We start from the raw sequence: 57671 nt of genomic DNA, 5'->3' as shown, positions 1-57671 counted from the left end.
GGAATGGCTGCAATGGAAACACCCGGAATTGCCGCAATGTCTGGAGGATTGTCAGAGGGCTGGGCGAAGCGACTCAGCGGTAAAAACGTACAGAAAGGCGTGAGCGTTGAGGTCGGCCAGCTGGAAGCAGCCATTGACCTGCGCATCATCGTCCTGTACGAAACCCCGATTCATGAAGTTTCCCGTATGCTTCAGCAGAATGTAAGAGAAGCGGTAGAGACCATGACCGGATTACGCGTGGTTGAAGTCAATGTAAAGGTAGAAGGCGTATCTTTCAAAGGCGACGATCTGTAGAATTCGCAATCCGCAATGGAGGACAGAGCGATATTGACCTGTTCTTCATCTTGATAGACAGAATTGTACCGAGTACACAGAAAAAGGCTGCGCATCCATTGGGTGCACAGCCTTTTTTGAGTTGTTTTTTTATCGAATCCGACGGATGGACTCCCGTGAACGAAGAGCAGGAGAGGTGCGAGTCTGCGTCTGTACAGTCACGGACTTGGTTTTCTCTTCCTTAATCACGTCCAGATTGTTGGTGCGTGAGATACTGAGCAGAATGCCCATGGCAACCATCATCACAAAGAGTGAGGTACCTCCATAACTTATAAACGGAAGCGTGACCCCCGTCACCGGAATGGTCTGAGTTACACCACCGATGTTGATAAATGCCTGAATCGCGATCAGTCCCATGATACCTATGCCGACCAGTGTTCCGAACGGATCGGGACAGCGAAGAGAGACAATGATTCCGCGCCAGATGAAGTACAGGTAAACTAGCAGGAATAATGCACTTCCGATGAATCCGAGTTCTTCCCCGATTACGGAGAAAATAAAGTCATTATACGCGTTTGGCAAATAATGCAGCTTCATCGTACCTTGTCCAATCCCGGAACCTGTCATGCCGCCATCACCAATGGCAACAAGAGAACGGTAGAGGTTAAGACTTCCGCCATTAATATCGGACATTGGATCAAGGAAAGCCTGAATACGTCCGATTTTGTAGTTCTGCTCCGCAGTGACTGCTGTTGTAGCAGTCGTTGTGTCGGAAGGAGACATGGAAGAAAACAAGGAATTCGCTCCGAACGCCAGTGCCCCACCGAGTACAACCAAGAGAATCGAACCCAGGATATGTTTCATACTGGCTCCACCGGCATAGATCAAGAGACCACAGGTGGACACCAGAATGAAGGTGGTACCGAAGTCTGGTTGCAGCATAATCAGCCCTGCGATGAATCCAACGATAAACAGGACGGGAAAATACCCTGTCTTGAAAACCCTGAAGCCTTCACCTTTTTTGGTGATCAGTGCAGAGAGGTATAGAATGATAGCAATTTTCGCGAACTCTGCAGGCTGAAGACTGAAACCAAAAATGTGAATCCAGCTTCGTGCACCGTTTAATACTGCACCTGAGATCAAAACAATCACCAGCATGACCGTAGTAAGCAGGAAAAAGGGCGCATAGAGCTTTTTGTACTTGTTGAAGCGGATATTCATGGCAAAAAACATGCCAAATAGACCGATAATCGCCCACATAAGTTGTTTTTTCGTGAAGTAAAGGGCATCATTGTTAAATCTTTCGCTTGCGATTGCAATGCTGGAACTGGAGCTGAATACCATCACCAGTCCAAAGCCCACCAACAATAAAGTGAGGATTAGCAGTTGAAAATCCGGCGTGCCTCTCTTCGTTTTCGTTTGGGCCGTTTGTTGTTTCATCGTTTGGCCCAGCCTATGCTTCCAGCAGTTCTTTGAGCTGCTGTAATTTTTCGGCTGCCAGCTTCACGACTGGTTGCGGAACGGAAGAGTCATAATCCAGGCCGTGAGGGAAAGTGGCTTTGCCAAGGTATACTGCTTCAACAGCAAGAACGGTATCCGGTTTTTCCAATTTGCCTTCCACAGCGCGGGTATTAATGCGTACAAAGTATTCTGAGTTGGTTTGTTCATCTTCAATTTTGTAGTCATATGTAGCACGGTAATATTCCCATTGCCACCGGACAAATCCGACTTTCTCGGCGCTCTCATCCAGGTATGCCAAGTCGCTTTTCAAGCCATCCAAGCCTGTATTCTCAAAAATCATAAGCGTTTGATCCTCCTCATAAGCTTCCGAGTATAATTTCTCGAGTATTTCTCTAGTTCATGATAGTATGTTTCCCCTTCCCGTGCAAGCTTTCCAAAGGCGTTTCGTATCGGTTTTCTTCCAATTCTGCTACAATATACAGCAATAGGTTTGAAGAGGAAGGTTCGGGCTTGATCCAAGTCCCGTTTAAGATTGAAAGGGTGGAGAGACATGACTAATAATATATGGTGGGAAGATCTGCAGATCCACATGGTGGAATGGCGGCGTCACCTTCATCGCAATCCAGAGGTTTCCTTTCATGAGGAGAAGACATCCTCTTTTGTAGCGGATATGTTGGAGAGCTTTGGCGTGGAAGTGAGGCGTCATGTTGGTGGTCACGGGGTCATCGGTACCATTCGTGGGTACAAGCCGGGTCCTGTCGTCATGCTGCGAGCTGACATGGACGCACTGCCAATTCAGGATGAGAAGAATATTGAGTATGCATCACAACAAGCAGGGGCGATGCATGCATGCGGCCACGATGGTCATATCTCAATCTTGCTCGGTACGGCATTGTATTTCAGCCGTCACAAGCAGGAGATCCAAGGCGAGATTCGCTTTTTGTTCCAGCCAGCAGAAGAACTGCTGCCGGGCGGTGCAGTTCAGGTCATTGCGGATGGTGCGCTTGAAGGCGTGGATGTCATATATGGCATTCATCTGTGGACCCCGCTGCCTGTAGGTGTTGTTGCCAGTAAAGCAGGACCGATGATGGCGGCGGCGGACGATTTTTACATTGAGATCAAAGGCAAAGGTGGACATGGCGGGATGCCACAATCCACGATAGATAGTCTTATCGCGGGTTCTGCGCTTGTGATGCAGCTTCAGACCGTTGTCAGTCGTTCGGTTGATCCATTGCAACCCGCGGTGCTGACCATTGGTACAATGCAGGCGGGCTCGGCTCAGAATGTAATTGCAGAGCAATGCAAAATGAGCGGTACGGTAAGAACGTTTGATGAAGAGACCCGAAATGGGATGAAAGAGCGTGTGCTTACCATGGTAGCCCAAACAGGGGCAGCTTATGGAGCAGAGACGCAAGTGAAATATATTATGGGATATCCGCCTGTGGTGAACGATGAACAGGAGACAGCACGTTTCTTCAGAGAAGCTACAGAATTATTTGGAGCAGAACGAGTGCAAGCTTCCCCAATGCTGATGCCAGCGGAAGATTTTGCGTATTATCTGCAGAAGGTTCCAGGGTGCTTTATGTTTGTTGGAGCAGGCAACCCGGATAAAAATGCGATCTATCCGCATCATCATCCGATGTTTGATTTTGATGAAGACGCGATGCAGACAGCCGTGAGATTATTTATCGCCATGGCTAAGGGTTACACAGCCGAATGACTTTATAGCCAGTTGGGCATCCTGTTCATACCGAGGTATGGGCAGGATGTTTTTTTGTGGATTTTTATAGATGTTGTTCAAAAAGTCCATCTTCTCGGTACTGAAAACCAGACTTTTTGAACTCGCAATTATAGAGGTTCATTTTCGGAAGCTGCCGGAACTGGACTTTTTTTGTGATAGGAGGAAGGCTCCAAATGGAAGGAACAGAACATATGGTCAGGACAGATGCTTGTATCGTTCAGCGAGATTTTACAGTTTTGCTGGAAGTTGGCCACCCCGGATTCGAAAGAGCAAGAGAGCAGCTTGGGATGTATTCAGAACTGGTTAAGACACCGGCAGCGTTTCATACCTACCGAATCACTCCGTTATCGCTCTGGAATGCGGCTGCGCTGGGATGGAATGCAGATCAGGTCATCGCAAGTTTGGAGCTGGTATCCCGCTGGAACGTACCTGCTGCACTCATACAGGATGTTCGGAGAATCATGGATCAGTATGGCAAATTAAGGCTGCATTCCGAAGCAGATCACACCAGAATGCGTCTTTACAGTGAGGATGAGCGGTTGCTGGATGAATTAAGTGGATTGAAAACGATAGCTGCCTTTCGCATGGAACGCAAGGACGCTCATGAACTACTGCTTCCAGGAGAACAGCGAGGGTTATTAAAAAGGGAATTAACAAGGTTAGGTTACCCCGTACTTGATTACGTGGGGTATCGGGAGGGAACCAAGCTTTCATTCCAATGGCGAACCAATGGTCCGGGGGACCACTCTGAGCAATTTGCGCTGCGTTCTTACCAGAGAGAGGCTGTGGATGCATTCGAAGGCAGTGAGGGCATGGGAGGAAGTGGTTTACTCGTACTTCCTTGCGGGGCAGGCAAAACGGTCATTGGTATGGCCGTGCTGGAGCGGCTTCAATGTGAATGCTTGATTTTAACGTCCAATACAACGTCTGTGCGACAGTGGATTCAGGAAATTCAAGACAAAACCACGATTACCAGCGAACAGATTGGTGAGTATTCAGGTCAGAAAAAACAGGTAAAACCTGTGACTGTAGCTACATATCAGATTCTTACACACCGGAAATCAAAGGATGCTGATTTTACCCACATCAAACTGCTCAGTGAGCGGCAATGGGGGCTGATCATATATGATGAAGTACATTTGCTGCCAGCACCAGTGTTTCGTGCAACTGCGGATATTCAAGCTACGCGAAGACTGGGATTAACGGCTACATTGGTTCGAGAGGATGGCTGTGAACAGGATGTTTTCTCGCTGATTGGTCCGAAGCTCTATGATATGCCGTGGAAACAACTGGAGCAACAAGGGTGGATTGCTGATGTACAATGTCAGGAGATACGTATCCCGTTTTCCCCGGAACTAAGATCGAATTATCTGCAAGCTGAGGTTAAGCACCAATTTCGATTGGCTGCCGAGAATCCGGCAAAAGTACGTGTAGTCAAGCGTTTGCTGGAACGTCATCGGGATTTGCCTGCACTAGTGATTGGACAATATCTGGATCAGTTAGAGTTGATTGCCCGGGAAATTGAAGCACCTCTGATCTCGGGAACCATGTCACAGCAAGAGCGAATCAAATGGTTTGCCGCTTTTCGGCGAGGAGAGATTAAAACGATTGTGGTATCCAAGGTTGCCAATTTTGCTGTGGATCTGCCAGATGCTGCTGTTGCGCTTGAGATATCCGGGAGTTTCGGGTCAAGGCAGGAAGAGGCACAACGTTTGGGGAGAATTCTGAGACCAAAAGCTGGAGAAAACAAAGCATATTTCTATGCGTTGGTATCGGAGGATAGTAAGGAACAAGAGTTTGCACTAAACCGTCAGATGTTCTTGGTGGAGCAGGGATATGAATATGCCATCGTTCATGAGAACGAATAGTCCATTTATACTCGCGAAAAGAGGAGGGATTGGGATATGTCTTCATTTGAACCAATAGATGAGCCTGTGGTACTGAACCTTGATTCATGGTCAAAGCTTACTTTGGTGGAGCAAAAAGTGCTTGGTGCAATTTTTCACAAACATGCGGGTCAGCCTTTTTCCTCCCTCCTGCCGCGAGAACAGTGGGCCATCGAAGGACTAAGTGTCGCAGAAGTCAAATCCTCATTCGTCAACCTTAGGCAACAAAGATGGATTGAATCTGCATATAAGAGCTGGGGGGAGCAATTATTCTATATTCCTGCTTCACTGTTGGAGACATTGACGAGTGCTTACGCACAAAGAGTGGGCATAACCGTTGAACAGATAACACAACATGCTCAAGTACTACAGGAGGGAAAGCCGGATATTGCTGCAGAGTTACTTCATTTGGTCGCGTGGATTGAAAGAGAAGGACTTCCTTTGACAGGTAAAGGCACTATACATAAAAAAAGTGTTCAAAAATTAAGTGTGATCACAGTATTATCTTCGACAGACTTTGAAGGTCTGGGTATCCGATATGAACATTCGGATTTGTATCCGACCCACGTAGCAATCCTTCTCGATCTACTGCTCAGTCTGAATCTCGTTCAGAAGTCAGATGGCCAAATTCAAATTGTAGATCATCGATTACAAAAATGGTTGAAGCTTTCGTGGAGACAGATGCATCGGGAAATATATCAAGCGTGTATGGAAAGATACGGTGAAGCTGAACCCGCGTTGCAGCATTTCCGTTATCAATTGGCAGTGTTTGCTCCAGAAAAAAACATATGGTGCCATATAGAGAATTCGGAATTGAAACCACGGGTCAGGGGCTGGCTCTGTGCACTGGCTGGCTGGGGTTATGGTGAAGTAGGAGAAGATCAATCGGGAGCGCTGGCATTCCGCTGGCTGATCGAACCGCAGAGCCTGTTAAATCGGGAACAAGAGATGGTAAGTGAGACGGAGCCGTGTGGATTTTACATGCAGCCAGATTTCGAAATGTTGGTACCGCCGGAAGCAAGGCCTGATGTGATCTGGATGCTGGAGCAATACGCAGAACGGGTGACACGTGATCAAATGTCCATCTACCGTTTGACAAGAGAACGATTCATTTCGGCCATTGCCAGAGGGTATGGACTACATGAAGTGATGGAGTTTCTGGATCAATATGCTCTGACAGGCATACCGGAGAATGTACGGATTGCGTTAGCAGATTGGGGAAAGGGGACGGGTGCTACACCGTTGACTGTAGATCGGAATATGAAGGTAATGGAGGCAAGTACAGGCTCTGCAGATGATCCGAAGTTATTAGAAAAGGATATGTTGAGCGATGTATATTCTTCTTTCTACACATCGGATAATCAAGGTCTGGTTGATGTCCCTGCATTTCTGCATGGGTTGGAGCGTGATCATTCTTTCATTGAGAAGAAGTTCTCTCTGTTGGGATTTGAGGAGATACCGGAGACCTGGTACAGGGAGTGGCGTCGATATCATAGTTCAACAGCGCGACAGATTGCTACCAAAGCCATTGAGTGGCAGACCAAGCTGGGGATACAACAGGAAAATCGTACGCAATACCTCATTCCACATCAGGTAGAGGGTCATGAACAATGGACTTTAAGTGGTTGGTGCATGCTGGATTCAAGTGAAAATACATCAGAGACGGAATGGCGTACATTCTCCCCGCCAGAGTGGGATACAATGCGTCTTATCCTGCCAGATGATGTCATAACCTGACTATTTCACGTGAATATCAGGTTGAAAGGCGAATTTTCGAGTTCCCCCTATTTCTAATTGCAGGAAAAACTCTTCTTAACTATTCATGGATATGCTATGATGAGGTAGTCTACGTTAAGTAGAACTTTATATATAGATAGGATGAATATTTCATGAGCGTAGCGGAAATGAACACGGTCGATATGGCCCAAGTGTTAACGGGCGCATATGAACTGGGCGACATGATTAACCAATCTGCCGAAGTATCGGATTATTTATATTGGAAGCAGCAAGTCGAGACTACCCCTGAGATTCAGATGGGGATTCGGAAGCTGAATGCCAAGAAGGAATTGTTTGAAGAAACACAACGTTTCGGTCATTTTCACCCGGATTATCATGCAGCAAAAGACCAGGTGAAGGCTCTGGAACAGGAGTTGGAAAATTTTGAGGCGGTAATCCGCTTCAAACAGGCAGAGAAGTCCCTGGATGATATGTTATTCCAGATGTCAGAGACCATTGCATTTGCAGTGTCAACGACCATTAAGGTACCGAGCAATGACCCGAATCCGAAGGGCGGCTGCGGTAGTGGCGGCAAGTGTGGTTGCAGTTAAGTAATCATTATAGAAGGGCGGGGAACGATGATGTTTGCGGAAAGGACAGGATTCATTATTTGGGTCAGTGATTTGAAGGCTGCCCGTAATCTCGAAAAATATGGCACCGTGCATTATATCTCCCGCCGTATGCATTATGTAGTCATGTATGTTAATGCAGAACGGGCAGATGATACGATGAAAAATGTGAAGCGACTTTCCTATGTGCGCAAGATCGAACGCTCGTATCGTAATGAGATCAAAACCGAGTATGCCAGCAAAACGATGGACAAAACGAGCTTTTACGGAATATAGAAGAGAAACTGGAGGGACCCTTTGGGGTCGCTCTTTTCTTGAATTATGCACAAATGGACTCTTATGAAAAAAAGTTAAACTTACGCCTTGAGGTTACGGGACTAATGTTGTAATATATTTGGTAATAAATAGATAGAAAGTCCTATCTGGTGGAGAGTGATTCCCATGCGTGATAAGGTGATGCAACGTTGGAGCACCTACGAGCCGTTTTTCGTGGCTCTTGGAGACAAGAAAGTGGCCGACATCGTCATTACCCATCATGCCAAGATGCGGTATGCAGACCGTATTGAGCCTGCACGTAGTGATGATGACCATATTGCGGCGTGGTTATGGGAGTGTCTGAAGCAAGACCGTATAACACCATACTACCGTAATGAACAGGACGTCTACCTGATTGATGAGGATCTGGTGGTGGTCGCCGAATTTTCCGAACTTGAAGGAGAATATGATATCGCGGGCAACCCGCTGCACAAAATGATTGTAGTTACGTTTCTGGGACGTATGTCGGAGACCATTGAATTGAGGGACCTGAAGTCATATTATTCATGGTTAAGACATTCAAGAAGAATGACGTTGGTCAAAAATAGCCGCAAGCATAAGTAAGTTGGAGTAGATTCAATATGTTGAACTCATAGATTCAAGTATTATCGCATGCAGACAAGCTGCATGCTTTTTTTGTTGCCAAGCGGGAAATCGGCTACAATGTAGAGAGTGTAATCGAAGAGGGGCGAAGATATGAATTTTCACCAATTGCATATTTTTTATACGGTAGCAGAGAAGGGGAGTTTCTCAGCTGCTGCACAAGCATTACATATGACTCAACCTGCAGTAACGATGCAGATTCAATCATTGGAAGACTATTTTGGCACCAAGTTACTGCATCGTTCCACCAAAAAAATAGAATTATCCGAGGCGGGCCGGACGTTATTACCTCATGCGAAACGGAGTGTAGAGCTGGTCAGACAGACGGACGAAGCGATGTCGGCGTTTACCCAGATGTTACAGGGCCGACTCCAGTTGGGAGCCAGTTTAACGATCGGGGAATATGTGCTTCCACGCATGCTCGGACCATTTGCACTTCAATATCCGGATATTTCCATCGTCATGAAAGTGATGAATACAACGCAAATTATGGATGATATATTGAAGCACCAGCTTAATTTTGGTCTGATTGAAGCGCCAGTGAACCACCCGGACATGATTGTAGAGCCTGTCATGCAGGACGAGCTGAAACTGATTGTACCTGCCGGGCATGATTTGGCTAAGCGCAGCAAAGTGAATATTGAGGATGTAATGAATTATCCTTTTGTGTTGCGTGAGAAGGGCTCGGGTACTCGTCAGGTGATGGAAGACCAATTGCAAAAGAAAAAGATTGATCCACAGGATATGAATGTGGTGATGGAACTTGGCAGTACAGGAGCGGTAAAATCGGCCGTGGAGGCAGGGGTAGGCATTACGATGTTATCTCCTTCTTCGGTGCAGCATGAACTGGCTCTGGGACTTGTTCATATTGTGGATATCCGCGGACTCGAATTCAAAAGGCAGTTCTATGCCATCCATCTAAAATCGTCCTTGTTGCCCCTGTCAGCAGTCGCTTTCCTGAATTATCTGCGCCAACAGGAGCAGCCTAAGTCGGTACACAAGACAGGGAAGGCATAATAGCCGGAAACTCAATGATAGATGAGATTTAATCCAAATGACTTACACAAAGGAGGTGTTGTACATGGATCAACGCCAAGGACGCTGTGATCTTCATACGCATAGTCAGGCTTCAGATGGAATGCAGCCACCTGCTGATAATGTGAAGCTTGCCAAACAAAAAGGACTATCTGCGGTTGCCCTAACAGACCATGATACAGTAGCCGGTGTAGCGGAAGCACAACAAGCGGGAAAAGAGTACGATATTGATGTTGTTGCCGGAGTGGAGATCAGCACTCGGGCTGGTGGGAAAGATATTCATGTGCTTGGGTATTATGTGAATACAGAGGATGAGCAGTTCCTGCAACGGTTGCGCGGATTACGAGAAGCGCGAGATGAGCGCAATCATCTGATTATCGCCAAGCTCCAAGAACTTGGGCTTGATATAAGCTGGCAGGAGGTACTGGATGAGCTGGGACGACCGTTAGAGCCGGATGAGAGTATTGGAAGACCTCATATGGCCGATGTGCTGGTGAAGAAGGGATACGTTGTTGACATGCGGGATGCATTCGATCGGTATCTTGCTGAAGGCAAGCCAGGCTTCGTATCTGTACCCCGCGTTGCACCAGAGGATGCGTGCGAGTGGATCAGAGCCGCAGGTGGAGCCGCTGTGATTGCCCATCCGGGTCTCTATAATGATGATGAATTGGTGCGACGTATCATCGAAGACTCTCGTCCAGATGGCATTGAGGTGTTTCATTCGGACCATGGCCCGGAAGAGGAACGCAGGTATGGTGAGCTGGCCAAGGAATACGAACTCATTGAAACAGGTGGATCTGATTATCATGGCGAACGGCAAGGTGTTGTTTTCCACGGGGATCTCGGTAGCAAGACGGTAGCGGTTGATGTGTTGAAAAGATTGCAGGCGGCTGCAAACAGCAAGAGGTAGTCTAATCTAGACAGGTTAACACTTTATAGGGCTATGAGTTTTTTGTTGTTTATAGAGGTACATTCTAAGGTAGGAAGAGCATAGGACATGGAAACATAGTAGGCTAAACCTACATGTATTCATGTCCTTTTTTTGTTAAAAAGAGTCTACGTGATCGAATAGTTTACCCAATCGCCACGTGTAGCCCCGAGACGTTCGAATAATTGCTGTGCTCGCCCATTGGTCACTGCTGTGATCCAAGACATATATGCACATCCATGGTCACGCGTATATTGCTGACAGTGTGCAAATAATTTGGCTTCTGCTTCGCCTTCTCTGAATGTTTCCGTAACGAATAGGTCATTCATAATGGCAACACGCTCTGCTTTCATCGTGCTGTATGTAAAGAACAGGGTGGAAAATCCGATAAGCTTCCCGTCTTCTTCTGCCACGAATTGCGCACCGATCTGCTGATTAAGCAGGTTGTTGATCAGAAGCTGGATGGATTGATCACTTGGCCAGGGGTTGTTGTAGAATCCCACCACATAGTCATGCATTAATGCCATCAGGGGTTTCAGATCATCAGGTTGAGTTTCTCTGATATGTATCGTCATGATACACTTCCTTAACAGTAATTTATATTTCTTAGAATTGAATTATTATACATATAAACGAATTAATATTCAATAAAATGATAAATAAGCTGAGCTTCACCTATCACTCAAACAACTAATGCAATAACAAAAATCCCCTGAACCGTTAATGGTTAGGGGATTTTTCTATTGTTACTGTTACATCTATATAAGTTGAACTAATCATTTACACGATAACGGAGAGGACAGAAAAAACCTGAAAAAGCGGAGCGTTCGCCTTTATCCCCGGATTTTCCCTTGAAAAAGGGGATCAAAAAAATCTGGGGATTACAGCGATTGGAAGGTTGTTCTGTCATCGTAGTGTCAGTGTAAATAATCTTTAGTTCAACTTATATATACTATCCATTTTTAATGGTGGATGGCAGACTCTTGATCAATTCATCATTTGGCGTGACAAACAAGGTCTTCTGGTGATCATAGATGACAAAACCCGGCTTCGCACCACTTGGTTTGCGTACATGACGGATAAACGTGTAATCCACAGGCACACTGCTTGATTCCTTGGCTTGGCTGAAATACGCAGCAAGCTGTGCCGCTTCTTCCAATGTAGCTTCACCAAAGTCAGTACTGCGAATGACCACATGTGAACCTGGAATGTCTTTGGTATGCAGCCAAGTGTCGTTGGAAGAAGCGAGACGGTTGGTCACATACTCATTTTGCAGGTTGTTTTTGCCCACAAGAATATCAATCCCCTCGGAGGAGGTGAATTGGTGTACGGTCGGACGGTCGCTTTTCTTCTTCTTTTTACCCTTCTTGTTACGGTCACGAAGGTATCCCTGTTGCACAAGCTCATCGCGTATTTCCTCAATATCGTTCATCGATGCAATGGACAGCTGCTGCAACAGGTTATCGAGATAGTCAATCTCGTCTTTGGTTTTGCCAAGCTGCTCATGAATGACAGCCAGACTGTTCTTGTATTTGTTATAACGCTTGAAATAACGTTGTGCGTTGTCAGACGGTGTAAGCAGCGGATCAAGTTGAATGGTAATGTTGGCTTGGTCTTCATCATAGAAGTTCACAAGCTCCACGCTCTTGTCCCCTTTGTGGACCTGATGCAGGGAGGCGAACAGCAACTCACCCCATAGTCTGAACTTGTCCGCATCGTCGGCTTCGAGCAGATCCTTGTTCAGGTTATCCAGCTTTTTGATGTTCTTGCTTCGCTCATTCTGTAGAAAACGGAGCAGATCACTTACTCTCTGTTTAACCGTGTCCCGTTCAGCCTTGTCTCCGTAATAATCTTCCATGCACTTGCTCATCGTGTCATAGGTTTTCTCCAAGTCCTGAATGCTCTGAAGATGAACGGCCGAGAAAATCATTTTGCCTTTGGCGTTCATTCCGGTTACAGGCGTGTAGACATGATCTCTGACAGGTCCCATCACGGCTTCAAAAGCGTCCCAGAGTGCACCAGACTCAACTCGGCTCTCACCCTCAACCACATCTGGAGTGCTCACGATGCCTTCAGCAGCAATCCCACGAGCAGCAATCTCTCCCGCAATTAACGGGCTAAGACCGCTAAAGGAATTCACAAGCCAGCGTGATGCCTCTTCCTCAGCCGCATGATAGCTGTCCTCGAATGCTGTACGACTCACTTCGAGCGGATTACTTTTATGTTGCTCGGGTGGGGCGGTATACGCGAATCCGGGCATGATTACCCGGTAGCTGCTGATGGAAGGAGTCACATGATGAATGCCATCCAGAATCGTTTCTGTAACGGGATCAAGCAAAATAATGTTACTGTGACGCCCCATCAATTCAATGATGATCCGTTTAACCGAAACATCTCCCAGTTCGTCGCGCTGGCGCACATTGATGTGGATAATACGCTCCATGCCAATCTGACGGATCTCCTCAATGATTGCACCTTCACAGTGCTTACGGAGCAACATGCAGAACATGGGTGCTTCCGTAGGGTTAAGGAATGTCTTTTCCGTATAATGCACACGGGGATATGTCGGGCTTGCCGAAACAAGCAATTTACTATTTCCGCGCTGAGCACGCAGGGTGAGAACTACGTCATGGCCATTCGGCTGATGGATCTTGCTGATACGTCCACCAATGCAGCCTTGCAGTTCATGAACAATGGCCCGTGTTACAATGCCGTCCAATGCCATTTTTTCCACTTCCTCTCTCTATCGAGCATCTGCATTTATCATGCCAAATGCTTCATCTATATAACTGAAACCGTGCAACCAGGTATGTAAAAAAACAAGGACTGGCTACAGATTCTTCGTTGCTTGCCTGTTGAACGCTTGAATTGGTACTGCGCAGAACATCGCAGACTTTTATTTTAGCCTATTCTGTCCATCAGGGAAAGGATTCACCTTCCGGGTGCTAATCACAGACCTGTCCGAATACATATAGAGCAGGTAGTTTGTCCGGCATAGTGTACAGCCTGTCGACCAGCGCGCCGGTGAGTCATGTGAGCTTATTTTGCAGATGAAATACAGACTGGGAGGGAAACTTGAAGCATGGAACATACCAAGTGGCATCAACTTAGTGATGAAGAGCTTCGTAACACTCTTGGCGTCAGCCCGCAGGAAGGATTGACGGATGAAGCTGTAGCAGAGAAGAGGAAAGTGGTCGGTTCGAATGAACTGAGCGAGGGGAAACGCATTTCTCCAATTACATTGCTCTTGAATCAGTTCAAGGATTTTATGGTGCTGGTGTTGATGGGAGCAACGTTGGTATCCGGATTACTGGGTGAGTATCTGGATGCAGTAACGATTGTGGCTATTATCGTACTGAATGCAATTCTGGGGTTTGTACAGGAATTCAGGGCTGAACGATCTCTTCGTGCATTGAAACAGTTGTCTGCACCTCTTGCCAAAGTGCTTCGTTCAGGCCAGGAAGTACACCTTGCCGCCAAACAGCTTGTCCCGGGGGATATTGTCATGGTGGAGAGTGGGGATCGTATACCCGCCGATGTGCGCTGGCTGCAAACGAACAGTCTGGATGTCGAGGAGTCGGCACTTACCGGGGAATCTGTTCCTGTAAGCAAACATTGCTTGCCGATTGCGGACGAGGACGTTCCGCTGGGTGATCAGAAGAATATTGGTTTTATGGGTACCATGGTCACTCGTGGCACAGCCAAAGGTGTGGTCATTCGTACAGGGATGGAGACGGAGATGGGCAAAATCGCCGATCTGATCCAAAATACGGAGGAGCAAGAAACACCTTTGCAGCACAGGCTGGAGCAATTGGGCAAAATTCTGATTTTTGTTGCATTGGGATTAACCATAATGGTTGTCGTCGCAGGGATATTGCACGGACAACCAGCCGTTGGCATGTTTCTGGCTGGGGTCAGCCTCGCGGTGGCTGCCATACCGGAGGGTCTGCCGGCCATTGTAACCATTGCACTCGCACTAGGCGTACAGCGTATGATCAAACGTAAGGCCATTGTACGCAAACTGCCTTCCGTCGAAACTCTGGGCTGTGCATCTGTAATCTGTTCGGATAAGACAGGTACGCTCACCCAGAACAAGATGACAGTAACGGATGTGTGGCTGGAGGGACGTAACATCAAGGTTACCGGGGATGGTTACACACCTGAAGGACAGATGCTGGAGAACGGTCGCATGGTGGAACTGAAGAGTGACCAGTCCCTGCGCAGAATGCTTCAGATTAGTGCGCTTTGCAACAATGCGAGTATTGTGGAAAGTGTTGCAAGCGAGGTGGGGAGCAAGAAAAAGGGCAAGGATAACAAAAAGGACAGCAAGAAAAACACGAAAAAGGGTGATCTTCAAGAAGAAACCGTTCAACGAGATAATGTACTCTGGGAGCTGAAAGGTGATCCGACGGAAGGGGCACTCGTCACACTGGCCTCCAAAATGGGGCTTACTCCTGCCGGACTCAAAGAGTTGTATGCCCGCCAGCAGGAATTCCCGTTTGATTCGGAGCGAAAACGCATGTCGGTCCTGGTTCATCATCAGGGAGGCCGAATGATCTACACTAAAGGTGCACCGGATGTGTTGATCGGACACTGCAGTTATATTTTGTGGGAAGGAAAGGTCGTGCCTTTCACTGGAACACTGCGACAGAAAGTCATGGCAGCCAACGAGAGCATGGCTGGAGCGGCACTGCGTGTCCTCGGAATGGCCTATCGTGAAGTACGGCCGGAAGAAAAAGTGGCTGACGAACACGCTGCCGAAAGTCAACTTGTCTTCGTAGGACTTGCAGGTATGATTGATCCACCGCGTCGTGAAGTGAGAGATGCGATTGCCACATGCCGCAAAGCGGGTATTCGTACCGTCATGATCACAGGTGATCATGGAACAACGGCAGAAGCCATTGCTCATCAACTCGGGATTCTTCCACGTGGAGGTGCCTCGTTAAGTGGTCAGCAGCTGGCAGGCATGACAGACGAGCAACTGGATAAACAGGTAGAGGGCATATATGTGTTCTCAAGGGTAAGTCCTGAACACAAGCTTCGCATCGTAAAATCGTTGCAGCGCAAAGGGCATGTCGTCGCGATGACGGGTGATGGAGTCAATGATGCTCCAGCCATTAAAGCAGCAGACATCGGGATCGCGATGGGTATTACGGGTACAGATGTCACGAAGGAAGCTTCGGCGCTCATTCTGAGTGATGATAACTTCTCAACCATTGTGGCTGCCATTGAAGAAGGCCGTAATATTTATGAGAACATTCGCAAGTTTATCCGTTATTTGCTGGCATCGAACGTGGGCGAAATATTGACAATGTTCTTTGCAATGATGATGGGCCTGCCGCTACCACTCGTACCTATTCAGATTCTGTGGGTTAACCTCGTAACAGATGGTTTGCCTGCAATGGCGCTCGGGGTAGACCAGCCGGAGAAAGATTTGATGGAACACAAACCCCGTGGAGCCAAGGAAAACATTTTTGCCCGCAGACTGGGTTGGAAAATCGTCAGCAGGGGTGTGTTGATTGGATTATGCACACTCGGAGCGTTCTGGCTTACCTTACAGGCTGCACCGGATAATCCGGGTCAACTCATCAAGGCACAGTCTGTAGCTTTTGCTACACTCGTTTTGGCGCAACTTATCCATGTTTTTGATTGCCGTAGTTCACGGTCCATCTTCCACCGCAATCCACTACAGAACAAATATCTGGTTCTTGCCGTTATTTCATCGGTTGTACTGATGTTAATTGTCATGTACGTTGAGCCGCTGCAGCCGATCTTCAAAACCGTACCTTTGGGATTGCGTGAATGGGCGATCTGTATCGTTGCTGCGGGCATTCCAACGTTCCTTATGGGCGCAGGCAGCGTGTGGGGTGGTCGTCGTAACCGCCGCCGTATGGGTGGTTCTGGCCGCTTCGTACCGAAAAGTACAAAGTTTTCGGCATAAAATCAATACCTTTTCCTGACCTATTTCGTTATGCTATCCTCAAAATGATTCAAAGCGGAAGCTTTGGCATTTTTGCAGGATAGCTTTTTTTGTGTAAATGTTGAATATGAATTTCTATGGTAATCCTGTAGAAGAGCAAGAATATAGCTTTGGCAGCAGACTGCCAAAAGGAGTGGGCAAGATTATGGAATTTACGAAAATGCATGGACTTGGTAACGATTTTATCGTTGTATTTGGTGAAAAGGAGCTTCCGGCAGATGCAGCAGAATTGGCTGTGAAATGGTGCAACCGTTTCTTTGGCATCGGTGCGGACGGCCTGGTTTATATACTGCCTTCGGAGAAGGCGGACTTTCAGATGCGTATCATGAATTCGGACGGTTCGGAAGCAGAGCAGTGCGGTAATGCCATTCGCTGTGTATCCAAATATGTATACGATCACGGTCACGTGAACCAGGAGCAGATCACCATTGAAACGATTGGTGCAGGGGTACAACCTGTGAGTCTCAACATTCGTGATGGTAAAGTGGAAACGGTACGTGTCGACATGGGTGAGCCGATCCTGAACGGTCTTCAAGTGCCTACAACGGTGGATGCCAACCCAGTGGTTGATCACTACATTGAAGCAAATGGACATGCGTTCAAATTCACTGCCGTATCCATGGGTAACCCGCATGCGGTTATCTATGTCGATGACGCTGTGAATTTTGACCTCACAACTTGGGGCCCACTTCTTGAAGTACATCCGATGTTCCCGAAAAAAATCAATGTGGAATTCGCCACAGTCCGTGACCGTGGATATGTGGACATGCGTGTATGGGAACGCGGAGCGGGTCCAACACTTGCTTGTGGAACCGGAGCTTGTGCGACACTGGTATCCTCTGTCCTGAATGGACATACAGATCGTACAGCCGTCATCAGCCTCAAGGGTGGGGATCTCCACATTGAGTGGAATGAAGCTGACAATCATGTGTACATGACTGGACCTGCTGAAGTTGTTTTTAAGGGAATCACTTCATAAAAAGTGGAAGGTTTAACCAAAGAGGCCTGCGGGCCTCTTTTTTAATCTGCATCAAAAACCTGTGTTTTTCTTCGTTTTTTAGCGTTTTTTGTGTTACATTAGTATGAAAATGATCACAGCTAGGCGGGGGGAAAAGGGATGAAGGCGGATTTGCGCAAAGTTATGCAGGAACGGGTTCTCGTTGGAGATGGGGCCATGGGAACATTTCTGTACCAAATGGGGTTCCCGGTAGGGATTTCATATGAAGAATTAAACTTGATTTCACCTGAAGTGGTGGCGGATGTACATCGCCGTTATCGGGATGCAGGTACAGATATATTTGAAACAAATACGTATTCTGCCAATTACGATAAGTTGTCCAAGTTCGGTCTGGAGTCCAAGGTGGAGGACGTGAACCGTGCCGGCGTTCGCATTGCCAAAGAGGTAGCTGGGGATACCGGTTATGTGCTTGGTGCAGTTGGTTCCATTCGAGGTGGCAAGCGGACAAACGTGTCAACGAGTGAACTGAAACGCTTTTATCAACAACAGATCTCTGCACTGCTTGATGAAGGCGTGGATGGCATTTTGCTTGAAACCTTCTATGATATCGAGGAGATGGATATTGCCCTTTTGCAAGCGCGCAAGCTGAGTGATCTGCCGGTGATTGGACAGTTCGCGGTAGAGGATGTAGGGCATACACTGGACGGATATACAATGCCTGAAGCCTTCCGGATCATGCGGGAGCAGGGTGCGGACGTCATTGGTTTTAACTGTCGCTCAGGTCCAAACGGGATTATGCGTGCCATGGAAACCGTCTCCGGACGTATTGGTATTCCAATGTCCGTCTACCCGAACGCGGGTGCAGCAGATTATGTAGATGGTCAGTTCCGTTATGGTGCGACTCCGGAGTACTTTGGTCAGACGGCAGTGCAATTTGCTGAACTGGGCGCTCGTATTATCGGCGGTTGCTGTGGTACGACACCTGATCATATTACCGCTATGAAGGAGGCGCTTGCTGACTATGTGCCTTCGCCTATTTTGGAGCCTGATCCGTCAGAATCCAAACCGCGTATTGTATTGCATGAACATGTGGATGAGCGTTCCGGACGTGGCGGACAGCCTACGATCGTTGATCTGGTCAAGCAGCGTCACACCGTTATTGTTGAACTTGACCCGCCGCGTGACTTGGACATTGCCAAGTTCATGAAAGGTGCCGAGACATTAAAAGCAGCAGGAGCCGATGCCCTGACACTGGCCGATAATTCACTCGCAGTTACACGGATGAGCAACATGGCGCTGGGTCACCTCGTTCAGGATCGCACGGGCCTTCGTCCACTTGTGCACATTGCCTGCCGTGACCGGAATCTGATTGGAACACAGTCCCACATGATGGGTTTTGATGCTCTGGGCATTAATCATGTATTAGCTGTAACAGGAGATCCTGCAAGATTTGGTGATCTGCCGGGTTCAAGCTCGGTATACGATCTGACTTCTTTTGAAATCATACGCATGATCAAACAGTTGAACGATGGAGTGGCTTTCTCAGGTAAACCGCTGAAGCAAAAAGCGGGTTTTGTCATCGGAGCAGCATTTAATCCCAATGTGAAATATTTGGAGAAAGCTGTACAACGTCTGGAGAAGAAAATTGCCTCTGGCGCAGATTACATCATGACACAACCGATCTATGATCCTGAGTTGATTGTAGCAATGCACGAAGCGACCAAACATCTGGATGTGCCCATTTTTGTAGGTGTGATGCCGCTGGCGAGTGGACGGAATGCAGAGTATCTGCACAACGAGGTTCCCGGAATTCAGCTTTCGGATGAAGTGCGTTCCCGTATGGCCGGACTGGAAGGCGAAGAAGGCCGTGCGATGGGGGTGAAAATTGCCAAGGAATTGCTGGACGTAGCAACAGCGCATTTCAAAGGCATCTATCTTATGACACCGTTTATGTTCTATGGCATGACGGCCGAACTGACTCAATACGTATGGGAGAAGTCGGAGCATCAATGTCCTACTTGTTTCAACCCTAATAATCAATTACAATAGTAAAACGGATGTGATGCCGATGTCATTCAGTATGACCGGATACGGTCAATCCGCCTTTCATTTTGGCGGCTATAAGGTACAATTAGAGATCAAATCTGTTAATCATCGTTATTGCGAAGTGATGATGCGTCTGCCAAGAGAGTGGACGTATTATGAAGACGGTTTGAGGAAGATCGTACAGAGTCGTTTGAAACGCGGGCGGATTGATGTTTATGTAATGAAAGAAAAAGAGGAAGACCAGGCTCTTCCCGCTGTTCTGAATGAACAGACGGTCAGGGCCTATCTGCAGGCTGCAGAGCAACTGGAGACCCAATATGGATTGCAGGGCAAACCAAGTATTGTGGATATGCTTGGGCTGCCGGACGTCATGGTTCATTCGGATGGGACAAGTTCCATTCCCGAAGAGCAGAAGGACGAATGGGAGCGAGTTCTGCAGGAAGGATTGAAAGAGGCTCTGTCCAGCCTTGAACAGATGCGCGCTCGCGAGGGTCTTCATCTGGCCAGTGATCTGGAACGGCGGATTACCCGTCTGGAGTCACTGCATACCGAAATGCTTGATCTTGCACCGACTGTGGTAAGTGATTATCGCAACAAGCTAAGACAAAGGCTTACGGAAATGCAGGAAGAAGGCTCTTTCCCTTTTGATGAGCATAAATTGGGTATGGAAATTGCAATGTTTGCCGATCGTTCTAACATAGAAGAGGAGCTTACGCGTCTACAGAGTCACTTTGGACAGAGCAGGGAACTGCTGAAGAGTGATGAGCCCGTAGGTCGTAAGTTGGACTTTCTAATTCAAGAGATGAATCGGGAAGTCAATACGATTGGATCAAAAGCCAACCATTTGGCTCTGGTGAATCGTGTTGTCGAGATGAAGGCGGAGCTGGAGAAGATTCGTGAGCAAGCTGCGAATATCGAATGAACGGCCACATTTCGGCAAAAGAGTCGCATGTATAGGGGGAAGAACCTGATTATGGCAATCAAACTCATTAACATTGGATTCGGTAACATCGTATCGGCGAACCGGATTATATCCATCGTGAGTCCGGAATCGGCGCCGATCAAGAGAATTATACAAGAGGCAAGAGATCGTCACATGCTGATTGATGCAACGTACGGAAGACGTACTCGTGCCGTAATTATTACGGATAGCGATCATGTCATTTTGTCTGCAGTTCAGCCTGAGACGGTCGCCCATCGTCTTTCTTCGAAAGATGATGATAACGACGAATAAAATGGAGTGTAATATGTCTAAGGGATTACTGGTAGTGTTGTCCGGCCCATCTGGGGTCGGGAAGGGTACTGTATGCAGCGCTTTGCGCAAACGGGTGCCGGAATTGATCTATTCCGTATCGGCAACAACCCGTCAGCCTCGTCTTGGTGAAGAACATGGTGTGAACTATTTCTTCAGAAGTCATGAAGAGTTCCTGAACATGATTGCTGAAGATCAATTGTTGGAACATGCGGAGTATGTTGGTAATTATTACGGAACACCGCGTGATTTTGTGGAGAAAACGATTAACGAAGGCCGCGACATCATTCTGGAGATTGAGGTTCAAGGCGCGTTAAAAGTGAAAGAGAAATTCCCAGAAGGCATCTTTGTTTTCCTGCTTCCTCCTTCATTGGACGAGCTGAAAGATCGCATTCAGGGTCGTGGTACCGAAAGCCAAGCGACCATTGATCACCGGATGTCCGTGGCGGTTGATGAGATCAGTCTGCTGGAGCAGTATGATTACGCTGTTGTTAATGATGAAATTGATTTGGCGTGCAAGAGAATAGAAAGCATCATAATCGCCGAACATTGTAAGATCAATAAATAATCCCTTTTGCCGCTGCAGAATGCGATATAAGTGGGGCAGTTGTCATATCATATACTGAAGCACTCCTTCTCGGAATGCCCGGGTGTGAAGACATGCCACATCAGTTCTGTCAGGCGGCAACTTGTGATTATACTAATGCGAAGAGGTGTTTGTTAATATGCTGTATCCTTCTATTGATGAAATGATGAACAAAGTCGACAGCAAGTATTCCCTTGTTGTTGCTGCTTCCCGCCGGGCTAGACAGCTACGTGAAGGTGAAAAAACGGATTTAAGAGGTGCGAGATCCCATAAACAAGTTGGCGTTGCACTGGAAGAAATCTATGGAGACCTGCTCGTTGTCATCAAAGGACAGGACGAAGAAGAAGAGTAAGCCGCCTGCGGCTGCTCTTCAACTGCATACGGCGCAAGCCGGATTAATTGACAACCGCGAGGTTGTTATTTTTTTACGAATAAGCATATTTTAACGGAATCTTACTTAGACGTCGTATAAATATCGGGGGAAATAAACATGTTGAACGGTAAAAAAATCGTGCTTGGTGTGACTGGCGGCATAGCCGCTTACAAAGCGGCAACATTATGCAGCAGACTGGTGCAAAAGGGAGCGGATGTTCATGTGATTATGACAGCTTCCGCTACACAGTTTATTACCGAATTGACGCTGCAAACGTTGACCCGAAACACCGTATATACCGATACATTTGATGAGCGTGAGCCAGCAGTCGTATCTCATATTCATCTGGCCGATCTGGCGGATCTTGTTCTGGTTGCTCCGGCAACAGCCAATGTGATTGCCAAGATGGCGCATGGCATGGCAGATGATATGCTCTCAACAACTCTTCTTGCGACGACAGCCCCTGTCATGATTGCACCAGCGATGAATGTACATATGTATGATCATCCAGCTGTAAAGCATAATATGAACCTGCTTGTTGAACGGGGCGCCATGATGATTGAACCGGGTGAAGGTCTGCTTGCGTGTGGATATGTGGGTAAGGGACGTCTGGAAGAACCGGAGAGCATTGTGGATGTGGTAGAACGTTTCTTTGAACAGCGAGAGTCTGCAGGCATTAGTCGGCAGGGACAAGCTCCATTGTTACAGGGCAAGAAGGTTGTTGTTACGGCTGGAGGTACGATTGAGCGCATTGACCCAGTACGATACATTACGAACGATTCATCTGGCAAAATGGGATTTGCCATAGCCGCAGCTGCGCGTGATCTGGGGGCAGATGTGAAATTGGTTATGGGCAGTACCCAATCCAAGCCACCGGAGAACGTGGAGTTGATCCCTGTACAGTCTGCACAGGATATGTATGAAGCGGTAACACGCGAGTGGGACGATGCTGATATCGTGGTTAAGGCGGCGGCAGTTGCCGATTATCGTCCAAAGGAAGTTTATACCGAGAAGATCAAGAAGAAAGGCGACACGCTGTCGCTCGAACTTATTAAAAATATAGATATTCTTGAAACACTGGGCAAACAGAAAACCCATCAGTTTTTGATTGGTTTTGCTGCGGAGACTCAGTCAGTTGAGATGTATGCACGTGAGAAATTGGAACGGAAAAACTGTGATCTGATCGTAGCCAATGATGTAACCCGCACGGGTGCAGGATTTGGAACAGACACCAACGCGGTACATATCTATGACCGGGAAGGTTTGGTGGAGGAGCTTCCAGTGATGGCCAAGGACGATGTGGCTCATCGGTTGCTCCAGATTGCGGCGGAGCGCATTGCCGGGAGGAATTAGGATATGGAGATTGCCAAGGTCATAGTCGATGTTCCCGTGAAGGAAACAGATCGGCCGTTTGATTACCTGGTACCTGAATCGATGAGAGAATGGATCGAGATTGGCAGCCGGGTGGGTGTGCCTTTTGGTCATCGGACGGTGCAGGGATTCGTGATTGATCTTGTGCCGCGTACCGGAGAGGAAACATTCAAGCTTAAGCAGATTCAGGAGTTACTGGACATTGTTCCCCCGTTGTCAAAGGATTTGGTTGAGTTGGCCGAATGGATGAGTGGACGTTATGCCAGTAACCGGATTTTGTCATTACAGGTCATGGTGCCGACGGCATTGAAAGGGAAAGCAGAGCGATACATCTCGCTGGGAGATGCACTTGATGGACAGATGGCGGGTGCACAACCGGATGATGAGGTGTTATTTGTATGGGGAGAAGAGTCTACGACCGAGAAAGTACAGCAGGATATCATCCGTTTTGTCAAAAGTCGGGGTCAGGTACCGCTGCAACAACTGAGTCGAAAATATCCCAATCATGCTGCACTAATTAAGAAATTATTGCTTGGTGGCGTGCTGCTGGAAAGTCAGGCCATCAAGGACAAGTTAAATAAAAAAACGATGAAGTCCGTTGATCTGGCTGTAGATATTGCTGCTGCTGAGGAAGCACTTGCTTCATTCCCGGCAAAAGCACAGCGGCAGAAGGAGATTCTGGCTTTTTTGCTGGAAATGAAAGAACTGTTGCCCATGCCGATGAAAGAAGTGTTGTCTACACTCCAGGTATCGGCCGCAACGATTAAAGGGCTTGAGGAAAAGGGACTGATCGTCACCGAGGACGTTGAGGTCTTTCGTGACCCTTATCAGGGCAGGACGTTTAAAGCGACTGAACCACTGGTTCTGACCGATGAGCAAAAACTTGTCTACGACAATATCAATGGCCGATTGCAGGAACAACGCCATGGGGTATTTTTGCTTCATGGTGTTACGGGTAGTGGCAAGACGGAAGTCTATCTTCAAACCATTCAACAGTGCATCGAACAGGATCGGCAGGCTATCGTTCTGGTGCCCGAGATTGCACTCACACCACAGATGGTAGAACGTTTTAAAGGGCGATTTGGGGACCAAGTTGCTGTTATGCACAGTCGTCTGTCTGGTGGTGAACGTTATGATGAATGGCGCAAGATTCGTGAGGGTCAGGTGAAGGTTGCAATTGGGGCGCGTTCAGCTGTATTTGCTCCGTTCAGTCGACTTGGGTTGATCATTATGGATGAGGAACACGAGACTTCCTACAAACAGGAGGAAACGCCGAAATATCATGCCCGTGATGTAGCGGTAAAAAGAGCACAGCAGCATCAGGCGGTGGTTGTTCTGGGTTCAGCGACACCTTCGCTGGAAAGTTATTACGCTGCACGCTCGCAGAGTAATGATGATTTTGCACCACTCTTACTGGAGATGCCAACACGGGCACTGGGTAACAAGCTGCCTGAAGTGCGGATCGTTGATATGCGTGAAGAGTTGAAGGATGGCAACCGCTCCATGTTCAGCAGGGCTTTGCACAAAGGGCTGGAGGAACGCTTGGAGCGTGGTGAACAGACGGTGCTTCTGCTGAATCGCCGTGGATATTCGACCTTTGTTATGTGCCGAAGTTGTGGATATGTGGCAGGTTGTCCCGAATGTGATATTTCATTGACGTACCATCAGCGCTCGAATAATCTCCGTTGTCATTACTGCGGGTATGCGGAAGCGGCTCCGGAAGTGTGTCCGGATTGTGGAAGTGAGCATATTCGATACTTTGGTACAGGTACACAACGGGTCGAGGAAGAGCTTGCCAAGCTCTTTCCGGGTATTCGGGTCATTCGGATGGATGTGGATACAACAACGGAAAAAGGGGCTCACGAGAAGCTGCTGAAACAGTTTCGTGAGAAAAAAGCGGATGTCTTGCTGGGCACCCAGATGGTTGCGAAGGGTCTTGATTTCCCGGATGTAACCCTGGTTGGCGTGATAACAGCGGATTCGGCGTTGAATTTACCTGATTTCCGGGCTGCGGAAAAAACGTTTCAGTTATTAACACAGGTAGCTGGCCGAGCTGGTCGGCACCAATTGCCTGGTGAAGTGTTTGTTCAGTCCTATACGCCGGAACACTACTCAATCGGGCATGCGAGTCAGCATGACTACGTGTCGTTTGTACGTGAGGAATTGCTGCACCGTCGCAATTTGCAATATCCCCCATACTGTCGCCTGATTCTGGTGACCTTTTCGCATGAGCAGCTTCCGGTATTGATTCGTCTTGCCGAGAACTATACGCGAATACTGAAAGAGAAAGCTAATGCTGCCGGATGGCTCGGCAGTCTGGATCGTTTCAGCAATGATGCCTTTGATGTACTGGGGCCGGTAGCGTCTCCAATTCCTCGGATCAAGAATAGATACAGATTCCAATGTATGATAAAATGGCGGGGGGATGTAGACGCCATAGGACTCGCTCTGGCTACGGCCCGGCGCATGGACGATGATGTTCAGGCGCAAAAATTGCTTATTAGTCTGGATGTAGACCCGCAAATGTTAATGTAAGCATTTTGCAGCAATGCGGATGTAAACAAGCGGTATAAACATAGATTAAAATGAATACCCCAAAAATACAGATATCGTCCTGAAATTATGATGAGGATTAGGAAGGTGCTTACAACATGTCGATTCGCATTATCGTGCAAGAACCAGATGAGGTGCTCCACAAGAGAGCCAAAGAAGTAACCAAAATTACACCAAATGTACAAAAATTGCTGGATGATATGGCTGATACCATGTACGATGCGGAAGGTGTGGGTCTTGCTGCGCCTCAGGTTGGTATTTTGAAACGTCTGATTGTTATCGACGCCGGTGATGAGCAAGGGCTGATCAAGATGATTAACCCGGAGATCATTGCGAGTGAGGGAGAACAATTTGGACCTGAAGGTTGTCTGAGTATCCCTGGAATTAATGGTGATGTTCGCCGTTTCGAGACCGTTACAGTTAAAGGTCTAGATCGTGAAGGTAAAGAGCTGATTATTACGGGTAGTGGCTTGCTGTCCCGTGCATTCCAGCATGAGATTGATCATCTGGATGGTGTACTCTTTACGGATGTCGCCGAGAAAGTGTACGAAATTGCAGCCGATCAAACGGGACCGCGTCGTAATTAAGGAGTGATCGATTTGAATATTGTTTTTATGGGAACACCTGAATTTGCAGTTCCTTCTCTCGATATGCTGATGGCAGAGGGATACAATGTGGTGGGTGTGGTGACTCAGCCTGATAAACCACAGGGACGCAAAAAAGTACTTACGCCAACACCGGTTAAGGCCGCGGCAGAACGCCACGGTCTGCCGGTGTTTCAACCTGTTAAATTGCGTGATCCGGAAGCCGTAGCCCGCTTGGCTGAATGGAAGCCGGATCTGATTGTGACCGCGGCTTTTGGACAGATTCTGCCCAAAGCCGTGCTGGATATGCCTGTTCGCGGTTGTGTGAACGTGCATGGCTCTCTTTTACCGAAATATCGGGGAGGAGCACCGATTCAACGTTCCATTATTAACGGGGAATCCGTGACAGGAGTCACATTGATGTATATGGCTGAAGGCCTGGACACCGGAGATATGATCTCGCGTGTGGAACTGCCAATTACGGATGAAGATACATCAGGATCGATGTTTGATAAATTAAGTGAGGCTGGTTCCAAACTGCTTCAGGCAGAAATGCCACGATTGATTGCAGGCGAGACAACGGCGGTCCCTCAGGATGATGCCGAGGCTTCGTATGCTCGCAATCTGACTCGGGATGACGAGAAAATGGACTGGAGTCGTACTTCACGCGAACTGTTCAATCAGATTCGTGGTCTTGTGCCGTTCTCCGGTGCATTTACGATGTGGGATGATCAGGTCTTCAAAGTCTGGGCAACGGCTAATCCCGATCAGATGGATCTGGCAACTTCTTCGGATGCTGGACAAGCAGAGCCGGGAACCGTGCTGCAATTGAACAAGGCAGGGATTGAAGTTCGCACTGGGGATGGGTCTCTGTGGTTGACTGAAGTGCAGCCTGCAGGCAAAAAGGTGATGCAGGCCGCTGACTTTGCTCGCGGTGGTACACTGAAACCTGGAACGGTGCTGCGATGAGTGGTAACATACCAGGTCGTTCGTCAGGAAAAGGCCAGAAACCTACTGGAAATTCATCCGGGCGTGAAGGAAACCGTCGTCCTAATTCGGGTAAATCGGGTGGTGCATCTCGCTCCCAGAAACCCAAAACATCTGCTCGTGCATTGGCAGTCAAGGTTCTGAGTGCTGTTGAGCAAGATGGAGCATACAGTAATCTGGAGTTGAACCGTCGTCTGAAAGAGGCGGATTTAAGCCCCGCAGATGCTGGACTAGCTACCGAATTGGTGTATGGGACAATCGCCAGATTGAATACACTTGATTATTTTCTGGAACGTTACGTCGCCAAAGGAGTAGCCAAACTGCAACCATGGGTTCGTAGCCTGCTGCGAATCAGCGTATATCAGATGATATACCTTGATCGTATTCCGGAGCATGCCGTGGTGAGCGAAGCGGTTAATCTGGCGAAGAAACTGGGCCATCAGGGAATCTCGGGCATGGTGAATGGAGTGCTCCGCAATATGATCCGCAATCGGGATGAACTTCGTATTCCAGAACATCTGCCTGTTGCCGAACGTATTTCACTGGAGCATTCCCACCCGTTATGGATGGTTGAACGCTGGATTGCCCAGTATGGCGAAGAGACGGCGGAAGCGATCTGTCGTGCGAATAATGAGCCGCCAGCGGTGAGTGTCCGGGTCAACACCACAATGACCACACGGGAGAAACTGATGCATGAGATGACCAGTACAGGTGCAATCGTTGAAGCTTCTCGCCTGAGTTCCGATGGTATTCTTGTACGTAGTGGCGGAAATATGGCTCTAACGTCCTGGTATCGGGACGGGTTGTTCTCTGTGCAGGACGAAAGTTCCATGCTTGTCGCTGAAGCAGTTGCGCCAGAAGTAGACCAACTTGTATTGGATTGCTGCGCAGCTCCAGGTGGTAAAACAGCTCACATGGCGGAGAAAATGCAGGATCGCGGTCGTATTGTCGCGAATGATGTACATCCTCACAAGCGCCAGCTGATCCTGGATCAGGCGGAGCGTCTCGGTCTGAGTTGCATCGATGCTGTAACTGGAGATGCGCTAGATCTGAACGAGCGGTATCCGGAAGCGTCGTTTGACCGCATTTTGCTGGATGCACCATGTTCAGGTCTGGGTGTTATTCGCCGCAAACCAGATGTGAAATGGACCAAAACCGTAGAAGATATCGAAGATATCGCAGGCTTACAGCGTGAATTGCTTGATCATGTTGCGCCGTTGTTAAAACTAGGTGGTATTCTGGTGTATAGCACGTGTACCATTGAGCCTGCTGAGAATGAGGATATGGTTGCTGACTTCTTGAATCGACATCCGGAATATAGTCCAGCAGAAGCATCCGTCTGGTCTGAATCGGAGACAGCGAACTTTAAGGTTGTGAACGGAGGCGTTCAGATTTTGCCACAATACGCTCACAGCGACGGGTTTTTCATCGCACGGTTGACAAAAACAACGGAATAACAGTTTAATAGAGCACGGAAGCATGACCGCCGAGGGGAACTTCGGCGGATTTCTTTGTGATGGGACTTCGATATAATTGTCAGAGAAAAGTGATGACAGGGTGCGATGGTGGCATTGAGGTGTTATAATGCATGAAGTACAGATATCAAGGGTATACATGGATGTAACGTGGTCTTTGTGATAGAATAGGACGAATGGAACGAAAAGAAGGAAGCCAACGAAAAGAAAAGAAGGAATAGGTGTTGACAACAAAATGAAACCTTTTATATATGATTATTCTCTGGAACAACTGCAGCAATGGGCTGTGGAGAATGGGGAGCCGGCGTTTCGCGGTGGCCAAATCTTTGACTGGATTTATGTAAAACGCGTGAATGATTTCAGTGAAATGACCAATCTGTCCAAGCCATTGCGTGAAAAACTGACAGAGCAATTTGAATTCGTAACGCTTAAGGAAATTACCAAGTTTGAATCCAAGGATGGAACGGTTAAATTCCTCTTTGGTCTTCATGATGATCATGCCATTGAGACGGTAATCATGAAGCATAACTACGGGAACAGCATCTGTGTAACCACACAGGTTGGTTGTCGTATTGGTTGTACGTTCTGTGCATCCACATTGGGTGGACTCAAGCGTAACCTTACGGCTGGGGAGATTGTTGCCCAAGTTGTGCAGGCTCAGAAAATTCTGGATGAACGCAACGAGCGTGTCAGCAGCATTGTAATCATGGGTTCAGGTGAACCTTTCGAAAACTATGAAGCTACGATGACTTTCCTGCGCATTATGATTCATGAAAAAGGGCTGAACATCGGTCAGCGTCACATCACGGTATCCACGAGTGGAATCGTTCCGAACATCTACAAGTTTGCGGATGAAGATACACAGATTAACCTCGCCATTTCGATCCATGCACCAAATGATGCACTTCGTTCGAAATTGATGCCGGTTAACCGTCGTTTTCCTTTTGAAGACGTGATGGAGTCCCTTCGTTATTATCTGGCCAAAACAGGTCGGAGAATTACGTTCGAGTATGCACTTATTGGTGGGGTAAACGACCAGCCAGAGCATGCAGCTGAACTGGCAAGTGTGCTTAAGAACATGTTGTGCCACGTGAATCTGATTCCGGTTAACCATGTACCTGAACGCAAATACGTAAGAACATCGAGAAGCGACATTTTCAATTTTCAGAAGATACTCTCGGAACAGGGTGTTAATGTAACCATTCGTCGTGAACAGGGACATGATATTGCTGCCGCTTGCGGTCAGCTTCGTGCAAAGCATATGGAGTTGAGGTGAGAACGTTTTGATCAAAACAGTTCATGTGAGCCATATCGGACGAGTGCGTTCGGTGAATGAAGATTCAGCCTGGATTCGTAATCTCGATACAGGATATATTCTGGGTATTGTTGCCGATGGCATGGGTGGACATCTTGCAGGGGATACGGCAAGCCGCTTGGCAGTAGAGACGTTGGTGAAAGATCTGGGAACACTGGAACCAGGTCTGTCACATGCGTCTCTGTCTGCGGCTCTCAGCGATGCTATTTTGCATGCCAACGAAGTTATCTTCCGCACGGCATCAACAGATGACAAGTATCACAACATGGGAACAACGGTAGTTGCGGCTTTATTGAACGATACGGAAGGTGTTATTGGACACATCGGTGATAGCAGAGCCTACAAAATTGCGAACAAAGCTGTGATCCAGCTAACCGAGGACCATACACTGGTGAATGAATTGTTCAAAAATGGTCAGATTAGCAAAGAGGATGTGTCCCATCATCCACGTCGCAACGTACTAACTCGTGCGCTTGGAACAGATGCCGAGGTGAAGGTAGATCTGGATACCGTCAAGCTGGAGGAAGGCGAAGTTCTTCTCCTGTGCAGTGATGGTCTCAGTAACCTGGTCAGCAATGAGCAGATTATTCAGGTTGCCGGCAATCTGGAACTGGCATTGGAAGATCGTGCAGACCGACTGCTTCAGTTGGCTTTACTTGCTGGGGGAGACGACAACATCACGCTTGCTTTGTTCGAGTTGCAGAGGGAAGGTTCCGTGGATACGGAAACGGGGTGTGAGTCATGATTGGGCACCAACTAGGCGGACGCTATGAAGTGATTGAGCGTGTCGGCGGTGGCGGCATGGCTCTTGTGTACAAAGCCCAGGATCTTCTCTTGAACCGGAATGTAGCGATCAAAGTCCTTAGACAACAGTTTGTGCATGACGAAGAGTTTATTCGCCGTTTCCGCAGGGAAGCACAGTCGGCAGCATCGCTGTCTCATCCGAATGTAGTTAGCATTTATGACGTGGGGCAGGAAGATGACGTTCATTATATTGTCATGGAGTACGTGGAAGGCAAAAACTTGAATGAAATTATTAAAGAACGCGCCCCTCTGCAGGTGGACGAATCGGTGCGAATCGCTTCCCAGATTGCAGATGCTCTTGATCATGCACATCATAATCAAATCATTCATCGGGATATCAAACCCCACAATATATTAATTGGCCGGAATGGCCGTGTGAAAGTAACGGATTTCGGGATTGCCCGTGCGGTTACATCTACAACGATTACGCAGACCGGTTCCGTAGTTGGTTCTGTACATTACTTCTCACCAGAGCATGCCAAAGGCATCGTTACTGGTGAAAAATCGGACTTATATTCTCTTGGGATCGTACTTTACCAAATGCTTACCGGGCAACTTCCGTTTCTGGGTGAAAGTCCAATCAGTGTGGCATTGAAGCATTTGCAGGAAGAGTTCGATGAACCACGCAAATTCAATCCATTGATTCCGCAAAGTGTGGAAAATGTCATCTTAAAATCCATGCGTAAAAATCCGCAGGAACGTTATCAGTCGGCCAAAGAAATGCAGACCGATCTGGAAACTTGCCTGATGCCGGAGAGACGTAATGAAACGAAGATTGATTTTCCGGATGAGGACGATATAGACCAGACTCGCGTTATGCCAGCGATCAAGCCTGAACCTCGTGGAGTTACATCGACGGGTGCAGTGCCTGTGATGGAGTCTGATGAAGAAACTGGCAAGGGTAAGGCAAAATCCAAGAGCTGGAAGAAGCCAGCTCTACTCATTTCATTAACCGTTCTTATTCTAATCGCCATGGTGGGCGTTGTATGGTATGTCAAAGGTATGCTGGTTGTACCTGAAGTAACCGTCCCTAACGTGATCACCCAGACAGAAGAAAAGGCTCGGGAAATGCTTGAGGAGAAAGGACTCGTCGTAAGTGATGAGGTCATCCGTCTGTACCAGGAAGGCGTCGAACCCGGTATCGTCTATGAACAGAGCAGAAAAGAAGGCGATGTTGTCAAAGAAGGCTCCGAGGTCCAGATCAGTGTTGGTGCAAAAAAAGAACTGGTGAAGATGATTGATGTCAAACAAGAGACTTATGACGAGGCTGTCAAGAAATTGACTAAGCTTGGTATTAAGGAAGATCAGATTCAGCGGAAAGATGAGTTCTCCAATGATGTGGCTTCAGGTACTGTTATTTCCCAGACACCTGGCGTTAATGAGGAATTCGATCCAGAGGCGGTTCAGATTGAGTTAACCGTAAGTAAAGGCACTGAAACGGTCAAAATGCCTGATCTGAAAAATCTTACCCGCAGTGAAGCTGAAGAAAAGCTTAAATCTGCTGGACTGGAACTTGCTCAGGTGCAGGAAGAACCAAGTTATACGATGGAAAAGGGCAAAGTGACGCAGCAATGGCCTGTGGAAGCGGGCACAGAGGTGAATCCTGGTGATAAGATTACGATCTTTATTAGTACAGGGTATCCACCTGAAGCGCTGCAATATCCTTTTGATATTAATGTATCACCCAAAGAAGAGGGCAAAAACAGTAAAATCCGTATCACATATGAAGACGCACGTGGCAAGAATCAGGAATGGGGAACACGCACCGTGAACTCAACCCAGACCTTGACCATTCCACTTGTGCTCGCTCCAAATGAAAATGGGGCTGTGTCCGTATATCGTGATGGACAGTTCCTGGATACGTATCTTGTCTCCTACAGTGAAGCCAAAAACGGAACAGTAAACGTACCTTCCATTGACCCGGAACAAAGCACCGAGACGCCGCCAGAAAATGAGCCTGATCCAGGTGAAGGTAGCGTTGATGAGGGAAGTGTTGATCCCAATCAGGAAGGTGAACCTGAGTCCACACCGGCAGACGGTGAAGGTGACAGTGTAGATGAGGACACTTCTGCCATGAATAATGGTAAGGGGCACGGCAAGGAAAAAGAGAAGAAAAAGGAAGTCATTAACGCATCAAGCCGTCCATAAGGGCGGCTTATGCTGGCGTCTGGAGTAAATGTACCACCATCTAAAGGAGGGCGACGGAGCTATGCCAGAAGGTATCATCGTTAAAGCGCTAAGCGGTTACTATTATGTCATGCCAGTGGAAGACAACGGGGTTCCTTCGGTTGAAGGTTCCGCCGTTCAATGTCGAGCCAGAGGTATCTTCAGAAAGCGGGGAACGTCACCGCTTGTAGGTGATCGCGTCAGCTACATGTTGACTGAGAACGGAGAAGGAACGGTTGATGAAATTCGGAAGCGTGAGACGGAACTTATCCGTCCTCCTGTAGCGAATGTAAGTTTGGCTGTTCTCGTGTTCTCTGTGAAGGAACCGGATATGAACCTGAACCTGTTGGACAAGTTCCTTGTTCACATCGAGCAGGCGGGGCTGGATGCACTCATTGTTTTGACCAAACTGGATTTGGCTGATCCATCCAAAGACACTGTTGCTGAAGTGAAAGCATTGTATGAACAGGTTGGTTATGAAGTGATTTCCACAAGTTCACGTACCGGTGAAGGAAGTGAATTGCTCAGAGATCGTCTGGCTGGTAAGATCAGCGTATTCTCCGGACAATCCGGTGTAGGCAAGTCTTCGATGTTAAATGCATTGATGCCGGGCCTGACGCTGGAGACAAATGCAATCAGCATGCGTCTGGGGCGAGGGAAACACACCACCAGGCACGTGGAGCTTATTCCGTTGGATAATGGTGGATTTGTTGCGGATACGCCAGGATTCAGCCAACTGGACTTTCTGGAGATCGGTGTGGAGGAACTCTCCACTTGTTTCCGGGAATTCGCCCAGTTTGCAGATCAGTGCAAATTCCGAGGTTGTACCCATACACATGAACCAGGCTGTCGTGTGCTTGCGGCCAAAGAGGAAGGTCTGATCTCCGAAAGCCGATATCAGCACTATGTGCTGTTCCTGACCGAAATGAAAGATAAGAAGCGGAGGTATTAACATGATTAAAATTGCCCCATCGATATTATCAGCTGATTTTGCCCGCCTTGGTGCGGAAGTTGCAGAAGCCCAAGCTGCAGGAGGAGACTGGATTCATGTTGACGTTATGGACGGTCATTTCGTCCCTAATATTACACTTGGACCTGCTATTGTGAAGGCAATTGCTCCACATACAAGCTTGCCGCTCGATGTGCATTTGATGATTGAGAATCCGGAGCGTTATGTTGAGGAATTTGCCAAAGCGGGTGCAGCGGTAATTACTGTTCATGCTGAGGCTTGTGTGCATTTGCACCGCGTTATTCATCTCATTAAGGAGCAAGGAGTGAAGGCAGGAGTTGCCCTTAATCCAGGAACGCCAGCGTCTGCCATTCTCGAAGTTCTGGATGATGTGGACATGGTTCTTGTTATGACGGTCAATCCTGGCTTTGGCGGACAGGCATTTATCTCGGGTACCATGAACAAAATCAAGCAGATTCGTACCTGGTTGAACGAAAAGGGACGCCATGATGTACATATCGAAGTAGATGGCGGGATTGCAGCCGATACAGCTCCACTTGTAGTGGAGGCTGGAGCAGATGTGCTCGTTGCCGGGAGTGCCGTATTTGGACGTGAGGATCGCGCTGCAGCGATTACTGAAATTCGCCGTAGCTACGGAGGCTGATCTATGACCTTCAAGGAGACACTGTGGACGATGGCTGCGAGTCTCGTGACGGGACTTGTGCTTGCTTTGTTTGCGGTTATTCAATCCCCGTTTAATGCCATTACGTCATTAATCGGGGTAGGCGTTGTTATTATGTATTTCCGCAAATTTGATCGTACCGGACATCGGGTTACTTTTGTCATATTCAGCATACTGTATTATGTACTGAGTGTTTTCATGATCGCTGTCTATCAATATATTCCTTCCCAAACGTAAATGAACTGATCTTCGGGCTTGTCATTGTGGAATAGGGATCGAAGGTTCCGCATAAATATGGTTACATGAGCAGGTTTCTCATGTAGCCTTTTTTGTCGTGTTTGAGGTGAAGAAGGCCTGAAGCATAGGATACGGCGGACGCATGAGCATGATGGGGAGGGTGAATTATGAAATTTTACACATTCAAACTGCCGAAGTTTTTGGGAGGGTTTGTAAAGGCGATACTTAATACGTTTCAAAAGAACTGATCCGATTGATAAGGTAACAGGGAATACCGCCGCTGTGGCTCAGGCTTATCTGGAATTCGTACCTGCGAAGCGCCATGCGGCGGCCATTCACATGTTAATGAGCGTATTCAAGAATCCTTTTTTTGAATACCAAAAAAGCACCTGCAAGGAACAAGGTGCTTTTTGCTTACCCGATTTATAGTAGCTTTGCGTGATTATACGCGAGTCACTTTACCGGCTTTCAGTGCACGGGTGCTTACGTATACACGTTTTGGTTTGCCGTCAACGAGAATGCGGACCTTCTGAACGTTTACGCCCCAAGTACGACGGTTACGGTTGTTAGCGTGGGATACGTGGTTACCGGTGCCCGGTTTCTTACCTGTCACATAACATTTGCGAGACATAGATTACACCTCCTATCCTAAAATAACCAGTTGCCTTCAGAAACGAAAAGTCATTCCATAAGGGCTAAATTGTTCTTCCTGATCATAAAGATCAGGTTTCAGTAGCTAATGGCGTTGTTTAAGCCGGCATGAACCGGATCATTTCCATTACTTAACCTGCATAAAACAATACTTGAATATAATATCATAATTAAAAAAGCTTCGTCAACTGATCCAAAAACTTTATTTATTTCTCCTGTCTAATATAGTACAATGTTGAGTAGTCCATAATACAGTGGTGAACAGGCTGTTGCCGCGAGGAAGTCGGAGAATAAACCGTACTTAGAGGTCGGTGGTCTGCTTTTTGGCAACGCTGTGAGCTGCGGCATTCCATCATTGGCACCAGTCTCCATGCGGCATTCATGCCGGCTCTTGATACCGGTGCATATCCGTATGCCCCGAAGTTAGGGGTGCAGAGAGTGCAGGATATTGGTAGTCCGGCCGCCCAGACCGTTAATCCGGCTGACATGTTGTATTGTATGCCTGTGCCGGACAAGGTATGGACGAAGAATAACGCAGTCCGCGTTAGCGCATGAACAGACCAGACACATCTTGGTGCAAGGTGTTCGTGTATCAAGCTAGGAAGGGGAATTCTCACTTGAGTATACGTTCTTTAAATGGAACAGATTTCACCGCAATGGTACTTGCCGGAGCGGAACAACTTGGACAGCATGCAGAGCACGTCAATTCCCTGAATGTTTTCCCTGTGCCGGATGGTGACACGGGAACGAACATGAATTTGACAATGAGTGCAGGAGTCGCAGAGATTAAAAGAAAAAGTTCTGCCTCCATCGGCGAAGCTGCCGGTATTCTATCGAAAGGCCTGCTTATGGGCGCACGGGGGAATTCAGGAGTTATTCTGTCGCAATTGTTCCGTGGTTTTAGTCGTTCAGCTGCTCCCTATGAGGAACTGAATACGCTCCAATTTGCAGCAGCCCTGCAGAACGGTGTTGACGCAGCTTACAAAGCAGTCGTAAAGCCCGTTGAAGGGACCATTCTTACCGTAGCCAAGGAAGCGGCGAAACATGCCAACTACTACGCAAGACGGACGAATGATATTACTGAATTAATGAATGAAGTTTTGTTAAAAGCAAAAGAAGCACTGGCAATGACTCCGGAATTACTGCCTGTACTGAAACAGGTTGGTGTTGTGGATTCAGGTGGTCAGGGGCTTGTATATATCTACGAGGGCTTTATGGAAGTATTGCTGCAAAGTGACGGAGGGAGTCGTACTTCGCTGAACAAAGAAGTAACCTCATCCGTGGCAGCATCTGCTTTGAAACCGGCTGCACCAACAGAAGTGGATATCAAGAAGCCTGCACAGCAGCAGGTGATTGCACCGGAGATGCCATTGTCTGCTCAGGCGAGACTGGAAACGGAAGATATTGAATTCCTGTATGATATGGAATTCTTCATTAACCGTGAGCTTGGAGAGAACGCAGGAGTGGCATTTGATGACGAAGCATTCCGGAAAGCGTTGTCAGTTAATGGGGATTCGATCATTATCATTGCCGATGATGAAGTCATCAAAGTTCATGTCCATTCCAAGACACCAGGCGATGTATTAAACCTGGCGCTGCATTATGGTGAGATTACACAGATTCATATTCTCAATATGCGTGAACAACATCGGGATCTCCTCACAGCAGGCATGGACATTGCTCCATCACCTGAATTGTTTGCAGAGATTCCACCTGAGGCAGCGCGCAGTATGGAAGAGGCTGTGCTTCCTGCAGATGAGATGGCACCGTATGGTTTTATTGCGGTATCCTCCGGTGACGGTATTGCAGAGATTTTCCAAAGTCTTGGTGTTGATGTGGTTCTGTCCGGTGGACAGACGATGAATCCGAGTACTGAGGATTTTGTAAAAGCCGTTCGTTCCATTGCTGCGGAGCAGGTATTTATACTCCCGAATAACTCGAATATTGTACTGGCTGCGGAGCAGGCTCGTGAACTGCTTGAAGATGAGCGCCGGATTACGGTTATTCCAAGCAAAACCATTCCACAGGGGATGGCTGCTGCCTTTGCTTTCCAGGAAGATGAGTCTGCGGAAACAAACCGTGACCAAATGTTGGAGGCCATTAGCCGGGTACAGTCCGGTCAAGTGACTCATGCGGTTCGTGATACGCAATACGATGAATTAGATATTAAGGCGGGGCACTATATCGGTATTCATAACTCCAAAATTGTAGCGACGGATGAAACCATGCTTCAAGCATGTGAAGGTCTGCTCAAACAGATGATGGAGAGTGGAGATGAAGTGGTGACAATCCTTGAAGGGGACGAAGCTGACCCTGAGGTTACTGCTGCCCTCGCTGCATGGCTTGAAGTACAGTATCCTGATGCTGAGGTAGAGGTACATCTTGGAGGACAGCCTGTATATTATTATTTGTTCTCCGTAGAGTCCTAATAAAGGTTGTTCAAAAAGTCTCTAGTTGACTTTTTGAACATGTACTTATAGCACTCTAGCGAAGAGGAGGAGAGTCATGAGCCACAAGGTTGCGATAGTAACAGACAGTACGGCGGATATTCCCGAAGAACTCATTCGCAAATACGGGATTCATATTGTTCCGCTGCGTGTTCTTTTCGGTGAAGAGACCTATGCAGATGGCGTTGATCTGACTTCTGAACAGTTCTACGAAAAATTGAAGAAGGTATCTGTGTTGCCTACAACTTCACAGCCATCTCCAACTGACTTCATGAATGTGTACCAAACACTTCTTGATGAGAACCCGGAACGCCCGATTGTATCGATCCACCTGTCATCCGGCATGAGTGGTACCTACCAATCGGCCATGCTTGGCAAGTCTTTGCTGGAGCGTGAGGGTGACATCACCGTGCTGGATTCGAAGTCAGCATCGTATGGATACGGTCTAATGGTAGTACAGGCTGCTGAACTTGCCGAACAGGGCAAGTCAGCAGTCGAAATCACTACTGCCATTGAAGGGATGCAACAATCTCGCAAATTGTTCTTTCTCGTGGATACCCTTGAGTATCTGCAAAAAGGCGGTCGGATTGGCAAAGCTTCAGCCATTTTGGGAACGTTGCTTAACATTAAGCCGATCCTGTCTATTGATGAAGAAGGCGTTATCTACGCAGTTGAGAAAGTCAGAGGTCATAAAAAAGCAATGGCACGCATTATTGAGCTGTTCCAGAAGGATCTTGCAGGCAAACGGGTTAACCTGGCGGTAGGTCATACCGCTGACCCGGGATCAGCGATCGCTTGTGCAGAGCAGCTGCGGGGTCATTTTACACTGAATGAAGTGATCTATACCAATATTGGAGCCGTAATAGGCAGTCATGTTGGACCTGGTGTCATTGCGATCTTTATGTGGCCTGTTCCGGAATGAGGGATTAGACATGAAATTGGAAGAAATATCAGTTAAGCAAATTAACGGCGTGAGTGCTCTCAAAGAGGGGGAGCTTCACGCCTTTGGCATCTCTACTGTTAAAGACTTGCTTGAGTACTATCCGTTCCGTTACGAGGATTATCGTCTGCGTTCCCTTAGTGAAGTGAAGGATGGGGACAAGATCACGGTCCAGGGACAGGTGATGGGTATTCCTGTATTACAACGATACGGTAAAAAGTCTCGTCTCACCTGTAAGATCATGACGGAAGAGTGGATGATTACAGCAACGTGGTTCAATCGCCATTTCCTCAAAGAGCAGCTTACGCCCAATCGGGAGATTGTGATCACAGGGAAATGGGAACAAAAACGTATGCAGATGACGGTCACTGACTCGGAGTTCCCCGATAAAGGGGATGGGCGTTCAGGTACACTGCAACCTGTATACTCGGTAACCGGCAAGTTGACGCAACAATGGATGAGGAAAACGATCAATCAGGGATTAATCCAATTCGGAGATATGATTCCTGAGATTCTGCCTCAGCCCTTGATGAAGAAATACAGCTTGATGCCCCGTAAACAAGCGATTGCGGGAATTCATCGTCCACAGGACAACCGGGAAGGTCAGCAGGCCAGACAGCGGATGGTGTATGAAGAGCTGTTTCTGTTCCAGTTGAAAATGCAGGCGTATCGCGCGCTCAACCGGAATCGCATGGATGGTGTAGTGCATACCACGGACAATACGACAATCCGTGAGTTTGTACGAAGTTTACCTTTTGAATTAACAGATGCTCAGAAAAAGGTGGAGCTTGAAATTCTGCATGATATGCGTTCGCCCTATGCCATGAATCGGTTATTGCAGGGTGATGTGGGATCGGGTAAAACGGTTATTGCGGCAATTGCGCTATACACAACTGTTCGATCCGGTTTCCAAGGGGCTCTGATGGTGCCTACAGAGATTCTGGCGGAGCAGCATATGCGCTCACTGCAAAAGCTGTTTGAACCGTTTGGGGTAACTGTGGGGCTGTTAACGGGCAGTGTAAATGGACGTAAACGTAAAGATCTGATTGCCTCGTTGCAAATGGGCATGATTGATATCGTGGTGGGTACACACGCCCTGATTCAGGAAGATGTTTTCTTCCGTGATCTGGGTCTTGTGGTGACGGACGAGCAGCATCGCTTCGGGGTGAATCAGCGCAGCGTTTTACGACGCAAAGGATATAACCCGGATGTGTTAACGATGACGGCAACGCCAATTCCACGGACACTGGCCATTACAGCTTTTGGGGATATTGAGGTATCCACGATCTCGGAACGTCCGAAGGGAAGGATTCCCATCTCCACGTATTGGGTCAAGCACGATATGATGGAGCGGGTGCTCGGGTTTATATCCAGAGAAGTGGATCAGGGGCGTCAGGCCTATCTGATCTGTCCACTCATTGAAGAGTCGGAGAAGCTGGATGTGCAGAATGCCATTGATCTGCATGTGCAGATGCAGCAGAACTTTCCAAAATATCGTGTAGGTCTGCTGCATGGACGGATGACAGCCGCGGAGAAAGAAGAGATGATGCGAGACTTCTATAGCAATGATATTCAGTTGCTTGTCTCCACCACCGTTGTCGAGGTCGGGGTCGATGTGCCAAATGCCACGTTGATGGTCATTATGGACGCGGACCGCTTCGGTCTCTCCCAGCTGCATCAGCTTCGTGGTCGGGTCGGTCGTGGTGCGCATGCTTCCTATTGTGTACTCATTGCTGATCCCAAGACGGAGGTTGGACAGGAACGTATGAAGGTTATGACGGAAACGGAGGATGGATTCGAGGTATCCCGGCGTGACCTCGATCTCCGGGGTCCGGGTGATTTCTTTGGTACCAAACAAAGCGGATTGCCTGAGTTCCGTCTTGCCGATATGGTTGCCGATTTTGCTGTGCTGGAACAGGCCAGAGATGACGTGACCCACTTAATTGAGGATGCGACCTTCTGGACCTCTATGGACTATGCACCTCTGCGTGATTTCCTGCAGCAACAGCAAGTATTCAAGGGTGATCTGATTGACTAATGTATGCCATAATAGCGAGTTTTTCGTATTACCTTTGTAAAAAATGACAAGTGTACAAGCCCTCCCGACATATGAATAAGAAGTGAGTTCATTCTTTTGGGAGGTGCTATACGTTTTGGGTTACCAACAATATGGAATTAGTCCGCAGCTGGTGGAGCGGATCAAATTAAAGATGAAAAATCCCGCTGTCAAAGAGCGTATCAAAAAGTTGATTGATGGCGTAACCAAGTCTGATCTGCAAGATAAGGCTAAGGTCAGAAGGTTGGTTAAGTCTTCCGCTGTCATTATGAATGAGAATTTCTCTCCGGCGCAGGAGGAGCAGTTTGTTGCGTTTGTGCTCGCGCAGAAGATTGATCCAAACAATACGTTTCATTTGATTAAGCTGTGGGGGATGTTTAGGTAGGGATTTGGTGTAATGTTGGGTGGGTTAAAGAGCTTTGTTTACACGGGGGCACTACGAGTGCAGTACCATCTTTCGATCGCTGTTATCCCCGGATTTTTTTGATTCCCTTTTCTAAAGGGTAAAATCCGGGGATAAAGGCGCACGCTTCGCTTCTTCAGATTGGTTCTGCCCTCTCCGTTGTTGTGTAAACGAAAGTACTTTAGAAAAGCCAAATTACACTCAAGTTGGTGTGGTAATGTAAAGAAGGGTGTTCCATTAAGTCATGCAGATGACATGATGGAACACCCCCTTTTTTTGGTGGAGGTAGGGATGAAGAAGGTTTTAGTTGGGCTTTAAATGGTGTTTATGTATTTTCATCCGCTGCACTCTTACTTTGATCAGGAAAAGAGCTGAGGATGATTAAAGTTATGATTAGAACTACAATTATAGTGCTGTTATATGGATATTCTTTGAGTATGTAGTCTTGCACAAGTAAGATCAGGATTGAGATAAATATAATAATTTGCAGGACAAGTCTTGTTGAGCGATCAGGGTTATTGGATCGTCTGGAGACAGCATATAGGGTAAGCCATATTAGGCTAAAAAGTAGAAGTGAACCTAAGATTAGAATTGCAAGCATGCATGAACACCTTTCTGTATTAATTTCATTAAACAATTGGAATAACATGACAACTAATTATAACATAGGTTTTTCTGGAAACGCAGATTTTCATAGAAGTTAAGGGATGAAATATAGTGTGAATGGTGCAGTATGGTTGATGCATTTTCACAGGATGGACTTTGCTTTCCTCCGGGGGGAGCGGTAAACTGTTGCATACGAGATGAAGGAAATTGCGTTACAATGAGACATGTTTTTATTTTGGACAGATGTGGAGGAAGTACGATTGGAGATGTTTACGATGCTGCTGGGTTTATTTGAACGGGCGGCGCTGTTGATTATATTTTTATTCTTTCTGTCGAGGGTGCCAAGGTTTAGGCAGATTCTACAAAAGGGGAAATTAAGGTGGCAGGAATATATTGCGGTTACCTTGTTATTCTGTGCTTTTGCCATCTTTGGGACATATACGGGCATTAATGTTGAAGGTTCACTGGTGAATGTACGGATCATCGCCGTGTTATCGGGTGGTATTTTGTTCGGAGGGCCTGTGGGTATTATTACGGGGATTGTCTCCGGGGTGCATCGGTATTTGATCGATATGGATGGAGTCACAGCTATACCTTGTCTGATCACAAGTATCCTGGCAGGTCTGGTCTCTGGATATATACATAAGTACACGCCCAAGCCCAAGCGATGGATTATCGGTATTGGTGCCGGAATGATCTGTGAAGCTCTCACGATGTTACTGATCCTGCTATTTTCCTATCCCGATCCTCTGGGTGCCGACATTGTTTCGAAGATTGCGCTGCCTATGATTCTGGGTGAAGTCAACATTGGGCTTATTGTGCTCTTGGTGCAGAGTGTTGAAGGGGAAAAGGAAATGATTGCAGCCCGTCAGGCGAAGCTTGCATTGGAGATTGCGAACAAAACCTTGCCGTATTTCCGTTCAATTGATGAGGATTCTCTGCGCAAAATCTGCCGGATTATCCAGGAGGATATTCAGGCTGATGCGGTTGCAATTACGGATACCCGGAATGTACTGGCTTATGTAGGATTTGGTGAGGAACGCTATCATATCGGTAATGAAATTATAAGTGAGATGACCAAGAAGACGATATCCAGCGGGGAGATTACGATCAGTAATGATGTGATTGATGAAAAAACTCCCGATATCCACTCGCTGTTAATCATTCCGCTCAAAGAACGAGGAGACATTACAGGTGCGCTCAAAATCTATTATCGCAAAGCGTATAAAATTACGTATCCTTTGCAAACGATGGCTGTAGGTCTGTCGCAGATCATTTCCACTCAGATGGAGGTATCACGGGTAGAAGAGATCAAGGCTGCTGCGAACAAAGCAGAGCTCCGTGCTTTACAGACGACCATTCATCCTCACTTTCTGTTTAATGCGCTAAATGCGATTGCATCGTCCATCCGAACCAAACCGGATCGAGCGCGGGAGCTGATTGTGAACCTATCCGGGTACATGCGTTACAATCTGGAGCTGTCGGATGAGTTAATTGATATTCATAAGGAACTGGAGCAGGTCCGTAATTATGTAGAAATTGAGAAAGCCCGCTTCGGCAGCCGACTGAATGTGATCTATGAGATTGATGAGGTCGCGGTGCATATTCCGAGTCTTGTTATCCAACCGCTCGTCGAAAATGCAATTATTCATGGCATTCTCAAGGTGAAAGGACCCGGGACTATTCGAATTCGGGTACAGGATTATCCGGAGTTTGTACGAATCAGTGTCAGTGATACAGGAGCAGGCATCAGTGCAGATATTATTGAACGTGTCTACCACGACCGTATGCCTGGTAACCAGATCGGGCTATATAATGTGCATCGCCGAGTCAAACTTATTTACGGACAAGGTGTAACCATTACTAGGCTGGAACAAGGAACCGATATTTTATTTGATGTGCCCAAAGGAGATGTCGTAACAAGGTGATGATGGATCAATGAGAGCTCTTATTGTGGAAGACGAGATTCTGGCAAGTGAGGAATTGAATTATTTAATCCAGGAACATAGTCAGATTGAGGTGGTGGATCGCCTTGAAGACGGGCTGGATGTACTTAAGTTTTTGCAGGAACAAGAAATTGACGTCATTTTCCTCGATATTAATATTCCCTCGCTGGATGGCATGATGCTGGCCCATCATATTGGGAAGTTTGCAATTAAACCCTATATTGTATTTACTACGGCGTACAAGGAACATGCAGCTGAAGCTTTTGAGTTGGAGGCGTTTGATTATATTCTGAAGCCGTATGACGAGAAACGAATTGCTGCAATGCTCCATAAGCTGGAGCTCGCATTCAAACGTGATCATACGCCGATGGAGAAACATGTTGAGGATGGACCAGCTACTATGGTGGACGGATCTGCTGTACAGGGAGATCTGTTACGAGAACGAGATACGAATTCCCATACAGACAGAAGAATTAATCTGCTGCGGAATGACAATATTATTGTTACGGATACGGCAGACATCTACTATGCGGAAGCGCAAGAGAAAGTGACGAAGGTATATACCAAAAATGGGGAGTTCACCATGCCAGTGAGCATATCGGATTTTCACAGCCGTCTGCCACAGGATATGTTCTTTCGCTGCCACCGTTCGTACGTCGTAAATCTGTCGCAAATCCGTGAAATTGTACCTTGGTTTAACAATACGTATCTGCTCCGTCTGCGCGATTTGGAAGCTGAAGTGCCCGTGAGTCGCGGGAAGGTCAAAGAATTCAGGCAACTCATGCGCATCTAGAAGCAGTTCATTCCGCATCTGATGCAACTCATGCTCAAAACGGTGTGATGAATCCCCTTTCATGTATGATTAGCTTGTGAACGCATTCATGTATATGACATCGGCAAAGGGGAGATCACGATGAAAGCAACAATTTCATCCGTTTCATCAACACCTGAATCAACATCTGCACCTACAAAAATGAACCGCTGGCTTATTGTTTTGGGGACCATCATTGTACAAATGGGTCTTGGAACCATCTATACTTGGAGTTTATTTAATCAACCGTTGTCTGATCGTTTCGGATGGGACGTCAGCTCGGTCGCGATAACTTTTTCAATTACCAGTTTTGCTTTGGCATTTGCCACATTGTTTGCAGGCCGGTTGCAGGAACGTTGGGGTCTTCAGCGCCTGATCCGTGTAGCCGGGGTTGTGCTTGGGCTGGGTCTTATTCTGAGTTCCCAAGTCACCTCGTTAACACTGCTGTACATTTTGGCTGGATTTGTCGTTGGTTTTGCAGATGGTACGGCGTACATTACGTCGCTGTCTAATCTGATCAAATGGTTCCCGGAGCGTAAAGGTCTGATCTCGGGGATCTCGGTCGGAGCCTTTGGTACTGGTAGTTTATTGTTCAAATATGTGAACACGGCATTGATTGGTGCCGTTGGTCCTGCTCAGGCATTTATGTACTGGGGCATTATCGTTCTGGTTCTGGTCGTTGCGGGATCATTCCTGATCCGTGAAGCGGTTGTTCGTGAACAGGCTCCGGCAAGCAAGGAAGGATCCAAACAAGTCGTGGCACGTCATGATTACACGGTGAAAGAGATGCTGCGTACAAAAGAAGCGTACATGCTGTTTGTTATTTTCTTCACGGCGTGTATGAGCGGTTTGTATCTGATAGGTATTGTCAAAGATATCGGTGTACAGCTTGCAGGTCTTGATGTAGCTACCGCTGCGAACGCAGTGGCCATGGTTGCGATCTTTAACACGGCAGGACGTATTATTCTCGGTGCGCTGTCGGATAAAGTAGGACGAATGAAAGTCATCGCTGGTGCGCTGCTGGTTACAGCCGTAGCGGTCATGACACTTAGTCTGGTTCCACTGACCTTCGGGATCTTCTTCGCATGTGTGGCGGCCGTTGCATTCTGCTTTGGCGGTAACATTACGGTATTCCCGGCGATTGTGGCCGATTACTTCGGACTGAAAAATCAGAGCAAAAACTATGGTGTCATCTATCAGGGATTTGGATTTGGTGCTTTGGCTGGATCATTCATCAGCGCCCTGCTGGGCGGATTCCATTTAACCTTCATCGTGATTGCTGTACTCTGCGCTGTCTCGTTGTTGCTCGCACTGATCATCACCCCTCCAGGTGAAGGTCGTCGTGCACGTCAACGTGAAAAACAGATGAATCTTAACCCTTCATCACGGGCAAGCTAACAACATGCACTGGAAGTACGGAACAGAGAATATTTCTTCATCTTAAAAAGCAAATTAAAAAATAAAGTAAACAAAGCGGTCTCCAGATGAGGCCGCTTTTTGGTATCTACAGTTGTCAGATTGCCGGACTGTTAGCCTATCGGACCATCTGGCTGCCTGCAAGCGTGGTGCCTTGTGTGCATTCCATCATTCGCATCTGTTATACTCTAGGTGAATTCATCAAGACTAAGACCAAGTTATGTACCCCAGAGGAGGCATATCATGAAGTTCATTAAATACACACAACCTGATTTTGATGATTATTATGCATTGGTTTCCAATATGGAAGTAATGAAACAGATTACAGAACGTGCAATACCTGAGCAAGAGGCGAGAACACAATTCGAGTCCATGCTGGAGTTTAATGAGCGTTCCACTTGCGGACATTACCGGGTATTCAGTGAAGATGGGGCCGGTGTAGCGTATGCCAAATTGATTCCGGATCAGGAGGACCCGACCAGGGCTGAGATAGGTTACATGATCCTGCCTGAACATTGGGGCAAAGGTCAAGGCACATCCATAGCGTCACGGTTGATTATACAGGCACAAGCCGCAGGGATGGGATCACTCTATGCAGTTATCGATCCAGGTAACGCTGCTTCCCGCCGGATCTTGACCAGACAGAACTTTGTATCCACCTGGATAGGCGATTACGATGGTCTTCCTGGTGAGATTTTGGAGTTGAACCTTCAAATAAATCGGTAAAGGAACTGTTCTGAGGGTAATCAGATGCTTTCTTATATAGAGATGTGGAGGAGATGACATATGAGCAATTCAACCATGGAACGTCTGAATGCATTGCTGCCGGAGTGGCTGGAGACCAGTCGTTTGCACACCGGGCAGGGTAAGGTGGCTTCTTATATTCCAGAGCTTGTCAAAGCCTCTCAGGATGAGCTTGGTATACATATCATGGACGCTGAAGGGAACTATGTGTCGGCAGGGGATTGCGGTGTCCCATTTACGATGCAAAGTATCTCCAAAGTATTTACCCTTATTCTGGCTTTAATGGATCATGGAGAAGAAGCAGTCTTCTTTAATGTAGGAAAAGAACCCACAGGCGACGATTACGATTCGATGGTTAAGCTTGAACTAGTCGAACCCGGTATTCCATTTAATCCCTTGATTAATGCGGGTGCGATTACGGTGTCCTCGCTTGTTGGAGGAGACTGTAAGGAGGAGAAGTCACGGCGCATTCTGGAGTTTTTCCGCAAACTGGCACACAATGATCGTCTGGGCTATAACGAAGAGGTATTCCAGTCCGAATCGGAGAGTGGTCATATGAATCGTTCACTTGGCTACTTTTTGAAGCACAACGGAGTCATTAAGGATGACGTTGAAGACGTGCTTGCCGTGTATTTCCGTCATTGCTCCATTGAAGTGACGTGTGCAGATCTGTCTCGAATGTCACTCGTTCTGGCCTATAATGGAAGAGACCCAATTACGGGAGAAGAACTCATCCCTCGTCGCTATGTTCAGATTGCCAAAACCTTCATGACCACCTGTGGTATGTATAATGCATCAGGCGAATTTGCCATCGAGGTCGGATTGCCCGCCAAAAGTGGAGTATCTGGAGGGATACTGACCCTTGTACCGGGACAATTCGGCATAGGTCTTGTTGGCCCGGCTCTGAACCGCAAAGGCAACAGTATTGCCGGCGTGCATCTGCTCGAGCGTCTGTCGAAGGAATTTGACTGGAGCTTTTTCTAAAAGTTTTTCAGAAAAAAGAAGCTTTACCCTTATATGTAGCCGATGAATCACGTATCTGATATTTTGCTTCTTTAGAACGAAGTGAATGGTCTGGATATGTCTCGTCGGCTACTTTTGGTATTCACTTGGAAGTGTAGGAAGACAGTCCTGCATGGCAACGGGGATGCTGCATCTATCATGGAATATCCACAACATCGGGGTGAGTATATCTCCCTTCAGTCATCGGCTAGGGCCACATCTGTAATGAGGTTCATCTGAATATTCCGGGACCCATCTTCCATCAGTAGTCTGAGGGTTCGGGCAGGGCGGTCCAGCCGAAGCACCTGCCCCGTGTAACGGATATCGTCATGTTCGTGAAACAACGTAATAGTGACCTTATCTCCAAGCGTCATCGAGTTACTAAGCAAACGGGACATTTCTTCTGCGGCCTGGGCATCCAGGGATGGGCGGGTACGAGGAGCAAGCTGTTCCTGATGAAGAATATAGGCTTCCCGGTGTTCGGGAAGCATCATGCGTGAGGATTCGAAGATACCGTTTTGTTGCAATTTTTTACTCATTTATAATGACCTCCAATTTTATGAGAACGTTCATGGGCTTGCGCGGACGAGCAGAGGGAGGATGCCCGCATAATGGCGGTTTCTCCGTACCTGCGCTTGATATCATCCGTGGCACGTTCCAATTCTCTTTTACGTTCACGATCATCAAACCAGGACAGCTGTACTTCGGAATCGGGTACAAGTCCGGTCAGTGACACGCTGATACGGCGGATGGGTAATCCGTCCCAATGGCGCAGGAACAGAGCTGCGGCTGCATCATATACTTCATCCGTAATGTTGGTGGGTTCATTCACCTTCATCTGGCGGGAGAAACCGGTTGGCCGATCATAATCCTGTCCGCGACATCCAACCGAGACCACATGGCCCATGAGTGATTTGTCCCGGGAACGTCGACTGACGAGTTCCGCCAGTTCAAGCAGTACCACTTTGATATCTTCCCAGGAGTCATAGTCCCGGGGCAGCGTCATCTGATGTCCGATCCCCTGCTGCTGATGAGCATATGTCCCGGGTTTGACCGGAGAATCGTCGATACCACGGGCAATACGCCACAGTACCTCGCCATTCACCCCCCAACGTTCTCTTAGTCGGGACAGTGGGGTCTGGGCCAGATCACCGATCGTATGGACCCCCATCTTGTAGAGATGCTGCGCCATGCGGGAACCAACCATGAACATGTCTCGCACAGGCTTCTTCCAGATGGTTGAAGGCAGATCTTTGCGAGGCAGCGTGCAGATGCCCCCGGGGACTTTCTTGGCGTACAGATCACAGGCCATCTTGCTAACAACCTTGGTATCACTGATGCCGATCCGAATGTATACACCCGTCTCATCCATCACTCTGGATTGAATGCTGCGTGCAATCGTCTCGGGACTGCCAAACAGATCCAGGCTTCCGGTGACATCGAGGAACTGTTCATCAATACTATAGGGTTCCACCAGATCGGTGTAAGACTGAAGGATACGCGTAATATGAAGGGACACCCGAATGTACTCGGCCATCCGGGGGCGAACAACAACAACATCCGGACATTTGGCGAGCGCTTCGCCCAGTCGTTCTGCTGTCGTAATTCCATAGGACTTGGCGAGTGGGCAGGCCGCAAGAATAATACCCGAACGGCGAGCCGGATCTCCCGCAACAACGAGGGGGCGGTCATTGTATTCGGGATGTGCAGACTTCTCCACACTGGCATAGAATGACTGGCAGTCTGCCAGCATGATGACACGTCTGTCTTGGCGGGGCATAAGACTTCTCTCCTTATCCGTGATGCTAAGCTCTTCTGTTAAGCATTCATTATCTTCATTTGTTCATTTGAACATCGATAATTAACAGTTTATTTACAGTATGGAACAAGTGTTCTTGTTTTATAAGCATATCTGACAATTCGAAATGCGGCAACCGGAATTATTTTGAAAATTGGACACAATTATGGATTAGCTATATTAGAGGCAGAAATTAGGAAATAAGATGTGCTTTTTTACATTTAATGTGAGAGATCTGTGACCTCTGGGTGATGACCGGGCGTTCATTTAGGTTTTTGTAAAAGGGTTATAAATGGGCACAGTCCTATAGAGGGGGACTGACGTCCTTTTTTGATTTTCTGCATTTTTCAGAAAACCTTGATGTGACGCGGAATATCGCTGATGCGTTATCGGACTATAGTATCAATTTTGTAATCTTTATGGTTAATACTGTAAAAAGGTCCGCAACTTTAACATATGACTCGCGTTTAATGGGGTATGTGTTCAAACGGAAAACGATGCCTGTACCCGCGTTGCACATAACAATAAAGGTTCCAGAAGTGCAAGATCAGCAGGCATCTAATCCATGCAATTCGAGCAAATATTAGTGTTTGGGAATCAGAGGTATCCCAGAGGCCTCCGAGTGGTAGTTGATGGACTTTTTTACGAATCATGGGCAGAATGTTCCATTTCATGTTTGCTTCCATCAGCCTAGTTACAAATGCAGAGTCTTAGCGCTATAGTGAGAACTACACCGCTGACATCTCTACCAAGCGGACATCCGAAGCGGAATGATTCCTATGCTTCATGTTGGACCATTCGGTGTTGAAGCAGGATGCATAATAGAGAGGTGAGCAATCTAAAGACATGAGCAGACAAAGACGAAGACGCTGGTTATTAACGGTGTTGACAGGAGCAGTGGTGGTGACTGGCGGGATATTTGCCGGGTGGCACTATATGCAACCCAAGCTCGTTACGTACACAGCGGAGAACGGCACGGAGATGAAATTCAAGACCGATGGAGACCGGTTCATGGAATACGGGCCAGATGGAACGTGGAGGGAGATGTTCGTCAAAGGTGTCAACCTGGGCGCAACTTCACCGGGGCATTACCCGGGAGAATTCCCGCTGACCAAAGAGGATTACTTGCGGTGGTTCCAGCAGATCGAGGATCTGGGAGCCAATGTAATCCGGGTATACACGGTTCACGAACCGATTTTCTACTCCGCATTGGTCGAATATAACCGCGGCCGGGAGCAACCGTTATATTTTATACAGGGCATATGGTCACCTGAAGAAGAGTTAATTGAGAAGCAGGATGCCTATGCGACCCATATTGAGCAGACGTTCAAGCAGGAGATTGAAAAGGCCGTATCTGCTGTCTATGGCGATGCGGACATTCCTGCCAAGCAGGGAGAGTCCAGCGGCAAATACAAAACGAATGCAGGAAAATACCTGATGGCCTGGCATGTAGGGACGGAATGGGACCCGGCGATGGTAGACAACACAAACGCAAAACATGCGGACGTGCCGCAGTACAAGGGAGTTCATTTCTCGGCGAGTCCAGAAGCGTCACCGTTCGAGAACTGGCTCGCAGAGCTGCTGGATCATACGGCGGTCCTGGAGAAGAAGTATGGATGGGAACATCCGATGACCTTCACCAACTGGGTAACCACCGATGTGCTGGATCATCCCGGCGAGCCGCTGTATGAAGAGGATCTCGTCAGTGTGGATGCCCGACATATTCAGCCGGAGGCGTGGCAGGGAGGTTATTTTGCAGCCTACCATGTGTACCCGTATTACCCGGATCTGTTCCATATCGATAAAACACTCCAAACCATCAAGGATGAGAACGGTGAGTACAACACGTACAAAAGTTATCTGTGCAAGCTGAAAGCCGAGTTTTCCGATATGCCTGTAATGATTACAGAGTATGGCGTACCCTCTTCTCTTGGTATTTCCCATCTGGGTATGGGAGGACGGAATCAGGGTGGACATAACGAAGTAGAGCAGGGAGATATTGACGCGTCACTGACGCAGGATATCTATGATGAAGGATACTCGGGAGCGATTGTGTTCATGTGGCAGGATGAATGGTTCAAAAAAACATGGAACACGATGCCACTGGAAATCCCGGCTGATCGCCGTGCATATTGGCTGAACGTGCTGACAAACGAGAAAATGTTTGGTCTGCTTGCCATGGACCCCGGTAAACAGGAACAGTTGACCATCGACGGATCACTGGATGACTGGAATGATCTGAAGGATGAAGAGGTCACGAATTGGCAGGGCCGAGTGGACGGCATTCAGGAAATGAAGATGACCCATGATGAAGCCTATCTGTATATTGGGCTGACCTTGGATCAACCGTTTGACCCGGCTAAGACAGTGCTGCGAATTGGGACCGATACACTTTCTGGAGGCAGTCAGCCTGACAAGTTACTCCCGGGCCGGACGCTCAGTGATGGTCTTGAGACGGTGATTACACTGGGGCAGGATGAAGAATCTCAGGTGGAGATCGCCAAGGATTATGACTTTAATCAGCGTCTGTATGGCAAGGATGGATACGACATGCTGCCAGATCAGCAGTCAGACTCCGCAGATCCGTTCCATCCATGGAATCTGGCAGTCAGCCTGAGAATGACACCGCCGGATACCCGATCTGCTCATCCATTCATGAATGAAAAGGTCGGAACATTGAAGCGGGGAACGACGGCTCCCGGTCAGCCCGATACGGATTCATTAACGGCATGGCAGTATAACGGCAATCAGGTGGAGATGCGAGTTCCCTGGATGCTGCTCGGGTTCGGTGATCCGAGTTCGCTGCAAGCGATCGATTATGGACCGCTCAAGAATGGACGTGAGTTCTCTACAGTTGCTGTGGAAGGCGTTGCACTCATTCCGTGGTTAACGGACCGCGCCACGAAGAAAGTATCTTGGCCTGGGGGTGAACAGACGACTCTGGATCTGAAGACATTGCCGGTATATAGCTGGCAGCCTTGGGAGCAGGTGCAGTATAGTGAACGCCTGAAGCTAAGCTACGAAAAAATGAAGAAGAGTTATGGAAAAATTCCTAGTTTTCAGATCGAATAAATGAGTATAAAGGAGGACCTTTTCACATGTTTCCAAGTTTGGCTTTGGCCTATCTGTTTTTGTACATCTGTATCGCACTTGTTGTTGTAGGCGTCATCGTATTGTTTGCCATGAAAATGTCCCACAATGGCAAACGACGCAAGACGGCGTTCTATGAATTGAAGCAGCGTGACTATTTCACCTATCTGCAAACAGCCTTGACCGAGAATAGTCCACTTAAATTGCCACCAGGCAAACTGGCTCCGCTGGAACGCAGAGTCATTCAGGACAGACTGATTGAATGGATCGACCAGTTCAAGGGTGAGTATCGCGACAAATTAATCGCACTGTGCCGTGAAGCAGGATTCGTAGAGCATGATCTGAAGGAATTGGGCCGTCTGCGTTACGGTCGCCAGATCGATGCGGCGTATCGCTTGGGGGGCATGCGTTGTCCCGAAGCCGTTCCGGGTTTGATGGAATTGCTGAAGGATGAGAAACCGGGCCCGATGGCCATTATGATTGGTCGTTCCATCTCCAGATGTACGACTCGGCAAGGTGAACTGAAAGACATGCTGGCCTTGCTGTTAACCAAAGGTAAGTCCATTCACCATCTTGCAGCAGATATTCTACTCGAAACGAGTCTGGATACGAGCAGAATTCTAATCGAATTGCTGGAAGACCGGAATCCTGATTTTGTCAAAGTCGGACTGGTTGCCATGTGGGGACAAGCTGTACCTGAAGTGATGCCTGCACTCGACAGACTGGTAGGCGCAGAACATCAGGATGTACGTGCCGAAGCAGTGAAGCTGTATCTTAGCGCAAGTCCGGCGCTCCGGGATGAGACCATTCTGAAGCTGATCCAGGACCCCGATCCGGAAGTTCGCGCCGAAGTGGTGCAAGCGCTTGGTTCCAAGCATGCATCTGGCAGTATTCCATTGCTGCGCAAAGCGCTGCGGGATGAAGACTGGAGAGTTCGCTATAACAGTGCGGAGAGTCTGAGCAAGCTCGGTGAACCGGGATTCGAAGCACTGTGTCAGGCTGCGGTGCAAGGTACAGTTGCTGAGCGCGAGATTGCGATGCAGCAGATTGAGAGTACCATGCAGCATACGAGAACCGATGACAGAGCTGTAGAGCAGATGATTGCACATAACAAAAAAAGACTGCTGTACGATCGCTATTTTGGCCCTGTGCGAGAGAACAGAACGAGCAAGAAACGTACAGGTGTCGCTACGGTAGGAGGGGATTACACTGCTTAGGGATCTACTATTAATCTACGGCATGGTCGCAATCTACTATGTTGTTTTTGTAAATACGCTCTACTTCTCCATTCTGGCCTTATCGTTCCGTAACATCTGGACGATCTTCCGGCGGTCGCATTATTCCAAATACAATACATTGTCAGGCTCGGAACTGGTACCTTCCGTTTCTCTGCTGGTACCGGCATACAACGAGGAACTGACGATTATTGAAAATGTGAACTGCTTGATGACGCTGAATTATCCAACATATGAAGTAATCGTCGTGAATGATGGCTCCAGTGATGCCACGCTGAATATCCTGTTGGAGGAATATCGGCTGAAGCCAGTACCCAATACGAAGATTCGGGGCAAGATCGCCTGTCAGAAAATTCGTGGGATCTATCATAACCCGGAGTTCCCGGATCTGTATGTCATTGACAAGGAAAACGGCGGTAAGGCCGATTCCCTCAATGCCGGGATCAACCTGTCTCATTATCCGCTAATCTCTTCCATCGATGCCGATTCGTTGCTGGAGAAGGATGCCCTGATCCGCATGGCACGCATGTATATGGAGAACCCGGAAGAGACGGTAGCCATCGGTGGAGATGTACGGATCGCCAATGGCTGCAAAATTGAAAATGGGGCAGTGCAAGATGTATCGCTGCCACGCAAAATCTGGCCCATGTTCCAGTCGATCGAATATCTCAAAGCCTTCCTGGGCGGACGGATTGGCTGGAGTCACATGAACGGTCTGATCATTGTCTCTGGTGCCTTCGGCATGTTCCGTAAGGACGCAGTAATCGCCGTGGGTGGATACCGGGATGGTTATCCTGGGGAAGACATGAACATCATCATCAAACTTCACCGTTACATGCTGGAAAACAAATTGAAGTATCGCGTTGCCTTCTGCCCTGAGGCCGTATGCTGGACGCAGGCACCGGATTCCTACCGGATCTTGTCCAGTCAGCGCAAGCGCTGGGGCCGTGGGAACCTGAAGAACATGATTGAGAATCGCGGCATGTTGTTCAATCCAAAATATAAGGTTATGGGTATGGTGACCATGCCATATAACGTCCTTTTTGAAGCGCTCAACCCATATTTCCGGATTACCGGACTTTTGGCTCTCGCTGGATATGTCCTTCTGGATATGACGCAATGGCCGATTCTGGTCCTGTTCGGACTGCTGAACTTTGTGAGTGGTTATCTGCTGAGTGTAGGCGCACTTGTCCTGGAGGAGATTGCTTTCAAACGTTACAACAAGCTCTCCGATCTGGTCAAAATGCTGGTCTACTCCGCGCTGAAATTCGTGGGTTACCACCAGCTCGGCGTACTGTGGAGATTGCAGGGACATGTGCAGTTCATGCAAAACAACAACTCATGGGGGACTATGACACGCCAAAGCTGGTCCGAGGATGAGAAGAAAACAAGCGAAGCCGCTTGATTAAAGAATAATCAAAGCAATTATTTGTCCAACTAGACATTTACACGATAACGGAGAGGGCAGAAAAAGCCTGAAGAGCGAAGCGTGCACCTAAAAGCTTTCTGAAAGAAAGCTGCATCGAAAGCATACGCTTATCCCCGGATTTCCCCTTGTATAAAGGAATCAAAAAATCTGGGGATAACAGTGATCGAAAGGTTGTTCTGTCATCGGAGTGTCAGTGTAAATAATATTTTTTGGACTTATATAGATAATCGAGGAGAAGGGTGGAAAAGAACATGCCAAATACGGCGACATTGCAGCGTGAGGCTGCCGTTAATGTGTACCGAAGTGTAGAACAGGGATTGAAGGAAACGGGTGCCGAAACATGCGGCTTAATGTTCATCCATTGTGCAGGAAACTCTCAACCTGAGCAGCAGGTCAGGACACATCTGGAGCAGACGAGCGGGACAGCTTTCCAGGTGTGGAAGGATGGTGCCACTCAGGCGATTGCCGTCCTGCTGCCAGGGTTGTCACTGGATGAAGTTCATTATGAAGGACTTCGGATCAAGCATGAATTGCAAGAGACCGTGCCCGGTGCCGATCCACAGATTACATTGGCCAGTTTCCCGGAAGGGGAGCGCCCTTCGAAGGCAACCATTCAGCATATGGCTGAGTCCTCGAAGCTTATAGATTCATCGGAGATCCATATCTACACGCTGGACAATACGGCGGACGAGCCGGAACGCATTTTGATTGTGGACAACGATCCTACGGTACGCGAATTTCTGCAATTGCGGTTGAAGATGCAGGGATACGAAACCTATGAAGCTGTCGATGGACTGGCTGCACTGGAGTTGATCGAGAAAGTTACACCAGACCTGGTGCTCACCGAGCTAAATCTGTATGGCATCGACGGTTTGCCGTTCATCCATCATATCCAGAATCTGGAGATGGAGCATCCGCCCAAAATTGTCGTGTTGACCGAGCAACGTGTCGAGCAGACGATCAGTCAATGCTTCCGCAGCGGAGTCGATGATTACATGACCAAACCGTTCTCACCTGTAGAGCTGGATGCCCGAATCAGACGCTGCCTGCATTAAAAGACGGCTTGAATAAGCTGATTGTGTGAAGTGCCAAGTAAGAGCTTTTTCACACTATGAATCAGATAGATTAGAGCAACATTTAGAGCACAGACACTCATCTATTTATATGGATTTAAGCACCACCAAAATACACTGCCCGGAGGGAATATCATGGAGAATCAACAATTCCACACATTACTGAATGCGATTGAAAATAAAGAAGCTGTACTCGGCGTTGTCGGGCTCGGTTACGTAGGACTTCCACTTGCCGTGGAAATGGTCAATCAAGGTTTCACGGTAATCGGAATTGATCTGGATGCGTCCAAAGTAGACAGTATCTATCAAGGAGATTCCTATATTCACGATATTTCGTCCGATGAGTTGAAAAAAGTAATGCAAAGCGGTCGTTTCCAGCCAACGACAGATTATAGCATGCTGCGCGTGATCGACGCACTCAGTATCTGCGTACCAACACCGCTTAGTGAGAATCAGGACCCGGATACGTCTTACATCGAGACCGTTGTAGATCAGATCAAGCTGCATATGAAACCAGGCATGCTAATTACGCTGGAAAGTACCACTTATCCAGGTACAACCGAAGAACTGATCCAGCAGCAGCTGGACAAGATCGGACAAGAAGCGGGTAAAGACTATTTCCTCTGCTTCTCGCCTGAACGTGTGGACCCGTCCAATGGACGTTTCACAACATTTAATACGCCGAAAGTAATCGGGGGCACAACCGAAGCCTGCCTGAAACTTGGAACAGCGCTATATAGCAAATATGTAGAAACCGTAGTACCGGTATCTTCACCAAAAGTGGCTGAGATGTCGAAACTGCTGGAGAACACATTCCGCAGTGTGAACATTGCCTTTGTAAATGAGATGGCGATGATGTGTGACCGTATGGGCATTGATATCTGGGAAGTTATTGACGCGGCGGCGACGAAACCATTTGGTTTCATGCCATTCTATCCAGGCCCAGGTATCGGTGGACACTGCATCCCGCTGGATCCGATGTACCTGTCATGGAAGGCCAAAGGCTTCCGTTTCTATAGCAAATTCATTGAGCTGGCGCAATCCACCAATGACAACATGCCATATTATGTGTTGAACAAAACGTCAACGATTTTGAACGAATACGCTAAATCCGTACGT

Annotated in this window: 50 protein-coding genes (2 of these 50 only partly in view); 43 read left to right on the top strand and 7 right to left on the bottom strand. The window is 47.7% G+C overall.

Annotated elements, in window-relative coordinates; translation table 11 throughout:
* Positions 1–294: the 3' portion of an Asp23/Gls24 family envelope stress response protein gene (locus AC4E8D_RS21040; RefSeq protein WP_017687428.1), read on the top strand. The gene continues 69 nt to the left of window position 1, outside the view; 294 of the gene's 363 nt are visible here — the last part of the coding sequence; its start codon lies beyond the left edge, outside the window; its stop codon occupies positions 292–294.
* A gap of 129 nt (positions 295–423) precedes the next feature.
* Here AC4E8D_RS21040 and ftsW read toward each other — a convergent pair whose 3' ends face one another.
* Entirely contained in the window at positions 424–1713 is a 1290-nt protein-coding gene (gene ftsW / locus AC4E8D_RS21035; RefSeq protein ID WP_490205187.1) for a putative lipid II flippase FtsW, read from the bottom strand.
* 13 nt (positions 1714–1726) lie between these two features.
* Positions 1727–2074 (bottom strand): YugN family protein, encoded by a 348-nt coding sequence (locus AC4E8D_RS21030; RefSeq protein ID WP_074095774.1) that lies wholly within the window; start codon positions 2072–2074, stop codon positions 1727–1729.
* Positions 2075–2284: 210 nt separating this feature from the next.
* On the opposite strand from AC4E8D_RS21030, the gene AC4E8D_RS21025 reads away from it, so the two are divergent.
* From AC4E8D_RS21025 to AC4E8D_RS20990, 8 genes are all read left to right on the top strand, one after another.
* A complete protein-coding gene (locus AC4E8D_RS21025) occupies positions 2285–3454 on the top strand; it encodes a M20 family metallopeptidase (RefSeq protein WP_490205186.1) in 1170 nt (389 codons plus the stop codon).
* Between the two features lie 194 nt (positions 3455–3648).
* Positions 3649–5343: a DNA repair helicase XPB gene (locus AC4E8D_RS21020; protein ID WP_339177826.1), complete on the top strand. Its 1695-nt coding sequence runs from the start codon at positions 3649–3651 to the stop codon at positions 5341–5343.
* A 36-nt stretch (positions 5344–5379) separates the two neighbouring features.
* Positions 5380–7098: a helicase-associated domain-containing protein gene (locus tag AC4E8D_RS21015; protein ID WP_490205185.1), complete on the top strand. Its 1719-nt coding sequence runs from the start codon at positions 5380–5382 to the stop codon at positions 7096–7098.
* Between the two features lie 152 nt (positions 7099–7250).
* Positions 7251–7688 (top strand): YlbF/YmcA family competence regulator, encoded by a 438-nt coding sequence (locus AC4E8D_RS21010; RefSeq protein WP_036614642.1) that lies wholly within the window; start codon positions 7251–7253, stop codon positions 7686–7688.
* Between the two features lie 30 nt (positions 7689–7718).
* Positions 7719–7982, top strand: coding sequence for a YlbG family protein (locus AC4E8D_RS21005; RefSeq protein WP_026080981.1), 264 nt, complete (start codon positions 7719–7721; stop codon positions 7980–7982).
* 165 nt (positions 7983–8147) lie between these two features.
* Entirely contained in the window at positions 8148–8585 is a 438-nt protein-coding gene (locus tag AC4E8D_RS21000) for a hypothetical protein (protein ID WP_017687436.1), read from the top strand.
* A 132-nt stretch (positions 8586–8717) separates the two neighbouring features.
* Positions 8718–9641, top strand: coding sequence for a selenium metabolism-associated LysR family transcriptional regulator (locus AC4E8D_RS20995; protein WP_221825328.1), 924 nt, complete (start codon positions 8718–8720; stop codon positions 9639–9641).
* A gap of 64 nt (positions 9642–9705) precedes the next feature.
* Positions 9706–10569, top strand: a complete 864-nt coding sequence (locus tag AC4E8D_RS20990; protein WP_490205184.1) for a PHP domain-containing protein — start codon at positions 9706–9708, stop codon at positions 10567–10569.
* Between the two features lie 146 nt (positions 10570–10715).
* Here AC4E8D_RS20990 and AC4E8D_RS20985 read toward each other — a convergent pair whose 3' ends face one another.
* Positions 10716–11162 (bottom strand): GNAT family N-acetyltransferase, encoded by a 447-nt coding sequence (locus tag AC4E8D_RS20985; protein WP_490205183.1) that lies wholly within the window; start codon positions 11160–11162, stop codon positions 10716–10718.
* A 377-nt stretch (positions 11163–11539) separates the two neighbouring features.
* Positions 11540–13312 carry an Rqc2 family fibronectin-binding protein gene (locus tag AC4E8D_RS20980; RefSeq protein WP_449005364.1) on the bottom strand — a complete coding sequence of 591 codons (1773 nt, stop codon included), beginning with the start codon at positions 13310–13312 and terminating at the stop codon, positions 11540–11542.
* Positions 13313–13669: 357 nt separating this feature from the next.
* On the opposite strand from AC4E8D_RS20980, the gene AC4E8D_RS20975 reads away from it, so the two are divergent.
* The 19 genes from AC4E8D_RS20975 to spoVM all read left to right on the top strand — a co-directional run bounded on the left by AC4E8D_RS20975 (position 13670) and on the right by spoVM (position 35153).
* Positions 13670–16528, top strand: a complete 2859-nt coding sequence (locus AC4E8D_RS20975) for a calcium-translocating P-type ATPase, SERCA-type (protein ID WP_221825321.1) — start codon at positions 13670–13672, stop codon at positions 16526–16528.
* A gap of 184 nt (positions 16529–16712) precedes the next feature.
* On the top strand, positions 16713–17546 hold the full coding sequence (gene dapF / locus AC4E8D_RS20970; protein ID WP_036614947.1) for a diaminopimelate epimerase: 834 nt from the start codon (positions 16713–16715) through the stop codon (positions 17544–17546).
* A 138-nt stretch (positions 17547–17684) separates the two neighbouring features.
* Positions 17685–19574, top strand: a complete 1890-nt coding sequence (locus AC4E8D_RS20965; protein WP_221825319.1) for a bifunctional homocysteine S-methyltransferase/methylenetetrahydrofolate reductase — start codon at positions 17685–17687, stop codon at positions 19572–19574.
* Between the two features lie 19 nt (positions 19575–19593).
* Positions 19594–20493: a YicC/YloC family endoribonuclease gene (locus AC4E8D_RS20960; protein ID WP_036614623.1), complete on the top strand. Its 900-nt coding sequence runs from the start codon at positions 19594–19596 to the stop codon at positions 20491–20493.
* Positions 20494–20544: 51 nt separating this feature from the next.
* Complete coding sequence (gene remA, locus AC4E8D_RS20955) at positions 20545–20805, top strand: extracellular matrix/biofilm regulator RemA (protein WP_006209218.1); 261 nt, start codon at positions 20545–20547, stop codon at positions 20803–20805.
* A 13-nt stretch (positions 20806–20818) separates the two neighbouring features.
* Complete coding sequence (gene gmk / locus AC4E8D_RS20950; RefSeq protein ID WP_024631121.1) at positions 20819–21391, top strand: guanylate kinase; 573 nt, start codon at positions 20819–20821, stop codon at positions 21389–21391.
* Positions 21392–21548: 157 nt separating this feature from the next.
* Complete coding sequence (gene rpoZ, locus AC4E8D_RS20945) at positions 21549–21761, top strand: DNA-directed RNA polymerase subunit omega (RefSeq protein WP_036614619.1); 213 nt, start codon at positions 21549–21551, stop codon at positions 21759–21761.
* Between the two features lie 138 nt (positions 21762–21899).
* Entirely contained in the window at positions 21900–23135 is a 1236-nt protein-coding gene (gene coaBC / locus AC4E8D_RS20940) for a bifunctional phosphopantothenoylcysteine decarboxylase/phosphopantothenate--cysteine ligase CoaBC (RefSeq protein WP_405157559.1), read from the top strand.
* A gap of 3 nt (positions 23136–23138) precedes the next feature.
* Entirely contained in the window at positions 23139–25688 is a 2550-nt protein-coding gene (priA, locus tag AC4E8D_RS20935) for a primosomal protein N' (RefSeq protein ID WP_490205182.1), read from the top strand.
* A gap of 116 nt (positions 25689–25804) precedes the next feature.
* Entirely contained in the window at positions 25805–26293 is a 489-nt protein-coding gene (def, locus tag AC4E8D_RS20930) for a peptide deformylase (RefSeq protein WP_017687449.1), read from the top strand.
* A gap of 12 nt (positions 26294–26305) precedes the next feature.
* Positions 26306–27259: a methionyl-tRNA formyltransferase gene (gene fmt / locus AC4E8D_RS20925; protein WP_221825315.1), complete on the top strand. Its 954-nt coding sequence runs from the start codon at positions 26306–26308 to the stop codon at positions 27257–27259.
* Positions 27256–28734 (top strand): 16S rRNA (cytosine(967)-C(5))-methyltransferase RsmB, encoded by a 1479-nt coding sequence (rsmB, locus tag AC4E8D_RS20920; RefSeq protein WP_221825312.1) that lies wholly within the window; start codon positions 27256–27258, stop codon positions 28732–28734. Before fmt ends, rsmB begins: the two co-directional genes overlap by 4 nt.
* Positions 28735–28987: 253 nt before the next feature.
* Entirely contained in the window at positions 28988–30028 is a 1041-nt protein-coding gene (rlmN, locus tag AC4E8D_RS20915; protein WP_017687452.1) for a dual-specificity RNA methyltransferase RlmN, read from the top strand.
* Between the two features lie 7 nt (positions 30029–30035).
* A complete protein-coding gene (locus AC4E8D_RS20910) occupies positions 30036–30812 on the top strand; it encodes a Stp1/IreP family PP2C-type Ser/Thr phosphatase (protein WP_017687453.1) in 777 nt (258 codons plus the stop codon).
* Entirely contained in the window at positions 30809–33019 is a 2211-nt protein-coding gene (gene pknB, locus AC4E8D_RS20905; RefSeq protein WP_221825307.1) for a Stk1 family PASTA domain-containing Ser/Thr kinase, read from the top strand. Before AC4E8D_RS20910 ends, pknB begins: the two co-directional genes overlap by 4 nt.
* A gap of 61 nt (positions 33020–33080) precedes the next feature.
* Positions 33081–33989, top strand: a complete 909-nt coding sequence (gene rsgA / locus AC4E8D_RS20900) for a ribosome small subunit-dependent GTPase A (protein ID WP_047843681.1) — start codon at positions 33081–33083, stop codon at positions 33987–33989.
* 1 nt (position 33990) lies between these two features.
* Positions 33991–34650 (top strand): ribulose-phosphate 3-epimerase, encoded by a 660-nt coding sequence (gene rpe / locus AC4E8D_RS20895; RefSeq protein WP_017687456.1) that lies wholly within the window; start codon positions 33991–33993, stop codon positions 34648–34650.
* A gap of 3 nt (positions 34651–34653) precedes the next feature.
* Positions 34654–34905 (top strand): hypothetical protein, encoded by a 252-nt coding sequence (locus AC4E8D_RS20890; RefSeq protein WP_221825304.1) that lies wholly within the window; start codon positions 34654–34656, stop codon positions 34903–34905.
* 167 nt (positions 34906–35072) lie between these two features.
* A complete protein-coding gene (spoVM, locus tag AC4E8D_RS20885) occupies positions 35073–35153 on the top strand; it encodes a stage V sporulation protein SpoVM (RefSeq protein ID WP_019424875.1) in 81 nt (26 codons plus the stop codon).
* Between the two features lie 194 nt (positions 35154–35347).
* On the opposite strand, the gene rpmB is transcribed toward spoVM, so the two are convergent.
* Entirely contained in the window at positions 35348–35536 is a 189-nt protein-coding gene (gene rpmB, locus AC4E8D_RS20880; RefSeq protein WP_017687459.1) for a 50S ribosomal protein L28, read from the bottom strand.
* Between the two features lie 401 nt (positions 35537–35937).
* Here rpmB and AC4E8D_RS20875 point away from each other — a divergent pair, with 401 nt between their 5' ends.
* The 10 genes from AC4E8D_RS20875 to glsA all read left to right on the top strand — a co-directional run bounded on the left by AC4E8D_RS20875 (position 35938) and on the right by glsA (position 47909).
* Positions 35938–36111 (top strand): hypothetical protein, encoded by a 174-nt coding sequence (locus tag AC4E8D_RS20875; protein ID WP_155985128.1) that lies wholly within the window; start codon positions 35938–35940, stop codon positions 36109–36111.
* A gap of 62 nt (positions 36112–36173) precedes the next feature.
* On the top strand, positions 36174–37985 hold the full coding sequence (locus AC4E8D_RS20870) for a DAK2 domain-containing protein (protein ID WP_221825302.1): 1812 nt from the start codon (positions 36174–36176) through the stop codon (positions 37983–37985).
* A 76-nt stretch (positions 37986–38061) separates the two neighbouring features.
* Positions 38062–38925 carry a DegV family protein gene (locus AC4E8D_RS20865; protein WP_339177795.1) on the top strand — a complete coding sequence of 288 codons (864 nt, stop codon included), beginning with the start codon at positions 38062–38064 and terminating at the stop codon, positions 38923–38925.
* Between the two features lie 10 nt (positions 38926–38935).
* Entirely contained in the window at positions 38936–40981 is a 2046-nt protein-coding gene (gene recG / locus AC4E8D_RS20860; RefSeq protein WP_221825296.1) for an ATP-dependent DNA helicase RecG, read from the top strand.
* A 115-nt stretch (positions 40982–41096) separates the two neighbouring features.
* A complete protein-coding gene (locus AC4E8D_RS20855) occupies positions 41097–41384 on the top strand; it encodes a stage VI sporulation protein F (protein ID WP_036614589.1) in 288 nt (95 codons plus the stop codon).
* Between the two features lie 899 nt (positions 41385–42283).
* Positions 42284–43936: a LytS/YhcK type 5TM receptor domain-containing protein gene (locus tag AC4E8D_RS20850; RefSeq protein WP_339308735.1), complete on the top strand. Its 1653-nt coding sequence runs from the start codon at positions 42284–42286 to the stop codon at positions 43934–43936.
* A gap of 10 nt (positions 43937–43946) precedes the next feature.
* Complete coding sequence (locus AC4E8D_RS20845) at positions 43947–44747, top strand: LytR/AlgR family response regulator transcription factor (protein WP_339304937.1); 801 nt, start codon at positions 43947–43949, stop codon at positions 44745–44747.
* A gap of 180 nt (positions 44748–44927) precedes the next feature.
* Entirely contained in the window at positions 44928–46163 is a 1236-nt protein-coding gene (locus AC4E8D_RS20840; RefSeq protein WP_036675050.1) for an L-lactate MFS transporter, read from the top strand.
* A 261-nt stretch (positions 46164–46424) separates the two neighbouring features.
* Complete coding sequence (locus tag AC4E8D_RS20835; protein ID WP_339177788.1) at positions 46425–46907, top strand: GNAT family N-acetyltransferase; 483 nt, start codon at positions 46425–46427, stop codon at positions 46905–46907.
* Positions 46908–46967: 60 nt separating this feature from the next.
* On the top strand, positions 46968–47909 hold the full coding sequence (gene glsA, locus AC4E8D_RS20830) for a glutaminase A (RefSeq protein ID WP_339304935.1): 942 nt from the start codon (positions 46968–46970) through the stop codon (positions 47907–47909).
* A 215-nt stretch (positions 47910–48124) separates the two neighbouring features.
* Here the strand turns inward: glsA and AC4E8D_RS20825 are convergent, their stop codons facing one another.
* Complete coding sequence (locus tag AC4E8D_RS20825) at positions 48125–48466, bottom strand: YolD-like family protein (RefSeq protein WP_339304934.1); 342 nt, start codon at positions 48464–48466, stop codon at positions 48125–48127.
* Positions 48463–49707, bottom strand: coding sequence for a DNA polymerase IV (locus tag AC4E8D_RS20820; protein ID WP_339177784.1), 1245 nt, complete (start codon positions 49705–49707; stop codon positions 48463–48465). Before AC4E8D_RS20820 ends, AC4E8D_RS20825 begins: the two co-directional genes overlap by 4 nt.
* An 864-nt stretch (positions 49708–50571) precedes the next feature.
* On the opposite strand from AC4E8D_RS20820, the gene AC4E8D_RS20815 reads away from it, so the two are divergent.
* The 5 genes from AC4E8D_RS20815 to AC4E8D_RS20795 all read left to right on the top strand — a co-directional run.
* The gene (locus AC4E8D_RS20815) at positions 50572–52797 is read left to right on the top strand and encodes a hypothetical protein (protein ID WP_490205181.1); all 2226 of its coding nucleotides are present in this window, start codon (positions 50572–50574) and stop codon (positions 52795–52797) included.
* Positions 52798–52823: 26 nt separating this feature from the next.
* A complete protein-coding gene (locus AC4E8D_RS20810; protein ID WP_091018251.1) occupies positions 52824–54032 on the top strand; it encodes a HEAT repeat domain-containing protein in 1209 nt (402 codons plus the stop codon).
* 22 nt (positions 54033–54054) lie between these two features.
* Positions 54055–55455: a glycosyltransferase family 2 protein gene (locus AC4E8D_RS20805; RefSeq protein ID WP_017687480.1), complete on the top strand. Its 1401-nt coding sequence runs from the start codon at positions 54055–54057 to the stop codon at positions 55453–55455.
* A 275-nt stretch (positions 55456–55730) separates the two neighbouring features.
* Complete coding sequence (locus AC4E8D_RS20800; protein ID WP_221825278.1) at positions 55731–56534, top strand: response regulator transcription factor; 804 nt, start codon at positions 55731–55733, stop codon at positions 56532–56534.
* A 153-nt stretch (positions 56535–56687) separates the two neighbouring features.
* On the top strand, positions 56688–57671 hold the 5' portion of the coding sequence (locus AC4E8D_RS20795) for a nucleotide sugar dehydrogenase (RefSeq protein WP_221825275.1). 384 nt of this gene lie beyond the right edge of the window; only the first 984 of its 1368 coding nucleotides appear in the window; its start codon is at positions 56688–56690; its stop codon lies off the right edge, out of view.

The sequence above is a fragment of the Paenibacillus sp. SRL342 genome, assembly GCF_984798905.1.
The sequence above is the reverse complement of the archived record's forward strand: the minus strand, read 5'-3'. Positions and strand labels throughout refer to the sequence as shown.

What these genes read in the sequence shown, in the direction of transcription:
- AC4E8D_RS20975 (WP_221825321.1), top strand. Translation starts at nt 13,670, where the DNA reads ATGGAACATACCAAGTGGCATCAACTTAGTGATGAAGAGCTTCGTAAC.
- rpmB (WP_017687459.1), bottom strand. Translation starts at nt 35,536, where the DNA reads ATGTCTCGCAAATGTTATGTGACAGGTAAGAAACCGGGCACCGGTAAC.
- AC4E8D_RS20805 (WP_017687480.1), top strand. Translation starts at nt 54,055, where the DNA reads ATGGTCGCAATCTACTATGTTGTTTTTGTAAATACGCTCTACTTCTCC.
- rpoZ (WP_036614619.1), top strand. Translation starts at nt 21,549, where the DNA reads ATGCTGTATCCTTCTATTGATGAAATGATGAACAAAGTCGACAGCAAG.
- AC4E8D_RS20840 (WP_036675050.1), top strand. Translation starts at nt 44,928, where the DNA reads ATGAACCGCTGGCTTATTGTTTTGGGGACCATCATTGTACAAATGGGT.
- remA (WP_006209218.1), top strand. Translation starts at nt 20,545, where the DNA reads ATGGCAATCAAACTCATTAACATTGGATTCGGTAACATCGTATCGGCG.
- AC4E8D_RS20960 (WP_036614623.1), top strand. Translation starts at nt 19,594, where the DNA reads ATGTCATTCAGTATGACCGGATACGGTCAATCCGCCTTTCATTTTGGC.
- AC4E8D_RS21010 (WP_036614642.1), top strand. Translation starts at nt 7,251, where the DNA reads ATGAGCGTAGCGGAAATGAACACGGTCGATATGGCCCAAGTGTTAACG.
- coaBC (WP_405157559.1), top strand. Translation starts at nt 21,900, where the DNA reads ATGTTGAACGGTAAAAAAATCGTGCTTGGTGTGACTGGCGGCATAGCC.
- AC4E8D_RS20810 (WP_091018251.1), top strand. Translation starts at nt 52,824, where the DNA reads ATGTTTCCAAGTTTGGCTTTGGCCTATCTGTTTTTGTACATCTGTATC.
- AC4E8D_RS20990 (WP_490205184.1), top strand. Translation starts at nt 9,706, where the DNA reads ATGGATCAACGCCAAGGACGCTGTGATCTTCATACGCATAGTCAGGCT.
- AC4E8D_RS20890 (WP_221825304.1), top strand. Translation starts at nt 34,654, where the DNA reads ATGACCTTCAAGGAGACACTGTGGACGATGGCTGCGAGTCTCGTGACG.
- rpe (WP_017687456.1), top strand. Translation starts at nt 33,991, where the DNA reads ATGATTAAAATTGCCCCATCGATATTATCAGCTGATTTTGCCCGCCTT.
- spoVM (WP_019424875.1), top strand. Translation starts at nt 35,073, where the DNA reads ATGAAATTTTACACATTCAAACTGCCGAAGTTTTTGGGAGGGTTTGTA.
- recG (WP_221825296.1), top strand. Translation starts at nt 38,936, where the DNA reads ATGAAATTGGAAGAAATATCAGTTAAGCAAATTAACGGCGTGAGTGCT.
- priA (WP_490205182.1), top strand. Translation starts at nt 23,139, where the DNA reads ATGGAGATTGCCAAGGTCATAGTCGATGTTCCCGTGAAGGAAACAGAT.
- AC4E8D_RS21015 (WP_490205185.1), top strand. Translation starts at nt 5,380, where the DNA reads ATGTCTTCATTTGAACCAATAGATGAGCCTGTGGTACTGAACCTTGAT.
- AC4E8D_RS20865 (WP_339177795.1), top strand. Translation starts at nt 38,062, where the DNA reads ATGAGCCACAAGGTTGCGATAGTAACAGACAGTACGGCGGATATTCCC.
- AC4E8D_RS20845 (WP_339304937.1), top strand. Translation starts at nt 43,947, where the DNA reads ATGAGAGCTCTTATTGTGGAAGACGAGATTCTGGCAAGTGAGGAATTG.
- ftsW (WP_490205187.1), bottom strand. Translation starts at nt 1,713, where the DNA reads ATGAAACAACAAACGGCCCAAACGAAAACGAAGAGAGGCACGCCGGAT.
- AC4E8D_RS20875 (WP_155985128.1), top strand. Translation starts at nt 35,938, where the DNA reads ATGCCGGCTCTTGATACCGGTGCATATCCGTATGCCCCGAAGTTAGGG.
- AC4E8D_RS20820 (WP_339177784.1), bottom strand. Translation starts at nt 49,707, where the DNA reads ATGCCCCGCCAAGACAGACGTGTCATCATGCTGGCAGACTGCCAGTCA.
- AC4E8D_RS20985 (WP_490205183.1), bottom strand. Translation starts at nt 11,162, where the DNA reads ATGACGATACATATCAGAGAAACTCAACCTGATGATCTGAAACCCCTG.
- rsgA (WP_047843681.1), top strand. Translation starts at nt 33,081, where the DNA reads ATGCCAGAAGGTATCATCGTTAAAGCGCTAAGCGGTTACTATTATGTC.
- AC4E8D_RS21020 (WP_339177826.1), top strand. Translation starts at nt 3,649, where the DNA reads ATGGAAGGAACAGAACATATGGTCAGGACAGATGCTTGTATCGTTCAG.
- gmk (WP_024631121.1), top strand. Translation starts at nt 20,819, where the DNA reads ATGTCTAAGGGATTACTGGTAGTGTTGTCCGGCCCATCTGGGGTCGGG.
- def (WP_017687449.1), top strand. Translation starts at nt 25,805, where the DNA reads ATGTCGATTCGCATTATCGTGCAAGAACCAGATGAGGTGCTCCACAAG.
- AC4E8D_RS21000 (WP_017687436.1), top strand. Translation starts at nt 8,148, where the DNA reads ATGCGTGATAAGGTGATGCAACGTTGGAGCACCTACGAGCCGTTTTTC.
- AC4E8D_RS20800 (WP_221825278.1), top strand. Translation starts at nt 55,731, where the DNA reads ATGCCAAATACGGCGACATTGCAGCGTGAGGCTGCCGTTAATGTGTAC.
- AC4E8D_RS20825 (WP_339304934.1), bottom strand. Translation starts at nt 48,466, where the DNA reads ATGAGTAAAAAATTGCAACAAAACGGTATCTTCGAATCCTCACGCATG.
- AC4E8D_RS20815 (WP_490205181.1), top strand. Translation starts at nt 50,572, where the DNA reads ATGAGCAGACAAAGACGAAGACGCTGGTTATTAACGGTGTTGACAGGA.
- AC4E8D_RS20965 (WP_221825319.1), top strand. Translation starts at nt 17,685, where the DNA reads ATGAAGGCGGATTTGCGCAAAGTTATGCAGGAACGGGTTCTCGTTGGA.
- AC4E8D_RS21030 (WP_074095774.1), bottom strand. Translation starts at nt 2,074, where the DNA reads ATGATTTTTGAGAATACAGGCTTGGATGGCTTGAAAAGCGACTTGGCA.
- AC4E8D_RS20995 (WP_221825328.1), top strand. Translation starts at nt 8,718, where the DNA reads ATGAATTTTCACCAATTGCATATTTTTTATACGGTAGCAGAGAAGGGG.
- glsA (WP_339304935.1), top strand. Translation starts at nt 46,968, where the DNA reads ATGAGCAATTCAACCATGGAACGTCTGAATGCATTGCTGCCGGAGTGG.
- AC4E8D_RS21005 (WP_026080981.1), top strand. Translation starts at nt 7,719, where the DNA reads ATGTTTGCGGAAAGGACAGGATTCATTATTTGGGTCAGTGATTTGAAG.
- AC4E8D_RS20980 (WP_449005364.1), bottom strand. Translation starts at nt 13,312, where the DNA reads ATGGCATTGGACGGCATTGTAACACGGGCCATTGTTCATGAACTGCAA.
- rlmN (WP_017687452.1), top strand. Translation starts at nt 28,988, where the DNA reads ATGAAACCTTTTATATATGATTATTCTCTGGAACAACTGCAGCAATGG.
- dapF (WP_036614947.1), top strand. Translation starts at nt 16,713, where the DNA reads ATGGAATTTACGAAAATGCATGGACTTGGTAACGATTTTATCGTTGTA.
- AC4E8D_RS21025 (WP_490205186.1), top strand. Translation starts at nt 2,285, where the DNA reads ATGACTAATAATATATGGTGGGAAGATCTGCAGATCCACATGGTGGAA.
- AC4E8D_RS20835 (WP_339177788.1), top strand. Translation starts at nt 46,425, where the DNA reads ATGAAGTTCATTAAATACACACAACCTGATTTTGATGATTATTATGCA.
- rsmB (WP_221825312.1), top strand. Translation starts at nt 27,256, where the DNA reads ATGAGTGGTAACATACCAGGTCGTTCGTCAGGAAAAGGCCAGAAACCT.
- AC4E8D_RS20850 (WP_339308735.1), top strand. Translation starts at nt 42,284, where the DNA reads ATGCTGCTGGGTTTATTTGAACGGGCGGCGCTGTTGATTATATTTTTA.
- pknB (WP_221825307.1), top strand. Translation starts at nt 30,809, where the DNA reads ATGATTGGGCACCAACTAGGCGGACGCTATGAAGTGATTGAGCGTGTC.